This is a genomic window from Cohnella abietis (genome assembly GCF_004295585.1).
GTDB lineage: Bacteria > Bacillota > Bacilli > Paenibacillales > Paenibacillaceae > Cohnella > Cohnella abietis.
The window spans coordinates 5,119,876-5,172,500 of record NZ_AP019400.1; the positions used below are offsets into that span (position 1 = coordinate 5,119,876).

The window sequence follows — 52,625 nt, forward strand, 5'->3', positions numbered from 1 at the left end:
ATAAAGCCTGCTGGATTTGGAGGCGCCTCTGACATAAAAAGCAACCAACACCTTTAATACGAAAAAAAACGGTTTGTAGTTTCATAAAAATATTGTATTTATCTAACGCTGCAATTATTAATATCGTTGTGAAAAAATTAGTTAACGTCAGCCTGCAATGGACCTGCTAGTTCGTTCAAGAAAAATAGCTTACCAGGCAAGGTAGGCATATAAGTAGAAGGCAGCCACCTGTCAGGTCCATGGCGAAGAGTCGTCCAAAGTGATAGTCCCTGCCATTGCATGCCGCGTCCCAGAGCTCCGTCGCAGCCACCAATTATACGATCCGATTGCAGGAAAAGCCCCGGTCCTATCGTATTCGCGCGGCAAGGTACCAATGTCGTACGGCTCTTAAAGCTCGTAATCGCATTCTGTTCAATCGTAAGCGGGTGAAGCTGTGCACCAATTCGATGTGTTTGCTTGCTCCATTCCACATCATTCTCGAATTCCGCTCCGAAATGCGGCTCCCAGAATGCAATATGCATCATTCGACCGATACCGAACACTGTAATCAGCTCTGCACCCTCTGCCTTCAAAGCTGCAATTTTATCTGCATAGGTTGGTAGGGTTTCTAAAGTCGCAAAGTGGCGCTGATTTACAGGTACAGTTAGCTCGCCAAGAGGTCCATAGAATGCTTGCTCCATAGCGTATTGGAAGGAGCCTGGGTTGTCGGATGGCAAAGTTTGACCCTCTCCATCACTCCATTCGTCCATATTGAATCCGAACACGTGAGAGCAATCAATGTTCCATTCTTTAAGAAAATAAACCGCCCATTTGTACATCCCCATCGGACCTACCGGCAAAATAAAGGCAACCTTACGTCCTGCAGATTTACTTTGACGGATTTGTGTAGCAATCTCATGCCCCATTTTCACATCAAGCTCCTGCACCTCGTTACACGAAATCGGCTGAAACTCCTCATGCCAGAAAGCTTGACGATCGCTAATTGTCTCAGGCGGATTGGAGCAGCACTTATCAATCGCTTCCATGTCCCAGCCTGCCGGATAGAAGCCCTCTAACAAAGATCCTTTAACCGTTTGCATAAAATTCATAATGAGTAGTCTCCTATTCTAATCTTTATTTTTTAGTGTCCCTACTAGGGCAACAGCCTTACAGTCGTTAAGCGTGGCCAAGCTTGGCATTGTATAAAGCCCTCCGCGTACGCCTTACCGCACTGCAATCCACGGAATTTCGAAACCGTTCTAACAAAATCGAGGAAATCGATACCGTCATGCTCATAAAGCCATTTAATTTGGCTCTGGTGACAATCGTTCATTTGTATTTTTGTCTCGATAAAATCACTAATATCTACATATTCTGTTGGCAAAAACCCGACTCCGGCTAATGTATCCATATAATAGATAGGAGCCACCTTATCATGGGCTTCCTCATCAGCTTCATTGTTGTAATTAGGTACAGTGGCCGCGAAGCTAGCATCGAATACGGCTCGGGACACTTCCATATGATCCTTCATATAGTCTTCCGGAGGATGTGTAATGATATAATCCGGTTTTACTTTGCGTATGACCTTTACGAGCTTGCTAATCAGCTCATCCTGATCAGATTTTACAGACAAATCAGGCACTTCCAAGCTGATAACCTCAGCACCTATTAATTGACCTGCAGCCTTAGCCTCTAGTCTTCTTATTTGTATTAGCTCATCTGGTTTAATTAGCTTATGGCCTTTATCCCCGTTAGCTACATGTACCATCGTTACATTATGCCCCTGTGATGCCAGCTTTGCCAGCGTCCCACCACAGCCAATTTCCAAATCATCCGGATGACAGCCTACTGCCAATACGTTCACTGCAAATCCCCCCATACTCATTTTCCAGAACGTTACTCTCTTGAGTGTAAGCGTTCTTACCTGAGCATTCTTTAGCAAAAAGACCATGAAAGGTAGCAATAAGTCCGCAGTTTCTGAGTCATACCTAAACCTGAAATGATATAATAGACCACAACAGAGCATACCTAACGGAGGCATTAGCCGATGACGGATACAGACATGCAATTCGCAAGAACGAAGCTACAAGAGCCGCTGGCAGTTAAACAGCTTATTTCGTTTCATTACTTCGAGTTCTCCAAGGATTTCGCATTCGAAGGGGAGAAGCATGATTTCTGGGAGTTCGTGTATGTGGACAAGGGTGAGCTTGAGGTATTTGCGGATACGGAAGGCTACCGTCTGAAGCAAGGGGATATGATCTTTCACAAGCCGAACGAATTTCACGGTGTGTGGGCAAACAAGAAAATCGCTCCGAACGTTATTATTCTTTCATTCGTTTGTAACTCTAAGGAAATCTCCTATTTTGAAAATAAAATTTTCACTCTGGATGTCCAGCAGCGTGAAATATTGGCCCAAATCATGAAAAACGGATTCGCTGCCTTCTCCCCACCTTATGATGATCCGAGAAACCATATGCTTTTCAGACGTCCGGATGCTCCTATCGGCTCCGAGCAGCTGATCAAAATTTACTTGGAGATGCTACTCATTCGTTTAAGAGATGCTGGGGATGAGCTTGCGAGAAGGGAACAGCGCTTGTCTGGTTCGACCAAGCAGCGAAGCGAAGAGGATTTAGTCAATCGAATGTGCGACTACATGGAACAGCATGTATATGAAGATATACGCCTCGAGCAAATCTATAAACAATTTAATTTAAGCAAAAGCCATGCTCTCTCGATTTTCAAGGATAGCAAGGAAGTCAGCATCATGAAGTATTATCGCAATCTGAAAATCCAGCACGCCAAGAGCATCATCCGCGCACAGCAGCATACTTTCACCGAAATCGCGGAGCTCCTTCATTATAGCAGCGTCCATAGCTTCTCCAGACACTTCAAATCGTTCACGGACATGTCTCCTTCTGAATACTTGCGGACGGTTATTGCGAAGATTTGAGTCTACTAGGTTTAGTGAGCTTCTACTGCCCTCTATTCAACTCGTGGAGTAGCTATCACTTCGACATCTAGTAATAAACTATCCTGATACAAATGCTTCATGACTTCGAGTGTAGCTCTGGTGTCGCTCCAAGCCCGATGCGGCCGTTCGTTCGATATCCTATAAAAATCACAAAGCGTCTCTAATTTATAATCCTTTACCCCTGGCTTAAAGCTTTTGGCTAATCTCATCGTGCATAGGAGCTTTCCTTTCCACACGGGAAAATGAAACCTATTAAAAAATTTCTCTATAAACTCGTAATCGTAAGCAATATTGTGACCGACTATAATATCAGAGTCTTTGATAAACGCGTAAAGCTTCTTCATGGCATCGAAGCTCTTAGGCGCTGCATCTACTTCTTCCTGCGAAATCCCCGTCAGATCTCTAGACGCTTTCGGTATTTTTATTTCCGGATTGACCAATGTATGATATTCGTCAATAATTTCGCCCGCTTCGAATTTCAAGGCGCTAATCTCGATAACTCGAGCAAATTTGGTAATATATGAGGTCGTTTCAAAATCAAGCACAACACCGCTCTTAGGCATCGTTATCTCTGTATAAAAGCGATTTTGTTTGGCTTGTTGTTTCATTAGTGTGAGAGATTGGTTCTTCATCTCCGCAAATTGATCCATAGAGTATCCGACCAGAGTCCACGGTGGGCTTTCGCTGCTTTTTCCGACAAGCAAAATTTTCTCCAGATCATCCACGAAAGGTTTATAGTCGATTATTGTGTAGCTCGAATACTGATTTAATGCCTGTATGACTTCGGCCTGCCCATTACCTTCACTAAAGGCTGTCATATATGTAGAGCATATCGCGAGTTCAAGAGTTCGTTTTTGATTGTTTTTGATTCGTTGTAAAGTTAACAATAGCCCTTTCCAAAAGGCATTTTTAGGTTGACCGTGTCCGAGATTTATATATAAATATCCCTTCTTCACGCCAGGGATTTCGCAATAAAAAGTCATATAAAATTCGTTGCCTTCTTGGAAAAACTCTGCAGCTAACAGAATGGTATGCCGATTCATATTCACCACTCCTTCTATTCAAATGCATCCTATGCAATAAAGGTTGCTCACCTCATTTTATACGATTTCAGCTTTAAATCCTAAAGACTATTCCTCTTGGTACAAAAGGTAAATGTTGCCCCTTCGGCAAAATAAACGCATGTTCACGGCGAATCGTTAGCCTATCACAGTAACCATCCGTAATGATCAGTAAGGGACCTTTGCTCGGAAAGTCTTCTGCTTTCTCCAATAGATCAATAGCTGGTTGAATAATCGTGCCTCCTCTGCCTTTGACCGATACTCTATCGGCGATGTCTTCCGGTGCCATGTAACCTTGATCATAAACAGCAGCATCACAATAAACGACCCTCACCAAAGGAACGTCTCTTGAGATGCTGTAGCTTGCAATAGCTCCTAGTGCTTTAGCCAACAGCTTGCTGTCCATCGACCCAGAGGTATCCAGTACAACACCAAAGGTTCTCCCCTCCTCGTCACCCGCATTAGGAATCCATCTCGGCCTTGGAATATCCGGAGTGGAGGATTGCCTGCGACTTACTCTTGCATAAGTTCGAATTTTCTCAATGGGTGAAAAGTAATGATCAAACCACTTGGCAAGTTCAACATCCCACGGTATGGGAGGCTGCGCTAGCGCTTTAATTTCTTCAATTAATCCAGCTGGGAGTAAACCTCTATTCTGTTCCTCATGATACTCCAGCCCTTGGCTTAATGCACTCCGATAAAAATCGTCGAGTGCCATTCCATCCTTGCGATTCCACCAATCAGGGGATTGAGGCTCCAAAATATCCCCAAGCCCGACACCACGAAAAGTGGAAAGCTTGCGGTATAGCCTCATGTCGGTAACAATACGATCATACACTGCTTCTGCGGATAGTCCCTTCAACTCCGGATCGTGCATTCCACCCACTCGCGGAAACGCTCCCAGTCCCATTTCCATCAACCAATGGTTAATCACATAATCACAAGCGACATTCCAAAGATAATGATCCCTTCCTTCCGCTCTCGCATGATGACGTAGCCCGACATGAAGAATCTCGTGTGCCATGACAAACCGATTTTCCTGCTCATCTAATCCTGCAGCCGGGTTCATGTAGATCTCCTTCATCTCTGCGTCAACAGCCGCAACGGAAATGGACAATCGTTGACAGAGGAGTGGGTCTTCAATAATTTTAAAATCCGCTGCTAGCGCACCGATTAATGGGTAGCTGTTTACAAACCAAGTTTTCGCTTTTTGTGCTAGCGTGAATACTTCTTTTTCCGCGCCCAAATATGCTTCGTAACCAGCCGTTACTTTAACTGCGCTACTCACTGCCATCGCAAGTCCTTTGCCAAAACAATCCTGCCAATTCACCTTTTTATTCCAACTGTTTGATTCAGGGGATTTCATTAGCATGTCCGTGAAGCCGTGTCCCGCTGTTCCTAAACTATAAAAATTCGGAGGTAGGCCATTATCAAGAAAACTGCGGTACAGCTCCTCTTCAGACTTCACTGAATAATCGATGCGAATATCCATCCCCGTCGGTGTCTTCCCCAGCTTCATATCCCATAGAAACTTAGCAATGAAATAATCACATGCGGCATTCCACAAGTCTGGTCGTTCTTTCTCTTGAAAATGACCGAAACCCAAATGCAGCAGGCAATGAGTGAGAATGTACACCCACTCCTCTGGCTGTGCTCTTCTCTTCGGATGCGAGTGAATTTGCCCATTCATAGTAACCACAGCCCATCCTTCTTCTGGGCACAGGCTTCCTTCCCTGCGAACGAACTGCGCATGGTGCGCAAGTGGAGCAAACATCGGATGCCGCATCACAAACTCTAGCCCTTCATTAAACTGCTTTGTGGCTTGATCTATTTCAGTCTTTTTCTTCACCATCAGCTGCCATCCTTCTTCTGAACAAGTCTAGGAAGGTCGCGGACAACCTCAACCAAAAACCAATCCGGCAATCCTTCATCTTCGTTGTTCCTAGCTACAATCATTTGGGCGATTTCCATACTGATCGTGCTGAGCTCCTTGATCAACGCTTTAGAACGGTGCGCCAACTTCTTATGTTGATCTGACATCGTATCCTTGGATAACGGTAGCTCTTTGATGAGCTGAGAACGAAAAGATTGAGCAAGAAAATACAAAATGTCTCTGTCTTCCGGCTTATACGGCCAATTCGCGTCGCCTTCCAGAATAGCAGACAGTTGATATTTATTCGCGAGTTGTTTATGAAAGGCTTTGAACTGACCCGCATGATGTGGTGATAAACACCCATTAGCCAAAACTTCAATCGTTTCAGGTTGAATAGGATTCCCATATTCCTTCAATGCATCGCTTAACATGTGCCACGAGCGAGGAGTAGAGAAAGGCTCCTCGTGCTTAGGTGGTTGCACCCACAAATGATCCGGTCTAGTTTGAATATAATCCGTAATCAAAGGGTGAATCCCTTTATCATACGCCCATTCTAACCATTCCCTATGGGATACCTTTAGCCCAACATGGAACATCCTGTTTATCAACGCCGAGGACATCGGTTTAACAATGGCACTATCCTGAGCCCGATTACCAGCACCAATGACAATTGAACCCTCCGGCAAGACGTAATCTCCAATTCTTTTCTCCAGAATCAAACTATAGAACGCCTTCTGAACCTCATGGGTACAAGCATTAAGTTCATCAAGAAATAAGCAATATGGATCTTCTCTGGCAATCATGCTCGGCGGACAAAATTGGCTCCTGCCATCTACAATCTGTGGCACACCGATTAGGTCTTCTGGCGCTAACTGGCTGCCTAGTAGAGACACGCATGGCAGTCCCACCATTTCTGCAAATTGCTGAACTAGAGAGGATTTACCAATGCCCGGTGCTCCCCATACAAATACCGGTCGAACTACTGCCACATTTAGTAGCAAATCTATCAATTGTTTTTGCGTTACACTTGTAGATATATTCATAAAACAGACCTTCTTTCTCTTAAAAAAACAATAAGCCACAGGCACTCAGCCTGTGGTATGTATCAAACGAAATAAATCCACACTCTCAATCCCAATTATTAACATCATATTTTCCAACACATAAAAAGTCAATTGAAACAGTATTGAGGTTTATGCCGATTCGCGGGAAATTCGATTTAGACTTTTCATACATGATTAAGTCGTACGCCCGAGTTTCCTTTTACTTATGTAATAGACCGCCTCCTCTTCCCAAATCGGGATAGAGGTGGCGGTCTTTGTCTGAAAATCCTATTAGATAGAACTTCTCTACTTAAGAGCAGAAGCAATCTCCCGTCTTGCAAGCCGGAAAGAAGCAATCCCCTCTTCCAGTGGAGAAACGGTAATTTCCTTGTCTTCCGTCAAGCACTGGAGGAAGTAAAGCAATTCGTTGTAATAACCACCAAGCGAGGATAGATTACCGCCCCCTTCTAGTGCTGCGCTATCTTGGGGAGCGTCGCCTTCAAGCTGCGGGCGGTAGTGTTCGCCCTTCTCGGTATATACATCTACACCGCCATTACTGGAGCTAAAGGTCAAAGTCGCCTGCTCGAAACGAACGCGATAAGACATTTCGAACGGGAACCCAACTGGATACTCCCAACTGCCCTCTAGGGATATGACAGCTTCTCCGTATTTGTATGTGCTGAAGATATGATCAGCGAAGCCATCTTTATTGACCGCGGAGCTTACCGTAGATTCGGGCTCACCTAACAAATAACGCACGTAATCTACATCATGGATGTGTAGGTCAAGAGCCGAAGAACCGCTGCGCTTGCCATCTAGAAGCCAGTTGTTCCAACCCCAATCCGGTCTCGGGCTAATCCGCTTGAACACACCTGATATGATTTTTCCGAAGGTGCTGTTATCCGTTACTTCCTTCAAATACTGATATTCCGTCCAGAAACGGATACAGTGGCCGACCATTACCTTACCTGGAGATTTGCTGCTCTTGTCCAGCAGCTGGTGTGCCTCGTCCTCAGTTAAACAGACTGGCTTCTCAATGAACACATTATGGCCTTGTTCCAGCGCAAGCAGGGCATGTTTCGTATGAAGAAAGGTCGGCAAGCAAATATCAATCGTGTTTACATCTGCCTCAAGAATGAGCTGTTCACCGGATGAATAAGCCTTTGCTCCGAATTTTGCTGCAAGCTTTGTCGCATTCTCGAAATTATCATCCGCGACAGCAGTTACTTGGAAACCCACTTTTCCTGCTAATGCTTCGTAACAAGATGCATGCATACTTCCCATAAAGCCTGTACCGATCAACCCAATTTTAATCATAATACCGTTCCCCTCCCCAATATGCGATCCATAGATAGCGATGTATTATAAATGATTTGCTCTGAGTGATGAGTGTATGAAGGTATCATTTCCGCAATGACATATCCGTCATATCCAACTGCAGATAGAGCTTCAACCACGGTTGGATAGTCCACGTCTCCTGCCAACAGATCGACAAATCCATGCAAGCCTCCTGCCTGCATGCGATAATCCTTAAAATGCACCTTCTTAATTCGTTCACCGAGGATAGAAATCCAATGCTCTGGATAACCGTTCGCCAGCGTGTTACCTACATCCAAATAAGAGCCGACCCACGGTGAACCGATCTCATCTATAAAGCGTTTCATCTCTAACGGTGACAGCAGAAACTTATTCCACACATTTTCTAACCCTATGTTGACCTTATACTCCGCAGCTGTTGTAGCTAAAAGTGATACAGCTTCTTGCGCCCGATCATAGGCCACATCATAAGGAACCACTTCGAAACCCGGAATAAAATCGACACCGACTGCACCTGGTATTAGTAATATCGTATCCACGTTTAGAAGGGCTGCTGTCTCCAATTGCTTACGCGCAATTTCCAACCCTTTATTCCGTATTTCTTCAGAATTGCTTGTTAAGCTGTAAGTCCAATATAAGCCGCTAGCAAGGCTAGTCAATTCAATACCCGTGTCTGCTGCATAATCTTTTAACTCCAGTACTTCTTGTTTGCTGCTTGTAAGATTAAGCTCTCCATCCTCTGCTAACGCAAGCTCAATCCCCTCAAACCCTGCAGCTTTGGCAAGCTGAATACTATCTTTCGCGCCCATTCCTGCTGGGAATGACCATGCGTTAATCCCTTTTTTCATATGATTAGCCTCCCACTAGCTTAAGATCATTTGCAACTCTATTATAAATTCCAGCTTTGTTGTGAAGCTTTGCTGAAAAGACCCGATTATTTATCAATTCTCACCACAACTAGCTTATGAAGAGCAGGAATCTATACCTTCCTGAGAGAACCTTATAGCAGATAGAGATGCTAGCGCCCCACTCCTAGTTATGGAGGACATCCAACAATGGATTTTACGAAAACCAAGCTCAAGCTGGAATTGGAAATAACCCATCTCTTTACGCTGCATTATTTCGAATTCGCTAAAGATTATATATTCGAGGGCGAGCAGCACGATTTCTGGGAGCTCGTTTACGTAGATGCAGGTGAGATAGAAGTAACAGCAGACGATAAAGGCTACCTACTCAAGCAAGGCGATATCATCTTCCACAAGCCCAACGAGCACCACAGCCTATGGGCTAATAACCGGAACGCTCCTAACATCGTCGTCGTTACTTTCGAATGTCTCAGTCCTATCATGCATTTCTTCGAGAACAAAATGTTTAACCTCGGAGATCGAGAACGCAACCTACTCGCATCGACTGTCAAATATGGCTTTCTCGCCTTTGAGCCTCCATTCGACGATCCGAGAAATAACCAGCTAATAAAAAAGCTAGATGCTTCTTTCGGTGCGGAGCAATATATTCGGATCCATCTAGAATTACTGCTCATGAGTATTATCTCGCAGGGATATGCCGATACCGGCGGAAATCGTCTATCCACGGCGGCAAAAGAGCGCAGCGAGAACGATGTGATCAGCAAGCTGATTGCGTATATGGAGGCTAACGTGGCTGGAGATCTTACTCTCGAGCAAATGTGTGACCACCTGCATATTAGCAAAACTTTTATTGTCCGTTTATTCAAACAGAAAACCGGTCAAAGCATTATTAAGTATTATAAAAACTTGAAAATAGAAAAAGCCAAATCTCTCATTCGCGAGCGCCAGCATAATTTCACTGAAATTGCCGAGATTTTGCAATATACAAGCATTCATAGCTTCTCACGCCACTTCAAGCATGTAACGGACCAAACTCCTTCCGAATACTCCCGATCCATTCAAGCGCGGATATAAAGAGAAGACCATCCCCTACCGGAATTATTCCGGTTACAGGGATGGTCTTCTCTTTAACATGACATACTGTTGTCCAGTTATAAATGATAAAATTGAGTTAATAAGGAGGAATAATAATGTCTTTTCCACTACCAAAACCAATTGCAATTTACATGGATTCGCTAAATACCAATGATAATCTTGTCATTGATGAATGCATTGCAAAGGATGCTCACGTTCACGATATCGGTGAAAACAATCATTTCAATGGGATTGAAGCTATTAGAAAGTGGCGCGGAGACTCAAATGACGAATTTAAGCTGATATCCAAAATCACAAAAGTGGAAGACAAGCACGGAATAGTAATTGTAACTTCCCTAACCAGCGGAAATTTTCCGGGCAGTCCTCAGCTGTTTTATTATTTTTTTACTGTCGCAGATAACCTAATCACCAATATAGAAATTGTTCCAGGTGAGGAAAACGTAATTCTGTAATAGACACGTCCAGTTTAATGATTTACACTGATCGAGGTTAACGAGGCTCCTCCAAGGATGTAAGCACCTTTCAGTGGATATAATCCCTATCAAAAGTGGTGGCAGTCACGTGGACATACTTTGTCCCGATTGACTGCCACTTGTTATCATATTTATGGTAATCTAACAAACATTTCAATATCCTAAATCCTTTAATATTTTTGACAACGTTCTCAACCGCTCGCTGATCATTTCATCGTCATCGTTGAGAGCTTGGCTGAATAGCTTAATATCTTCATTAATTTTCTCATTGTCCGTACATACCGCCACGGTCATCGCATCCCCTTGCAAACCAACCCGGTCGATAACAGGCTGCTCTGGGTCATATAAATCCTTATATCGATAGGCTTCGCGAAAATGCTCCAAAGACCGGCAAATTAAAATGGACAAATCAAGAACGCGATGGAGTGGTAGCTCCTCCGATTGCCTTGACCATTTTTCTCCCGTGTATCTCCATACCTTGGCCGAAATATCGACCTTTCCTCTATCGTTCCACTGGGCCAATCCCAGGGAAAGACCTTTCGCGTCTGTATTTCCAGCCAATCGGCCGTCAACCTTCTCATAATTTTCCGATACGACAACTGGCTTATGCTTCAAGGTAGTAGGTATTTTCATTTTAACTCCCTCATCCCGTTTTACTTATTTACTAATTCACTAAACGACGGTTTCATCTTATCTTGAATTTCACCGTTAGTCAATCCGCTTTAGGGTAGACTCCAACGGAATAACAAAACCCGCCAATGATTCATTGACGGGAAGGTTAATCGTTCCACTTTAAAGTAAATCCAGCGCATTCAGCAAAGCCCATTCACTCGTTTTCGTACCTTCTATTGAATAATGGGCTTCAGGAAACATCGGGGACAAATGATGGTACCCAGGGTGTACATGTAATTCCACTAAAACACCATCAAAAACCAGTTGTTTTGTAAACAATAAAGCTTCATCGATGAATAAATCAATGCTACCTATACTTATATAAGTAGGTGGTAACCCAGCTAGTGATTTTGCACGCGCGGGTACATAATACTCACTAACCTCGTCTTGACCAGGTTCATGTCCTAAAACAGATTTCCAGCCAAAATAATTACTTCGTTGTGTCCAAACAAACTCACCAGCGTATGGATGCTCTGGCGCAATACTTGTACGGTCATCAAGCATGGGGTTACGTAATCTTAGATGATGGATATCAAATTCCTTCTGATCACGAATGTATATGGCTAGCCCTGCTGCTAATCCCCCACCAGCGCTGCTTCCAGCTATGGCCACTTTCTGAGTATCTATCGCTAATTCCTCGGCATGTTCAATACACCATTTTAGACCCGAGTAACAATCCTGTAGCTGACTCGGCTGAGCATGCTCTGGTGCCAATCGATAATAGACTGATACACAGCAAAAACCGTGCTGGGAAGCAAGTGTCGCGTTAGCTGTACGATCACCAACTGGACTTCCCATAACCATTCCGCCGCCGTGAATGGAATAAAATAATGGCAGCTTCTTGTGCTTTGACTGGATTGGTTTAATGATTTCTATGCGTATATCTGGACCTCCAAAATAGCTTGGTACTGTTTTTTCTTCAAAAGTAACTGGGAACAGCTGCGTAACATCTATTTGAGGTAACATTTTTGCTGCACTTTGTCGTGATTCCATTAACAATGATTCAGTAAGATCAGTTGTTTGAATTAAATCAACCGCACGGATAATTTCTGGATCAATCAAATGTCTGCTTCTGTTTTTTTGCTCACTCATCGTTTATTACTTCCTCGCTTTCTTTCTATATCACACCATTCATTATGATGTGCTAGTCTTCGTTTTATTCAGAGCCAGCCTGTCCCATCGCTAATAATCATATTTTAAACAACGTAGACAGCTATTTATATGCCAATAATGACTTAGATTCATTGTTGAAATAAGGAAAACCGCCAGGGAATAATTCGTTTCCCTGACGGTTTTATGGAGGAGATTATCGCAAAGCCAGACTACGCGCGCTCAAAGAATGCAGAATAGGCTCTATGCGCCATGTAAACATCGAGTTTTGACACAACCTCCAGCGGAGCATGCATGGAAAGAATAGGAACTCCTACATCTAATGTTTCCACATTAAGATTAGCAGCTATAAACTTAGCGATTGTTTTACCTCCACCAGCATCGACCTTGCCACCCTCGCCAATTTGCCAGTTGACGTTTCCCTCGTCAAAAATACTGCGGACCATTGCCATAAACTCAGCTGATGTATCATTTGTCTCAACTTTTCCACGAAGCCCTCTGTATTTTGATAAAACAACACCACGATTTAATACGGCAGTATTTCTATAATCCGTAACCTCTGGATAGATAGGATCATAAGTTGCAATAACATCCGCCGATAAACAGAACGTATTGCTTAATACACGACGTATGTTACCATGCAAATTTTCAGTAATATCTTCAATAAAATCTCTAATAAATGATGACTGTGCTCCCGTATTACCGGTGGAACCTACTTCTTCTTTATCCGTTAATATTGTAAGTGCTGTAAATGACGGTTGGTTAATAGATAAAATAGCAGTCAAGGCTGTATAAGTGCATACTCGGTCATCTTGTCCATATGCGCCAACGAGGCTTCGGTCAAACCCTATATCCCTAGCGGGAAAAGCAGGGACAATTTCCAGCTCCGCTGAGACAAAGTCACTCTCCGTAATTCCGTACTTTTCATTCAAAATCTTAAGAATATTCAGCTTGGTTAGCTCATCTCCGGTAGCGCCTTTAAGGCTTCGGGAACCGACTAATACGTCTAAATCCTCGCCCTTAACAACGACCGCCCCAGTCCGCTTCATTTGTTCTTCCGCCAGATGAGGCAATAAATCCGTTATACAAAAAATCGGATCGGTAGGGTCTTCGCCAATGTTGATATGATGGGTAACCCCATCTTTACTAACAACTACACCATGCAACGCTAGCGGCAGAGCCGTCCATTGGTATTTTTTTATTCCGCCATAATAATGCGTATCGAAATAGGCTAAATTATGATTTTCATACAAAGGATTTACTTTGATATCAAGTCTTGGAGAATCTGTGTGTGCAGCTACAATCGATATGCCCGATGAAATGGGCTCTGTCCCGATAACAGCCAAAATCAATGCTTTTCCACGGTTATTGTAGTAGATTTTATCTCCAGGCTTCAGCGCTTTGTCAGAATCATATATTGAAAAACCTTGCGCTTCAGCCCGCTCTATCGCTTGAGATACCGTTTCTCTTTCGGTTTTGGCTGCGCTTAAAAAGGCTTTATAATGCTCACAATAGGCATCCGCTGTTGCGATTTCCTTCTCATCGAGAATCTGGGACAAGTCGTGTGTTTTAAATAACAAATTATCCATCATTCTGCCTCCGTCCTTAGTCTCATTAAATCGTTATTTTCCGATCACGGGCCGTAATTTCCCACTGCGCTGTTATTTCCCCATGCTCCGCTACCCATGCATAAGGATAAAGCGCGATCGTCGGACAAATGTGCGTTGGAAACACATAGAGCAAGGTGCCGACCTCAGGCGTCAAATCCTCATCTCCAGGTTTCATTTGGAATGTCCAGTGCTCTTCGCAATGAATAACCTGCTTAGCGTCTTCCAAGCCTAGGATGATACCTCGCGAGCCCGGAGGATCGGCCGCTATACTTTTATAGCCTAAATCCAAAGTGAACAATCCCGGCGCCGCCCGGCTAATCACTCTTGTAAGGACAAGTGCCCCCGTCTCGAACTCTAGATCTTTAAACATGCTTGAGTATCCTCTATCTGTAATAAACGACGTACCCGGGGACAAAAATATATTTTCATACTCGGTGTAGCATGGAATGGACGGGGTACTACCGACAACGATTGTATGGCAATTATAATGCTGACTTAGTAATGATGACCGAATCTTGAAAATCATTGTTGCCGTTTTATCAACCTCCTTCTGACGAAGGGAGTGATCTGAAATTTTGAAATTACCGTTAAAACAGTGCAAGCCTTGCACATCAAGACCTGATATTGCAGCGCATTTGATAAACAAATCCTCCACTAATTCTAAAGAAACACCAGTTCGATCCATACCTAGATTGACATCGATCAATACACGGGTCAGAAATCCCGCATTTAACGACGCTTCAGCAAGCTTAGATAGCTGGTCATAATCGTCACCTACAGCCCAAAATCGGCTCTCGGGATACGCTTTTTGTAATTCAACAAAACGTAAAATGTTAGGCCCCACCAGGGGATAAGCGACTAAAATATGTTCTGAGCCGCATTGGGCTACCATTTCAGCTTCCGAAAGTGTGGCGCATTTGAATCTTGTAATTCCCAAGCTTTGTTGAAGCTTTACTAATGCGCTCATCTTATGCGTTTTTACATGGGGCCAAAGCCGATCAACTCCGCCTGCAAGCTCGATTGTTTTACGGGTATTTTCTTCAATAATCTCTTTGTAACATACAAGTGCAGGGGTTATGATACTGTTCGTATTGTTGAGAATGTAACCCGCTTTATCCATTCGTATTAGTCCTCCAGCTTTTAATCATCCTTATAGTCCTTAAAAAACTCAAGAAAAGCCACAACATCATTTGCCATAGCTTGAATGATTTTTTCGCCTTTCTCATGTGTGGCAAGGGTACTGTTGCCATTGATCCCCGTTGGGGTCGTCATTCTACTTGGGAAATAAACCTTGTCTATTCCATTCACCACTGTGCCTTTTAAAATTGGCATGTACTCCTCAACAGCCTTACTCATATCAACCAGCTTATCGTTAATGTAGAGCATACAGGAGGTTTCGCTCTCGTCGCCGTGTCCGCCTCTCGGTTGTTCGCATATTTCGTTCTCCACTTCTTTTCCAAGCCCCAAAACATTCGTTAACGCCACTTTTACGCCATAGTCATTGTTCATCGTTGTGCATAACAGCTTCATGGGAATCTGTGTGGAAACTCCGCCATCGAGAATCAAAAACTTTTTGACTCCAAAACGTACAAATGAGAGCAGGATGTCCTTAACGAAATCAATAACGTGTGTAGCTTGAACATTAACGCTGCCCTCGAAATCGACAAACGCAGGGAAATACGAATACGGCAGGGTCGGGAGGCAAAGCACAGGAAATCTTTCCACAATAAGCCCCGCAACCTTGTTTGTCACATGCAAATCGGTTCCCATCGGCAGATGATCGCCATGCTCTTTGCTACCGCCTCCAATTGGAAGCATAACAATAGTATCTGAATGGATTAGTTCTTTTGCTTTTGGATAAGGGATATCTGCAATATACGTACCTTTCATTAGAACGCTCAATCCTTTCTTAGTTCATAGATTCAATATAAATGGCAGGCAACAAAGTGACCTGTTTCGATTTCTTTAAGCGTTGGAATCTCGCTAGAACAAACGTCTTTGGCATATTGGCAACGGGTTCTGAACTTGCAGCCAGACGGAGGATTGACAGGGCTAGGCACTTCACCCTCAAGCCGGATGCGTTTATTTTCAGAGCCGGAAAAAATATTCGTAGCTAATATCGCAGAAAAAAGCGCTTGCGTATAAGGATGCAGCGGATTTCGGTAGATGTCATTCGTTCCAGAAAGCTCTACAATGGAGCCCAAATACATTACGCCGATTCTATCTGAGATATGACGAACCATAGAAAGATCATGCGATATAAATAGATAGGTCAGCTTTAGCTCGCGTTGAAGGCTGATCAACAAATTAATGATCTGTGCCTGAATGGAAACGTCCAGCGCAGCAATCGGCTCGTCACATACAATGAATTGCGGGTCAAGAGCAAGCGCTCTTGCAATGCCGACACGTTGGCGTTGGCCGCCCGACAATTCATGGGGAAAGCGTGAAACAAAATCTGAACGAAGTCCCACCTTATTGAGCAAATCGAGTACCCGTTCGTGCTTTTGAGCGGCGCTCATGCTAAAGTGCTCATGAATCCCTTCTTGAATGATCGAGCTAATCGTCATTCGTGGGTCAAGACAGGAATACGGATCTTGAAAAATCATCTGTGCTTGCTTGCTGAACACTTTCTTTTGTTTCTTGGAAAAAGTGGAGGTTTCCAAACCGTCGTAAATAATATTGCCGGAGGTTTTTGGATAAACTCCCAGAATGGTTCTGCCGCAAGTGGTTTTGCCGCAGCCGGACTCTCCTACAAGACTAAAGGTTTCACCACGCATAATATCAAACGATACATTGTCGACAGCCTTTACAACAGCGCCTTTTTTCGCGTGATAATATTTTGTTAGTTCCTTAACAGAAAGCAAGGGGTTCTCTTGATCAGACATCTTTTTCATCCCCCGTCTAATTTCGGCATATCCACCTTCGGAGCCAGCTCGTGTGTCAGCCAGCAGGATACACCATGCGTTTGCGATAAATAGGTTTCTTCTGGAAGACGCTTTTTACAAATAGGCATACAATATTCGCACCGCGCGGAGAATGGGCATCCGCTGAGCGGCAACGACAAATCGGGTGGTGTTCCTTTGATGGAATACAACTCGCTTTTTCGTTGAAGCGCCCTTGCCGGAATCGAGTTCAACAGCGCCCAAGTATAAGGATGCTTAGGCTGCTGAAAGATTTCATTTTTAAGACCCCGTTCGATAATATGACCAGCATACATAACCTGAATTCGATCAGCGAAATCTGCGACAACTCCAAAATCGTGTGTAACAAGAATGACAGACATCCCGACACTCTTCTGCAGCTCGCGCAAAAGATCCAACATCTGAGCCTGCACCGTAACATCAAGAGCAGTCGTTGGTTCATCGGCAATCAGGAGCTTAGGTTTGCATGCTATCGCCATCGCAATCATGACACGCTGTCTCATTCCTCCGGAAAGCTGATGTGGAAAGTTATTCACTCGCTCTTCAACATCCGGTATACCGACCATTTTCAAAAGTTCCTTGGCCCGCAGCATGGCTTCGGCTCTGCCCGCCTTTTTGTGAATGAACATCGACTCGGCTATTTGCTTACCGATTGTTATCGTTGGATTCAATGAAGTCATGGAATCCTGAAAAATCATACTGATGCTGTTCCCGCGAATCTGGTTGAGCTCCTTCTTGCTCATCGTAATTAGATTCTGATCTTCAAAAATGATTTGCGAATCGTCCTTTACAACGCCGCCATCGCGAGAATGAAGCCTGAGGATTGATTTCGTAGTAACTGTTTTTCCGCAACCGGATTCTCCAACAATTGCTAGAGTCTCTCTTTCTCCAACATCAAAGCTAACATTTCGAACCGCCTTTAATTCGCCTGACGCAGTCTGAAATGAAATACTCAAGTTTTTTACGGACAAAAGCACACCCATTGCATTCATTTACCTCCAAAGCTTGGGATCAAGCGCATCTCGAAGCCCGTCGCCAATCAGTGTAAAACACAACATGGTTAAGGCAATAAACAATGTCGGGAAAAAGATTTGATAAGGATAAAACATGATTGAACCCGAAGCTGCGGAAGCAAGCGCACCCCAGCTTGTAGCAGGCGATTGTACACCTAGCCCCACATAGCTTAGGAATGCTTCCCCGAAAATAAATCCAGGTATGCGAAATGTAATATGAACAATAATGACACTTATAGAATTAGGAATCAGGTGCTTTACAACGATTTTCAAAGGTGGAACACTCATAATTTTCGCCGCCATGACATACTCGCTGCGGCTTAACTGGAGCATTTGCGAACGTACTAATTGGGCCGTGGAGCACCAGCCTGTAATAGTCATCGCGAATAGCAGAACCGGAATGCTTTTGCTGCTCAGCACAATAGAAATCATAATAACAACCAGAAGATGCGGCACACTCTTCAGAACTTCAACCATTCGCATCATAATCATATCGATTGTACCGCCGAAATAAGCAGCCATACCGCCATATAAGCAACCAACTACTGTCACGATTAGCGCTCCCAATATGCCAATAACAATCGAGACCCGCCCGCCAATGCTTACACGCGTAAATAAATCACGCCCCAGTTGATCTGTCCCAAACCAGTTAGTCAAGCTTGGCCATTTGTTCTTAAACAAAATGTTCGTGTCTTCCATCTTGTATCCGCTTATATAGGGGCCGATAATCGTCATCAATATGATAACTAGGAGCACGAACGAAGCCGTGACCGCAACCCGATTTTGTTTCAACCGAGTCCATCCACTTTGCCAGTAATTAACGGGACGTCTAGCTAAGCTTTCGCCATTTTCACGATCATATCCGATAATTCGAAAATCTTCTTGAAGCAATTGTTCATTTGACATAGGGTCTAGCCTTTCCTATATATTTTTCTCAAATCTGATTCTTGGGTCGACGATAGAGATGACAATATCAGTCAACAGCACGGTTATGATATAGATACCTGTAAATACCACATTCAAGCCTAATACCATGGAATAATCTCTGTCATTGATTGCGCTAATGAAGTAACTGCCAAGCCCCGGTATGGCAAAGATCGTCTCAACAATAAAGGATCCCGCGAAAATTCCGGATACGCTCGTACCAAGCATAGTTAAGCAGGGAATCAATGAATTTCTAAGAACATGATGCGTAACGATGCGAAAATCACTAACCCCTTTTGCTTGCGCTGTCAATATGTAGTCCTGGTTAGTGACATCCAGAACACTTGAACGCATATATCGAGCATAGCTTGCGATAGGATCGGCACACATACATATCACTGGCAAAACCATGTACTCAATACCTCCCCAGCCTGTTGTGGGGAAAATGGGCCAAACGACTGTCAATACATATTGAAGCAGAGTTGCAGCTACAAATACTGGAAGGGTTGTGCCGGCTAATGCTAGTATCATGATCGTCCTGTCAGACCACCGATTCAGTTTGAGCGCCGCAATAACGCCCAAGATTATGCCGACAACAAAACCGATTGCCAGTGCTATACCGCCAACTGCAGCGGATATTGGCGCGTATGTCGTGATGATATGTGAAACGGTTCTCCCTGGATAACGCAGAGACTGCCCCAAATCTCCGACAACCAACTGCTTCATATATTTAATGTATTGAACATATAGCGGCTGATCGAAGCCGTATACTTTCAAATATACGCCTCTTGTCTCTTCAGGCAGATCCTGGACCATCGCCTGTATCGGATCTCCCGGAATCATATGAATTAGAAAAAACGTGATCGTAATCACGACAAATGTGACAATCAGCATGTAACCAATTCTTTTTATGGAATAACTTAGCATTCTATCGCCTCTTCGTGAGTTGCGAAAACTGGCAGATGTCTGTCAGTTTTCGCACTATCACTCCATTATCTTCCTTCGGTATAAATATTTTTTAGGCCGGTGTCATCAAAAGGACTGTTAGGAATCCCTTTAATGTACTTGTATGAATAAACTAGTTCACTCGAATATTCAATCGGCGCTACTACGGATTCACTGATGATAAGTGCTTCAGCTTTGGCATATAGTGCAAGTCTTTCTTTATCGTCAACCGTCTGGGAAGCCTTGGAGACATAGTCATCATAATCGGAGTTCTTCCAGCCTGTTACTCCCCCTCCAACCCAACGGGACAACACAAACTTAGGTTCTGGATCAGCTCCCCATGAAACAATACCAGCCTGGTATTTCCCTTGATCGAGCGTTGCAAAGTGGGTTGCGCTGTCATTGAAGGCTAGCTTGATTTTCAGACCGAGCGCTTTATTCCACAATTCTTGATAAAATTCGCCTTTAGTCTTGGACGTTGAATCCGTTCCGCCCAAGTTCACAGTAACCGTATGTGTCGACGGGTCTGTGTTAAGTCCCAATTCCTGCAATCCTTTAATGAGCAATGCCTTGGGATCGCTGTTTTCCTTCGAAATAGCAAGAAGCGGTTCCTCGATATCACTACGGAAGTTGTATTGGCCGACTGAAGTTGCCGGTGCGATTAGGCCATAGGCAGGTTTAGTGAGCCCATTGTTCAAATCAGCAGCAATCGTTTCTCTATTCAGTGCGAGCGAAAAGGCAAGCCTCACATTTTTATTTTTAAATAATGCGTCATTAAGGTTAAAGTTGATGACGGCTGTTCTTGCAGGTGCCTTTTGAACACTTGTCAGTTTTGTATTTTTATTAAATTTCGCAATATAGTCTGCATTGGACACCGTTAAATAATCCAATGAACCATTTTCAAACGAAGCATACTGGGCAGAAGGCTCCGGAATAATTTTGAAGCTGAATTTTTGTAGCTTGACGTTATCGGCATCCCAGTACTTGCTGTTCTTCTCAAAATTCAGTTCGCTATTATGCACCCATGAAGTAAGAGTAAAAGGACCGCAAGCAATGACTGTTTCGGCTTCTGTGCCTAACTTATCGCCGTATTTCTTTATGTAGTCTTCTCTCTGAGGGAAAATTTGCGTGGTCAAAACCGACGCATCCGGATTACCAAGCTCAAGCACAAGGGTTAAATCATCCTTCACTTGTACGCCGAGGCTGCTGACGTCCAGCTCCCCATTGTAAACCTGCTCGTAATTCTTAATGAAGAAATAATCTGAAGCAAACGAAAACGCATTTTGAGGTGTCGCCTGCTGTGCAATGGCATAGGCATAATCCTGCGCTCTAACCTTCACTCCATCGCTCCAATAGTTTTCACGTAAATGAAACGTATATGTTTTTCCATCCTCGGACACTTCCCAGCTCTCTGCACCAGCTGCGGTTGCTTTACCTTCTTGCACTCTTGTCAGCGGCTCAAGAACGTTATAGAAAACCTTTCTGTCGTTAAGCCCTTTGAACTTGCTAGTATTCAATACAGAAGGCTCACCGCTGATCACATTAATATAAGAATTCTCATCTGAACCTGCCACACTTGCCGCTGGACTGGCCGTACTTGCCTCTGGACTTGCTGTTTGCGCATTTGGACTTTCTGTCTTGGTCGCGCATCCCGTAATTAAAGTTAACGACAAGGTTGCAGCAAGTATACCTGATATGATTTTCTTCATTTGCTTGGCTCCTCTTTACATTATGATTTGACAATCCGTATAACAATCCACACCGCGCAGCTTCTGCCATCTCCGACCATTTCAGTCTAGAATGACGTCGCTGCGATGAACGTCGACGATCTGCCGACTCCTTGCACCTCCTTAGATAAGTCCGCAGCGCTAGACTTTTCGTATAACATGAGCTAGTCATTTTTAATTCCTACTAAACACATGTAATTAATGAATAATAATGTTATCTAATATAATATTATATAATATAAAAGTCAATAGACTACCGAGGGCTAAAATAATAGATTGTTGCAGAATGGATATTCCACGGCATTAATCGTAGAAATCAATGCAAAAAACCACCTACCTAAGCAGGTGGTGGTTTACGCTAATTTGTATTTTTAAAAATCAAACATAACGACAACTATGGCGCAAGCTGTGGAGACTACAGCGCACTTAGATCAAGTTCAACAATAAATTCATATTGAGTGTACTCAAAATTAAGCTCCATAAACTCAATCAATTTTTTATTTGAACAATAGGATTCTCTTTGAATATAAAGCAAAGGAGTGCCTTGCTTTAGGTTCATTTCCGAGGCTAAAAACTTATCTGCCTTCGATGCTCTAATTCGTTGAATTCCTTTTCCTAAAGAAATTCCAAGTTTATCTTGATAAAGTCGATAAATGGTACTGCTTTCAATATCATTTTTGGAAAAATGCCGACCATATTCTAATGGAACATAGAGTCTTGCAAAACCAACGACAGTATTTTCAACCAAATGAACCCTATTTATATAATAACATCTTTCTCCTAGAGCCGATTTGACCGATTGTTCAAAATGTGAGGGTGTATCAATTTCGCTAATTGATTTTACCAAAACAGTAGAGGCTATATTGGCCTCCAGCATGATATTCGAAACACCCGTCAGTCGGTTAAGCTTATCTTTAATGACTAATTTTTGAACAAACGTCCCTTTGCCCTGCTTTATTATTACTAAACCCTCATCAGCTAGCTTCTGAATGGCAGCTCTAACAGTAATAATACTCACATCGAAGCGCTCAGCAATCTCTGAGTGTTTGCCAATACATCCAAAATCCCCGTATTTTCTCTGAAAAATCTCATCCCTTATAATTTGAGCAATCTGCTCATACATAGGAACAGATGATTTTCTATCAATAATTTGTATCACCACTTTTATATTTTCTCACGCTGAATGAGAGTACTCTCAATTTCCAAACAAGCAAATAGAATATAACATTATAAAATATCATGCATATTCATATATAACATGGTCATTAGTATATGTCAATTACTATATATGTCGACCCCAAATATGAAATTTTTAACAATAAAATCGAAAGCAGCTTTCTTATTTTTAAGTATAAAGGGCTGATGCCGTCCTTTCACGGCGTTCAACGTTTATGTCGGAGGTTATTCAGAAATGGATTGCGTAACATATAACAAATGGCTTACGAATTCAGTAACTCTTATTTGATTAAAATCTAATTGTTTTATATTTTAACGAACTCCACACACCTTATCCAGTAAAAGTAGCGCCTTTCCTCCTATATTTTCCTCAATAGCGCCACTGGAGTTCGTAAGAACAAATAAGTAGTCCATTTATCGGTAATAAGCACGATACGGTTCGTTAGCTAGGATACATATTTCCCTCTTGCATGTACGAAGCCATAAGCGAGATCGTATTCGGTATGCGGAATTTACTTCCTTCTCAACCACCGGTCGATGAAATTTTACAAAAAAGCACTGATGAGAAACTCTCACCAGTGCCGCTTTATCCTTATTCCTTATGTGAATAAACAATTCTCTTAATGGTTTCTACGGAGAGGAAATATTCCTTGGCAAGCTGCTCGATACTGCTATTGCTCATAAAAGCATTTCTAATAGCGGCATTTCGCTGATCCAGCAGCTGTCTTCCACCACTTAAGCTTCCCCAGTTCTTATATTCCTTTTCTTGCTTAGGAATGTAAAGAGCCTCACCCTGAACATATTTCTGAATTTCCATAATTAACTCTTCAGGTAATATCTTTGTCGCGTTTATATATTTCAACTTCGCCCGCTCCCTTATTTGATAATTAAAAATAAGGTGCAAAGCCAAAGTATTAGAAAAGCTTATTAAGCGCTATAAAATGTTTAGCCCCACGCAAAGTAACGCTTTTCCAATAACAGGCTTTGCATGAGTTGAAGAAGTACCAGACAATCTTATGAGACTCTCCATCAGTAAGCACCCCCTTTTCCTAATGATTATAACACAACTCCCGATTTTGAGTTTATTAGAGCGCCTTGTCCAATTCTACCCTTGTTGCTGAAAAATAGTGACATGTTAACTGTACAACTTGGAGTACACTCCAAGTCAAGCCGCCAGAGCTACAAGCTGTAAACGCAAAAAACCTGATAAGATGTACCATTCCATAGGAAACGGTAGATCTTATCAGGCATAGTATTTGCATAACATTGTTATTTTTTGTATGAGCTTATCATTTCTACAAAACGGCTTCAACTTGTTTCTTGTGATGATTATCATGTCTTGTCATTTCGATTATAAAATCTTTCAATACAAAAGGATTCGCATTTGTATCCTTATATACATTTGTGAAACCTTCTTCAGGTATCATCTGTAGATCTTCCAAAACAACTCTTCTTGAAGATATTAATTCGCTAACGATTTCATCCTTAGATTTGCTTAAAGCCCATCTCCCTGCTTCGCGATTGAATTCTTCAATATCAGTATCCTCTGATAATCCTAACGTTTTATTTTGCAAAATAGGGCTAGTAACTTCTTCATGTATATACTTGTCCCACAATAAAAGATGACCGAGCACCTCTTTTACCGTCCACTTATCTTGACCAAGCGGTGTTAGCCATGTTGTTTCTTCATATTGATTAAGATTTTTTGCAAAATTGATCCACTCGCCATACCCTAAAATAATCTCATTTTTCGTACTCATTTCAAACCTCCTATGTTAAATTACTTCCACCAGCTTGAGGTAGGATATTCCTTTGCTCCAACAATAAATGTTTCCCCAATTCTAGGTGTCGATATTTCTGTTCCTAGCTCATGAGCAGCTTTTGTCACTCGCTCGATGGGGTCCGTCCAGCTATGCAAAGCTAACGTAAACGCTCCCCAGTGAATAGGTATCATAAGCTTCCCCTGAACATCGGCATTGGCTTGTACCGTTTCCTCCGGCATCATGTGAATACCCGACCAATTTTCATTGTATTGACCACTTTCCATTAATGTAACATCGAATGGTCCATACTTATTACCGATCTCTTTGAAATGAGGCCCATAACCGCTATCACCATTGAAATATATTTTGGCTTTTTCGCTAACAATGACCCAAGAGCTCCACAAAGTAGTCCCTCCACGACCAAGACTTCGTCCCGAAAAATGTCGTGCTGGTGTACTAGCTATCGTAAGCCCTTGATAATTAACTTCGTCCCACCAATCTAACTCAACAATATTTTCCGGCTTCACACCCCATCGAACCAAATGCCCTGCAACACCTAATGGAACGATAAACTTATCCACTTTGCCTCTCAGCTTGCGAATCGTTTTATAATCAAGATGATCGTAATGATCATGAGATATAATTACAGCATCAATTTTCGGTAAATCTTCAACTTCTGCTGGAAGGTTCTTACTATAGCGTTTTGGACCAAACTTAGGGACAGGCGAGGCATATTTGCTAAATACGGGATCTATCAGTATTTTCACTTCATTTACTTTAACTAATAAGGTGGAATGTCCAAACCATATGATTTGATCTGCACTATTTTCAGTAAATAATTTAGAATCAAAAGGATCTATTGGAATTTGACTTTGAGGTCTAGCCTGTGGATGCCCCTTAATCTGTTTCCCGAGGAGCTTTACAGTGTCCTTAACACTTAAATCCATTGATGTTGGGATTTGATTACGGAACTTTCCATCAACAAAATTAGGGGATGCTTTAATTCTCTGCCAGCTTTCCTTCGAGCTTTTCCCACCTAACGGAGGATAATAATTTAACACCAATAAAGCACCTACAATAATGATAACAACGGCTACGATTAAGTATCCCAACTTGGCTCTCCTCCCTGCTTTAAACCTTTTAACAGTTATCCCCCTGGTATATTCCATTCGGCGAAGTTATCCTTTCCTGCTCTATATGGTCATAAATATTTAGCTTATGCAAAATAGCCTCAAAGGCTTTATTCAATTCTGTTTGCTTTCTGTGTAGTTCTTTTTGGTGCTCTTTTAAAATCTTTTTCCTTTCGGGTATCGTTTCTTCCCCTTGTAATGACAGTTCTACAATTTTTTTCAGATCTACGAGCTTCATTCCTGTAGCACGAAAGCAAGTGATTAACTTAATCCAATCTAAATCGGTTTGTGTAAAATATCGTTTCCCACTTTGATCACGCTGTATTAATGGAAGGAGACCTTCCTTCTCATAATAACGAATAGTGGAAGCTGGGCATGCCAATATTTCCGAGGCTTCACCAATAGATAACTTCAATTGCTGCACTCCTCACAAATCATTTAATTGCTGTTGCTAGTTAAACATCTTACCACTTAAAGTGCACTTTAAGTCAATCGCTAATTTCTATAAGCCATAAATTAGCAGCAGGCGAATCCGCAGAGGAATTTTATTCAGTGATAGTTCATCATAAAAATACCATTTGACTTAAAGGCGACTTTAAGTAGTAGCATTGGCATTGCATTTAAGAAATACACTCACAAACATCAGGAGGTACTAAAATGAGTAAAACTGTCCTAATAACAGGTACGTCAACAGGGTTCGGTAAAGAATTAGCGCTTCAGTTCGCTAAGCGTGAATGGAATGTTGTGGCTACTATGCGAAATACAACGAAGGCCGATCCTGAATTAATAAAATATAGCAATGTTAACGTTGTAGCGCTGGATATTACGAATCCTGAAATGGTTACGCAGGTTATCGAAGACGCAACCACTCAATATGGTCGCATTGATGTTCTAATTAACAATGCTGGTTACTGTCAAATGGGAACCTTCGAAGAAGTTTCACTGGCTCAAGTTCGTGAACAGTATGAAACGAATGTTTTTGGCGTAGTCAGCGTCATTCAAGCCGTTCTCCCTCAAATGAGGCAGCATCGCGCGGGACATATTATCAACATTTCTTCCATGGGAGGCGTACAAAGCTTACCGACCATCCCTATCTACTGCAGCTCCAAAGCAGCTCTTGAAAACATGAGCGACGGCTTGGCATCTGAAGTGAAAGCACTCGGAATCGACATCACGCTTGTTGAACCGGCAGGGTTTAAAACAGGCTTCCAAGCGAATACTTTAGAGATTACAAGCAAGATCCCAGATTATCAGGCTAGCTATGACTGGTGGAATGGACTTGCTGAAAATGCTCCTTACGGAAACTTGGAAAGAGCAATGTCAGCTGTTGCCGATATCGCTGGTACAGAAAACCCTCCAAGAAGACTGGCTTTGGGCAGCATGGGTTTAGTTATGGCCCGGACACAGTTGAATTCCATGCTCGAAGAATATGAGAAGTGGGAGCATATCACTGCCAGCGCAGATTAACATACGAAACGAGCCTCTAAAAGCGATTCTAGAGGCTCGTTTTTCTTTGAATATTCAAGTGTTCTTGTTCTTAAGCAACTGTTTGTGTCACGCATTTAATGTTGCTGAATAACGATTTACCGGGACTTTTATTCCAAGATTCCCTCTAAGTGTAGAGCTCTCATATTCCTTGCGGAATATACCACGTTCCTGCAGGATGGGAACGACTCCATCCAAGAAATCCTCTAGTCCAAACGGTCCGAACTGTACTAACATAAATCCGTCCGCCGCCCCTGCTTCAAACCATTGTTGCATCAGATCTGCGACCTGTTCAGCTGTGCCCATGAACGGACTTCGTGGTGTAGTCGCTTCTAGAGCAAGCTGGCGAAGTGTCTTCCCGCTTTTTAAATCTGCTGTGAAATTTTTGAATGTCCCTTGTTGGTCTGGTATCAGATCAATCAAATTCAACGCTGGTTCATCCAGTGGATACTGCGTTAGATCATGGTGGTTAAAGAAGCGACTTGTATATTTTAGAGCATGCTCTATCGTTACTAAATTCGCAATAGCCTGATACTTTTGCTCAGCCTCTTCAGCGGTTTTCCCCACCACTGGAGATATGTTAGGGAATACAAGAATATCATCAGCTGATCTACCAAAAGAAACTGCCCTTCTTCGCAGATCCTCCCTGAACGCTACTCCCTCTTCTAATGTCTGTGGAATGGCGTAGATTGCATCCGCTACTTGTGCCGCAAAGTTTCGACCGGTTTCAGACAGTCCAGCTTGAAAAATAACGGGCTGCCCTTGAGGAGAACGATCAATGTTTAGCGGACCTTTAACTGAAAAATACTCCCCTTTGTGATTAAGCGTGTGCATCTTAGCAGGATCAAAGAACACACCGGTTTCCTTATTCCGCACAAAAGCATCGTCTTCCCACGAATCCCATAATCCTTTAATTACTTCCAAATATTCTGTTGCCATTTTATATTTCGCATCATGCTCAATACTTTTGCCATTATAATTATTTGCAGCTTCATCAAGCAGTCCTGATGTGACTACATTCCATCCAGCCCGTCCATTACTAATTTTATCAAGCGTTGCGAATTGACGCGCTACCGTAAACGGTTCACTGTATGTGGAGGATAATGTACCTACAAGGCCAATATTAGAAGTTACTGCCGCTAGAGCACTCAATAAAGAGATCGGTTCAAACCGATTTAAAAAATGCGGCATAGACTGCTCTGAAATATATAAACCATCAGCAATGAAAATAACATCGAGCAGCGAAGCTTCGGCCTTCTGTGCCCACTTCTTATAAAGCTCGAAATCCACGCTAGCATCAGCCTTAGAATCTGGATGCCTCCATTCAGACATACTTCCTCCGGCTCCGCGTAGATTGACGGCAAGTTTAAGCTTTCTACGACTCATCTTATACTCCTCCTCATACGAAATCTTACTTACAAATCAAGTCGGTATCCTTCAATTGAATAAACACCTTGATTAATATCTTGATCGCTTGAGCGTGTGAAGCCCAGCTGTTCATACAGCCTAACAGCCGATGCATTGCTTTCTGCAGAAGTATGCAGATACAGACTGCTAGCTCCAGCTTTTATTGCTCGCTTTGCACTTTCTTGGATAAGCTGTGTCGCAATTCCTTTCCCCTGCCACTCCGGTAATACAGCCAATCTTCGCAATATTGGTGTTGCAATAGCCTGTTTATAGCCATCGTAGGCACTATCTGCGGAATGAAATATTTCTGCTGTTCCAACAATTTGACCTTCCAGCTCAGCAACAATGCGCTCCTGCGGACCAGGCTCTGCGTAAGAAAGCAGAGATTGCTTAAGCAATTCACTAATATCAGGGTGCAACAAGGAATACTTCTCCCAAGCATCCTGCAGTACTTGAATGACTGAATCGTAGTCCTCAGTAATTGCATCTCGAATTTGGATATTATTCTTTTTTACTGGATAATCTGCTACGCTCATTAACATCTCTCCTCCAGATTCGGAACATTATTTACACTCTTTTTACTACACTCTAGGATGATGACATGCCACACTATGTTGAGTGCCAATATTCCGCCAAGCAGGTGCTTCTGCTCTACATTTCTCAGAGGCAGCTGGGCATCTCGGGTGAAATGGGCAGCCAGAAGCTCGATTTGCTTGAGATGGGATTTCTCCATTTAACGGCATGTACTCTTTTTTTCTAGAAGGATCAGGAATGGGAATAGCCGACATTAGCGCATGCGTATAAGGATGTGCTGGAGAAGCAAACAGCACTTCTGTTGGGGCAAGCTCTACAAGATTCCCCAAATACATCACTCCAACCCTATCCGACAAATGCCGGACAACATGCAGACCATGGGCAATAAACAAATAAGTAAGCCCAAGTCTACGCTGCAGGTCTTGGAGTAAATTAATGATTTGAGCCTGTACGGATACATCCAAGGCAGACACCGCCTCGTCCAGCACAATGAATTTCGGATCTAATGCAATGGCGCGGGCGATGCCGATACGTTGACGCTGCCCTCCGGAAAATTCATGTGGGTATCGATTGGCCCAAGAAGGATCCAGCCCTACTAGACTCATAAGCGCTTCGACCTTCTCTCTCCGCTTTTTAGCAGATAAAGAGAGATGAACACGTAGAGGCTCTCCTATTATATCTACCACTTTCCATCGCGAATTGACTGAGCTCTGCGGATCTTGAAACACCATTTGCATTTCACGACGCAAGCTCCTTATTTCCTGTGGCTTTGCCTTGACGAGGTCGAGTTCTCCCCATTTTATTTGACCTGACGTGGCTTTCTCCAATTGAAGAAGCACGCGCCCAAGTGTAGATTTACCGCTACCGGACTCCCCAACTAGACCAATCGTTTCCCCTTTATATATTTGCAGGGAAACCCCATCAATTGCGCGAACTGAACGCTTGCTCCTTGAAAGAAATCCATTATTCATTGAAAAATGCTTCGTTACATTTATCGCTTCTATTAGCACTTCAGGTTTATCATCAATTTGATTCAAGTATTCAGTTGCTTCCTTACTAGACTCATTAAGTTGTTGCTCAATGACAAGCGGAAGCTCTGCCATCTGATCAGCGTGCCAACATGCAACTGTCCCCGTGTCTGTGCTGACAGTAGGCGGTTCTTCAGACCGGCACCGATCTGTAGCAAACTCGCACCTCGGATGAAACCTGCAGCCTTTGGGCAAATCAGCTAGACTCGGTATTGCACCTGGAATGTGATACAACGGCTTATTACGATCGCTTTCTAATGTAGTAATGGACTGCAGCAAGCCACGTGTATACGGATGTAGCGGCTTTGTGTATAACGATCCAACATCCGATACCTCAACAACTTTACCGGCATACATTACCGCTATCCGATCAGCCATCTCCGCTGCGACACCCAAATCATGTGTAATGAGTAAAATGGACATGTTGAACTCCACCTTCAGCTCACGCAGAAGCTGAAGAATCTGAGCTTGAATCGTCACATCAAGCGCTGTCGTCGGCTCATCAGCAATTAGCAATTCTGGGCCGCAAGCTAAGGCCATAGCAATCATCACACGCTGCCGCATCCCTCCCGACAGCTCATGCGGATGCTGCTTCATCCGTAGCGCTGCATCCGAGATCCCTACTCTCTCTAGCAGCTTGATTGATCGGTTCCAAGCTTCCTCCCGCTTCCCAAGTCCATGATGAATCAGCAAGCGCCGTCATGGGCTCTTGAAAGATCATCGCTATTTTTTTGCCGCGTAGCTTTCGAAGTTCACCACGACTAAGCTCTGCCAGGTTGAGCCCATTCAGGCTGACCGATCCTTTAGTGATATGCCCATTATCGTATTCAATGAGTCGCATCACCGACAGAGAGGTAATCGTTTTCCCGCTTCCTGACTCTCCTACTAGACAAAGGGTCTCTCCAGGGGCAATAGTCAGATTTACATCATTCACCGTATTTCGTGATCCTTGAGGCGTCATGAAATCGACAGATAGCTGTTTAATATCCAACACATTGTTCATCTGATATCCCCTCCATTCGTTCAGCCTTTTCGAGGGCCAACTGCTGCTTGTAGCTCGTCCCCAAGAAGATTTATCGATACAACTAATAATGTAATGGCAAGACCAGGAAAGGTTGCAATCCACCAAGCAACAGAAATATAGCTTCTTCCCTGTGAAAGCAAGCCACCCCAATCGGGAATTTCATTTATACTGCCCAGCCCTAGAAAGCTCAGACCAGAGCCCATTAAGATGGCGCTACCTACGCCCATCGTCCCCATAATAAGCAAAGAGGAAAACGCGTGGGGCGCAATATGACGAAATAAGATACTGAAATGTGAAGTTCCATTAGCTCTCGCAGCTTCGATGAACGGGCGACTCTTAATCGCAAGCACTTGTCCTCGTATTACGCGAGCAAATCCTGGTATGCCTGACACACTGACGGCTATAATCAAATTGAACTTGCTTGGTCCCAGTACAGCTGAGATCGTAAGTGCCAAAAGAATACCCGGTATCGTCATCAGCGTATCAATTAATCGCATTAGAATGGAATCAATCATACGGCCCGCATATCCAGCAACTGCACCAATTATCGCACCAACACTACCGCCTAATAGGACGGCCGAAATTCCGATTAAAAGGGCGTCCCTACTGCCAAATACGATTAAGCTGAAAATATCCCGACCGAAATAATCCGTCCCGAGCCAATAGCTGCCACTAGGCTCCTTAAGAATGACGGTTGTATTCATTTCGGTCGGAGAATAGGGTGCAATCCATTCTGGCGCAATTGCAAACAATATGAGACACGCAATAAGAAGTCCCGATCCAACAATCATTATGCGTGTGAATAGACTTCTTTTACCGTTTACCAAGCTAACATTTTTGCGCTTTCTACCACGCCATATGGATGGGACTGCAGGTGATTTGATTTGTGTCATTGTATGCCTCCGTAATAGCAGACCACATAAAGGTCCCGCCTTCACTGCTTCATCCGATACTAGTTAAGTTTCACGAACTCTGGGATCGATGATCGCATAAGAGAGATCAACAATAAGATTAACAATGATATAGAGTGAAGCTGTTAGAAGAATAGCTCCTTGGACAACAGGCAAGTCCTTCGCCATAATAGCATCAAGAATGATTCTTCCTATGCCTTGTCTAGCGAAAACAGATTCAATAACAACCGCACCCGCCAATAGCTCACCCAACAGCATACCGATCATTGTCACTGCAGGTATTAGGGCGTTCCGCAGTACGTGTTGATACATAACCGTTCTCTCTGGTAGACCTTTTGCCCGTAGCGTCCGAACAAACGGTTCATTGATTGCCTCTAACATGCTGCCACGTACCATGCGGGCAATGAGCCCAGCCCCAACAATCCCCATTGAAGCAGCAGGGAGAATAAGATATTGGAAGCCACCAACACCCGAGGCTGGAAGCCACTGCCAATGAACAGAAAATATGAGTACAAACAAGATGGCCACCCAGAACGTAGGCATTGAAATTCCAAATAGACTGAGCAATCGAATCAAGTGATCAAGGCTGCGATGGCGATAGACTGCTGACAAGACTCCCAACAACACGCCTAACATAATGGCAATGGCCATACTGAGTAGAGTTAACGAGATTGTAGCAGGGAACTGTGTCATCAGCTTGACCATTACTGCTTCATTATCAACAAGTGACTTCCCAAAATCCCCGTGAAACACTTTGCCGACATACTGAAAGTACTGTTTATACAGCGGCAGATCCAATCCAAACTCATGTCTCAGATTATGCACGACCTCAGGTGAAACCGGGTTACCAGCGATCTTAATATTCACAGGATCTCCAGGCAGTAAATGAAGAAGGGAGAATACAAGCGTTAAGGTACCAAGTAACACCACAACAGAGACCAATAATCGATTTACGATTACTTTAAGCATTCCCACCTCCCACCTCCTGCTTATTAATTTGAAATCACTGCATCATAGAAAACCGGATACCCTGGAAAGTCAAATGCAATTCCGCTTACCTTCTTGCTTGAAGCTACTGTGTATGGATAAACATACATAGGAATAGTAACCACGTTTTTCACGAAATATTGCTGCAATTCTTTGTAAATCCCAATCCGTTTCTCAGGGTCGGCTTCCTGATAGCCATCCGTCAACAATTGCTCAATCTCAGGATCATAGAATCGAGCAAAGTTAGAGTTAGCAAATTCATTCGTAGACCAGTTCGCTCTTGAGTACAACGTTCTTAAAATATCAGGATCACCTCCAGCAAAGCTTAAGCCTGCTAGATCATAGCTACCAGATTTAAGTGCATCCACGTATGGGCCGGCTGCCGTAATCGAAAGAGTCAATTTAACTCCAATTGCTTTTAGCTGCTGCTGTACGATTTTTATAATATCCTCACGTTTTTCCCTGTTACCTGTTAAGTCGATATAATTCATTGTCAGGGGTTTGCCGTCTTTTTCTCGAATATTATCTGAACCAAGCTTCCAACCAGCTTCCTCTAGCAACTGCTTGGCCTTATCCAAATCCACCTTATATCCATTTTCTAAGGAAGTATCATACCCCAAAGTTGAAGGAGACAATGAACTCCATGCTCGTGGAAATGTACCTAGGTAGAGAGAGTTCACGATGGAATCGACGTCGATAGCAGATTGTACTGCTTTACGCAAATTCACATCGTTCCATGGCGCTTTCTGGTTATTAAAGGTTAGTGCATATGTGGCGCCTGGGAGAAGAACCTGGTGTATTTGGTAGTTGGAATCTTTTTTCAATGCAACAATGTTTTGTGCTGGAATCGATTCAGCAGCAAGTACCTGACCGCTTTGTAAGCTGCTTACGCGAGTTGCTTCTTCTGAAATAAGTTTCAACACTAGCTTATCCACATATGCTGGACCGTTATGAGTCGCTGCAGGAGATGCCCAATTATAGTCGGCATTTTTCTCTAAGACGATTTCTGCATTTGGCGACCAAGAAACAAACTTAAAGGGCCCTGTACCTACAGGATTCTGGCCGACTTTATCACCATATTTCTTGAACGACTCAGGTGATTGAATACCTAGAGTTGATTTAGCCGCATTACTTAAAAAAGGAGTAAATGCTTCTTTGAAATTGACTTTCAACGTAAACTCGTCAATAACTTCAGATGATTCATACGGTCCAAGTAGCTGCTTTGCATATACTGACGTGCCCTTCGGGTCAGCACTCCGGTCAAAGTTGAATTTAACCGCAGCAGCATTGAATGGCGTGCCATCGTGAAAAGTAACGTCGTGTCGGAGCTTGAACGTGTAGCTCTTCTGATCAGGTGAAATGTCCCAAGATTCTGCAAGCCAAGGCTTAATTGTATGATCAGGCAGTTCTCCCACGAGACTATCGAACAAATTGCGACCGATTCGGAATTCAATATCAGATGAGGTTTCCCCTACATCTAAAGTATTGGGAGAACCCGCAAGAGCAAAGGTCAAATTTCCACCGCTTGCTTTGGAAGAATCTGAAGCTTCTGAGGTTGATTGTGTGTTTGCCGAAGATTTCGTGTTGCCAGTGCTGCAACCTGATAGGATAATGGCAAAAGCTACGGTCATTACAGTGACCAGCTTCAATTTGTTAAATGAACGTTTCATTATTACACCTCATTTTTTTAGCTCGAACGATATCCTTTAAGTGATTTTATCGGATAGGAATACACGGGATTACACCACAGGTTGACCGCGCGTTCAACCTGTAGCTTATTATATTAAGTTCCCCGCCTGCTGTCAATTTTATTTTTTCATCATCCATTCATGCTAAAAAGCTCTCTACATGATCAAGTAGAGAGCTTGCTAACATATATTCAGCCGCACTTTCCTTATAAAACCAACGTTTCCGCAGGCTTTTCAAGGTTTTCCTGCTTTTTAACGAAGAAACAGCTTAAGTGCATTCTCAACGGCAATCTCATCAAAGATTCCTTCATTCCTTGTATTTTCCATAAACATTCCATTAACTATAGATGAATAGTGAATGGCAAGCTGGTATGATGGTCCTGCTATTAGCTGTCCACTTTCTTGTCCTTGTTTAAATAATTCAGCTATCGTGCGCCTGTTAAAATCATAGGCCTGATTCACATTATTCTTATAGGGCTCGGGTAGTTGTTGAAAGTTTAAGAATTGCATGGAAAATGCCAAATTAAACTGCATCCCAATCCCTTCGTCTCCAATTAGCTTAGATATACGCCGGATAACTACATCTTTGGCCACTTTACATAGCCTGTCCCAAGGCGTTCCTTCCATTACATAAAGAAGATCGTTCGCATCCTTTTCCGACATACCTAATATATCTGCAGCCAAAATACTGTATAGCTCTTCTTTGGACTCAAAATAGTTATAAATAAGTCCCTTACTCATTCCCGCTGCCTTAGCGATTTCGCTAATGGTGGTAGCTTGAGGCCCATTGGCAACGAAAAGCGGAAGTGCTGATTTCAGAATATGTTTTTTCTTATCTTCACGAAGCTGAATGTCTTTTTCATGATTTCTTGGCATCTAAAATCTCCCTTAGTTTACATTCTATAAAGTTAATTATACATGTTATCTCTATTTTATTTGCTACTATATTAAACACAAACAGCCCTGGCTACTCTCCGCCAAGGTTCTACGTTCTCGCAACGTTATATCACTCTCCGTGGTCCAGGTCAATCCGCTTGTAGCAGTCCTTTTCTAACGATGACACTTTAATAAGATTGCTTGCATGGCAGCGCTAGTGATGTGTTATCCTATGAATAAAAGTAAAAGAGACTTGAGGGAGAAGACACCATGAATCTAACAAATCAGCGAGTTGTAATTATAGGCGGTAGTACAGGAATTGGTCTGGGTACAGCAAAGGAAGCAGTTAAGCAAGGTGCAAATGTCGTGATTGCAGGGCGGTCATTAGAAAAGCTAAAGCAAGCGCAATCCGAAATCAACAGTGATTTGTTGCAAATATTACAGGTAGATAATAAGGATGAAGATTCTCTAAAATCATTTTTCCATCAAGTTGGTCAGTTTGATCACTTGTTCACTCCAGGAGCAGCTTATGTGCTTGGCCCGATTACTTCTGATAAAGAGGTAGCAGAGAGCTGCTTTCAGAATAAATTTTGGCCGCAATACTATGCTGCAAAACACGCTCTCCCTTATATCGCTAAGGAAGGATCTATTGTTCTAATGTCGGGCGCAGCGAGTCAAAGACCTATCCCTGGGGTTGCCTCGTATGCTGCATGTAATGGGGCCATTGAAAGCTTGGGTAAGGCGCTTGCTATTGAGTTGGCACCGATTCGAGTTAATGTAGTATCCCCAGGTACGATAAAGACGGAGAAAGATCGCAAAGAAGCCTACGAGGCGTATGAGGGTATGGCGCTTTTAAGACGCGTAGGCGATGTGAATGAGATCGCTCATTCTGTTATTTATTTAATGACAAATACCTATACAACAGGCACCACTTTATTTACTGATGGCGGGTATGTATTACAATAGCTTGCCATTTCGAAGTGATGTGAACGAGTAACGGGCTGTTTACAAAAAGACCTTCAAAACCACTTTTATAGTCGTTTTGAAGGCTCTTTTATTTATGGGATTAGCTCTTTTGAACATACCTCTATTCCCTTACTTGGCGCGCCCTAAGAGATTCGAAAGTAGCAGTTAAATCTAAAACCCGAAGCATCATTTTTTCAGCTCTTTCACAATATCGACCGACTTTTCGAGCTGATAATTTAGCGCCAAGGAGTTGTAGATGAACCAGTAATCCTCATCTAACATGTACACCTTTTTGTTTTTGACAACCGGGATGTTTTTCCACAAGCCGCTCTCCAGCAAATCTTTGTACAGGGTCTGACTATCCTCATCTCCGTTACGAACCATCAGCAAAATATTATCCCCTGCAAACTCCGGTAGCATCTCCTGTGACGCATCTGCATAGACAAATTCATCTTCCTTACCCTCATACAGCTTCTGTACCTCTGCCGGTGCTTTAATGCCGAGCGAACGATAAAATACATAGCCAATATTGCGCTGCCCGTAGACCCGAAGATCGTTTTTGCCCATAATGGCAAATATGCTGACTGTCTCATCCGGGCTCATGAGCGCCGCTGCTGCTTGCTTGTACTCTGCTTCCTTGGCGCGGAACTTCTCAAGCCATTCCTCCGCTTCCTTCTCCTTGCCAAGCAAAATACCGACTTGCTCGACCTGCTCGAAAGCATTAAATGCCGTCCATGGCAGAAGCACTGTCGTTGCAATTTTCGAGTATTGCTCGTACAGATCTTCATTAGCGGTAATGATAAGATCCGGGTTCAAGGCTACAACTGCCTCTAAATTAACAGGCGAGCCGATATCCTGTACGTTTCCGATCAAGCCGGTTTCCATCGAAATTTTATCCTCCAGCTGATAGGTAACCGCACCTATAGGAACGCTGCCAAGCGACAGCATCTGCATCAAATACTGGTCGGTAACGACTCTCTGAGGATGCGTAGGAATTTCCTTCTCCCCTTTAATATCTGTATATTTCTTAACGGCTTCAGCTCCAGTATCAGCTTGGTCCGCTTGCTCCTTTCCCTGCTCCACCTTGGATTCATTTTGAGGCGTGGTAGGCGTCTCAGCCGTTTTCGAACCACAAGCACTAAGCACGGCAAACATCAGAATGGTAATGCAACATAACAGTAAAGCACGTCTAAACAATGGAATTCCCCCAGCTCTTTGATTATGAAAATCATTATCAATTACATGCTTTTCATTATAGAGGGAAACAATTCCGCTATCCATACCCTATTGTTCGGACTTGCATTTGGACTATTAATAGCGAATCGAATCAAATAAAGCTACCGCACGCTGTAGCTGCAACGAAATGGAAATCGGATTGTACGGAACCCACTCCTCCTGATCCAGCATATGAATTGCCTTACGCTGAACGGCGGGCAGGCTTTGCCAATGGGTTGACTCAAAGATGCGGTCAGCATGAGCCATTGAGCCTGTAGCATCTGAAAAAACAATGACCAGCAAGCGATCCCCCGCGTAATCGCCAAGCTCCTCGGCTTCGATCGGAATGGCATGAAACTGTTCGCCATACTCCTCCAGCGCCTTTCCAATTATTGCTGGCGGGCGCAGCCCCAGCGAATGGTAAATGGTATACCCGACATTGCGCGCACCGTATACCCGCAGCTCCTTCGGGTCCAGCACTAAAATCGTAATGACTTCCTCCGCTACAGGTAAAGCTTGAATATGCTGCCGTGCCATCAGCTCCTCACGCTCGAAATTTGCCAGCCACCGCTCTGCCGCTTCACTGCGATGGACCGCTTTGGCGATAAGCAGCAAGTGAGTTTTCCAGCCGACCTCCAGCCAAGGAACTTCAACTACAGGTGCAGCCACTCGCAGTTGCTCCGGCGTTGGTCCCCAATTCATCAGCGACTGACGCGTTGTAATAATAAGCTCGGTATTCGTCTCCGCAAGCGCAGCCTTAATCTGCTCAAGCGTACATTCCGGGTCAAAAAAAACGGTCGTTTCAGCAAAATTGAGCCCTTCCGCTTCAATGAACCCGCTCTGCTCCAGCATTTCAACGCTAGGCTTGATACCAAGTGTCAGCAGATGTCCCCCATAAGGGGTTAGAAGTGCTGCAATACGCTGTGGCGCCTCTGTCATATAGCTTGAGGGCGAGCGGCCAGTCTGCTGCTTAAACCGGCGACTTAAGTAAAATTCATCCTTGTATCCGACCTTCTGTGCAATGTCGCGAAGCATCCCACCAGTACCTTTAAGCAATTCAATTGCCCGATGAATACGCAGACGCGAAATATATTCACTTGGCGAGCACCCGGCAAGACGCCTAAAAAGAACAGAATAGTGGGCTTCACTTACCCCCGCAATGCTGGAAAGCTGCTCGCGTGTTATTTTACTTGCATAATGCTGCTCGATAAAGGTAACGCTCTGCTCCATCCCCCGCTGCTCACTGGCAGCACTGCTCGCTTCATGCAGTTCCAGCAGCATTAGCACTAACTGGTGCAGCAACAATTGGTTCTGGGCATGGCGCAGCTCCCGTACGGGAAGGCGATGGAAGTAGAGCTCCTCCATATAAGTGACAATCGTAGCTGCCGCAGGCATGTAAAGAATCCCGGCGGCTGCCAGCAACGCGCTAGGCTTTGTCGATGCGACCGCAGCAGCCGGGACGACAGGTGGCAACGTGCTGATAGATAACTGGTAGGCATGCAGCGGCTTGCCGCGTGCCGTCAGCAGCGTTACATAGGTGTTGGCAGGCAGAAACATCGCGCTCCCTTCTGCCAGCTCATAAGTTTGCTCTTGCGTGTGCAGGCTTCCGCTGCCACTGGAAACGGCAATCAGCAACGGAAGCTCACTGCAAATATTGTAAATGGGCAGCTCGCTGCCGCAATATAACGCCTGAATACTGACAGCCGTATAGTTTGGAAATCGGGACTCCGCCCATTCCGGTGCATTATAATTCACAATGGAGCCTCCTTAACGACTTTCTCTTCTAAACTTCACACAATACCTCAGTTTAAGCCGTGTGCCCCTGTTTCGTCCAGACAGGCTATAAGTCCTCCACAGCGTATGCCGCTCAATCAATTCCCCTTACTTGGCGAACCCTGAAAGATTTGAAAGTAGCAGTAATATGAATAAGAACACAAAAAAAGCTTTTAAGATACGCAATTGCGTCTTAAAAGCTACTTGTTTAAGTAGTGGTGCCGGTGAAGGGACTTGAACCCCCACTCCCTTGCGAGAAACGGATTTTGAGTCCGTCGCGTCTGCCATTCCGCCACACCGGCATATTTAGTTCCCTTACTTGGCGCGCCCTGAGAGATTCGAACTCCCGGCCTTTTGATTCGTAGTCAAACGCTCTATCCAGCTGAGCTAAGGGCGCATACTGTAAGGATTTTGGAGGCGCCACCCAGACTCGAACTGGGGGTAGAGCTTTTGCAGAGCTCTGCCTTACCACTTGGCTATGGCGCCAAAGGCTTAAAGATTATGGAGCGGAAAACGGGGCTCGAACCCGCGACCTTCTCGTTGGCAACGAGATGCTCTACCACTGAGCTATTTCCGCATATGAATGGCTGGGGATCAAGGATTCGAACCTTGGATGACGGAGTCAAAGTCCGTTGCCTTACCGCTTGGCTAATCCCCAACAAGCTTTAATTTAATCTTAGTAAAAATGGGGCGGACGAGGGGAATTGAACCCCCGAATGTCGGATCCACAAACCGATGCGTTAACCACTTCGCCACGACCGCCATGATCGGGATATTAAAACTCTTTGGCAGGGGCAGCAGGAATTGAACCCACACTAACGGTTTTGGAGACCGCTGTTCTACCCTTAAACTATGCCCCTATGTAGAGATAAAACTGGTGGAGGATGATGGATTTGAACCACCGAACCCGAAGGAAGAGATTTACAGTCTCCCGCGTTTGGCCACTTCGCTAATCCTCCACGTTAGGAGATAAGAAATGGTGCCGACTAGAGGACTTGAACCCCCAACCTACTGATTACAAGTCAGTTGCTCTACCAGTTGAGCTAAGTCGGCGCGTTATTTAATTAAATGGTGGCTCGAGACGGAATCGAACCGCCGACACGAGGATTTTCAGTCCTCTGCTCTACCAGCTGAGCTATCGAGCCTTACTACGTTGTAAAAAATAAATGGCGGAGCTGACGGGATTCGAACCCGCGGTCTCCTGCGTGACAGGCAGGCATGTTGGGCCACTACACCACAGCTCCATGCTAGTAAGTAATTCATTTGGTTGCGGGGGCAGGATTTGAACCTGCGGCCTTCGGGTTATGAGCCCGACGAGCTACCGGGCTGCTCCACCCCGCGTCGTTAGTGACTGATTGCTTATTGAAGCGACATTTCTTATCATACCCTATATCGCCTATGTATTGCAACTCAATCTTGATAATTCTTTAAGATTAATGGTGACCCCTAGGGGATTCGAACCCCTGTTACCTCCGTGAAAGGGAGGTGTCTTAACCGCTTGACCAAGGGGCCATGCTTATAAAGGACTTCTGTGGCGGAGAGAGAGGGATTCGAACCCTCGAGACGCTTTAGACGCCTACACGATTTCCAATCGTGCTCCTTCGACCAAACTCGGACACCTCTCCAAATGGCTCCCCGAACAGGACTCGAACCTGTGACAACTCGATTAACAGTCGAGTGCTCTACCAACTGAGCTATCAGGGAATATAAGCATAACTTAAAGCTAAAATGTAATTCCGGCCTGGCAACGTCCTACTCTCCCAGGACCCTGCGGTCCAAGTACCATTGGCGCTGGAGGGCTTAACGGTCGTGTTCGAGATGGGAACGCGTGGAACCCCTCCGCCATTATTACCAGACCAGTTGTGTCGACACAGTCGTCACAAATACATTCACAAAGCTTGCGCCTTGAAAACTGGATGCGAAACAAAGCAGGAAGAAGAGTTGGTGATCTTGCATGTTACAGGTGTCTATTCGTTAGGATAAGCCCTCGACCGATTAGTACTCGTCAGCTACACACGTTACCGCGCTTCCACCCCGAGCCTATCAACCTGGTGTTCTTCCAGGGGTCTTACGAATTGGGAAATCTCATCTTGAGGCAGGCTTCGCGCTTAGATGCTTTCAGCGCTTATCCCTTCCGCACTTGGCTACCCAGCGATGCTCCTGGCGGAACAACTGGTACACCAGCGGTGCGTCCATCCCGGTCCTCTCGTACTAAGGACAGCCCCTCTCAAATTTCCTACGCCCGCGACAGATAGGGACCGAACTGTCTCACGACGTTCTGAACCCAGCTCGCGTACCGCTTTAATGGGCGAACAGCCCAACCCTTGGGACCTACTTCAGCCCCAGGATGCGATGAGCCGACATCGAGGTGCCAAACCTCCCCGTCGATGTGGACTCTTGGGGGAGATAAGCCTGTTATCCCCAGGGTAGCTTTTATCCGTTGAGCGATGGCCCTTCCATTCGGTACCACCGGATCACTAAGTCCGACTTTCGTCCCTGCTCGACTTGTAGGTCTCGCAGTCAAGCTCCCTTATGCCTTTGCACTCTGCGCGCGATTTCCAACCGCGCTGAGGGAACCTTAGAGCGCCTCCGTTACTCTTTAGGAGGCGACCGCCCCAGTCAAACTGTCCGCCTGACACGGTCCTCCTACCCGATAAGGGTAGTGAGTTAGAACTCCGATACGATCAGGGTGGTATCCCAACGGCGCCTCCAGTGAAGCTTGCGCTCCACCTTCAAAGGCTCCCACCTATCCTGTACAGACCGTACCAAAGTTCAATATCAAGCTACAGTAAAGCTCCATGGGGTCTTTCCGTCACGTCGCGGGTAACCTGCATCTTCACAGGTGCTAAAATTTCACCGGATCTCTCGTTGAGACAGCGCCCAAGTCGTTACGCCATTCGTGCGGGTCAGAATTTACCTGACAAGGAATTTCGCTACCTTAGGACCGTTATAGTTACGGCCGCCGTTTACTGGGGCTTCAATTCATAGCTTCGGGTTGCCCCTAACCACTCCTCTTAACCTTCCAGCACCGGGCAGGCGTCAGCCCGTATACTTCGCCTTACGGCTTCGCACAGACCTGTGTTTTTGCTAAACAGTCGCTTGGGCCTCTTCACTGCGGCCCCCTCGTGCTATTCACACTACCGGGGCACCCCTTCTCCCGAAGTTACGGGGTCATTTTGCCGAGTTCCTTAACGAGAGTTCTTCCGCGCGCCTTAGAATTCTCATCTCGCCCACCTGTGTCGGTTTGCGGTACGGGCACCTTCTCCTGGCTAGAGGCTTTTCTTGGCAGCGTGGGTACATGACCTTCGGTACTGTGATTTTCCCTCCCCATCACAGCTTGAGGTATCAGAGTGCGGATTTGCCTACACTCCCCTCTTACTGCTTGGACAGACTATTCCATCAGTCTGCGTCGTTCTCCTCCTGCGTCCCCCCATTGCTCATAACGGATTACGGTGGTACAGGAATTTCAACCTGTTGTCCATCCACTACGCCTTTCGGCCTCGCGTTAGGTCCCGACTTACCCTGGGCGGACGAACCTACCCCAGGAACCCTTAGGCTTTCGGCGGACAGGATTCTCACCTGTCTTTTCGTTACTCATACCGGCATTCTCACTTCTATGCAGTCCACCAGTCCTTACGGTCTGACTTCTACCCGCATACAACGCTCCCCTACCCAAGACACATAGTGTCATGCCATAGCTTCGGTGGTGTGTTTAGCCCCGTTACATTTTCGGCGCAGAGTCACTCGACCAGTGAGCTATTACGCACTCTTTAAATGGTGGCTGCTTCTAAGCCAACATCCTGGTTGTCTTCGCAACTCCACATCCTTTCCCACTTAACACACACTTGGGGACCTTAGCTGATGATCTGGGCTCTTTCCCTCTTGACAACGGATCTTAGCACTCGCTGTCTGACTCCCGAGTATACATACATGGCATTCGGAGTTTGACTGGACTTGGTAACCCTTGGCGGGCCCCGCACCCAATCAGTGCTCTACCTCCACGATGCTTTACCTCGAGGCTAGCCCTAAAGCTATTTCGGGGAGAACCAGCTATCTCCGAGTTCGATTGGAATTTCTCCCCTACCCCCACGTCATCCCAGAACTTTTCAACGTTCACGAGTTCGGGCCTCCAGTGCGTGTTACCGCACCTTCACCCTGCACAGGGGTAGATCACACGGTTTCGGGTCTACGACCACGTACTTATTCGCCCTATTCAGACTCGGTTTCCCTTCGGCTCCGCCTCATCAGCTTAACCTTGCACGTGAACGTAACTCGCCGGTTCATTCTACAAAAGGCACGCCATCACCCCTAGATCGGGCTCTGACTTCTTGTAAGCGCACGGTTTCAGGTTCTTTTTCACTCCGCTCCCGCGGTGCTTTTCACCTTTCCCTCACGGTACTGCTTCACTATCGGTCGCCAGGAAGTATTTAGCCTTGGCAGATGGTCCTGCCGGATTCCCACGGGGTTTCTCGTGTCCCGCGGTACTCGGGATCCGTCTCGGAGAGAAAGTACTTTCGGCTACAGGGTTTTTACCTTCTGTGACGGGCCTTTCCAGACCTCTTCGCCTAATACTCTCTTTTCTTACTCCATGTGAGACGTCCCACAACCCCTAAGAGCAAGCTCTTAGGTTTGGGCTTCTCCGCTTTCGCTCGCCGCTACTGACGGAATCACTTTTGTTTTCTTTTCCTCAGGGTACTTAGATGTTTCAGTTCCCCTGGTGTGCCTCCAACGACCTATGTATTCAGTCGAGGGTAACTACCCATTACGGTAGCTGGGTTTCCCCATTCGGAAATCTCCGGATCAAAGCTCACTTACAGCTCCCCGAAGCATATCGCTGTTCGTCGCGTCCTTCTTCGGCTCCTGGCGCCTAGGCATCCTCCGTGCGCTCTTATTAGCTTAACCAATGCTCCGAGATATCGATTGCTGTTTCTCCGATGCCCGCTCATTACCAAGCTCCCATCAGAGATGGGCGACAGTAACGCTCGTGCATGAGTCGAACAGAATCGATATCTCTACGCATACATAGTAGACACTAGTAAGGCATAGATGATACTACTCTTCTTCGCGCTTTGTTTCGCTATCCAGTTTTCAAGGTACAAGGTATTTAATTTATTACTGAAAGAGGATTGCTCTTTCAAAACTGAACTTGAGCGTAAGAAACGAATTGCCATCCTACCGAAGTAGCTATGGACTTTTATAACCCCGAAGGGTTCCTTAGAAAGGAGGTGATCCAGCCGCACCTTCCGATACGGCTACCTTGTTACGACTTCACCCCAATCATCTACCCCACCTTCGGCGGCTGGCTCCCTTGCGGGTTACCCCACCGACTTCGGGTGTTGTAAACTCTCGTGGTGTGACGGGCGGTGTGTACAAGACCCGGGAACGTATTCACCGCGGCATGCTGATCCGCGATTACTAGCAATTCCGACTTCATGCAGGCGAGTTGCAGCCTGCAATCCGAACTGAGACCGGCTTTGTTGGGATTGGCTCCACCTCGCGGTTTCGCAGCCCGTTGTACCGGCCATTGTAGTACGTGTGTAGCCCAGGTCATAAGGGGCATGATGATTTGACGTCATCCCCGCCTTCCTCCGGTTTGTCACCGGCAGTCAACCTAGAGTGCCCAGCTTAACCTGCTGGCAACTAAGTTTAGGGGTTGCGCTCGTTGCGGGACTTAACCCAACATCTCACGACACGAGCTGACGACAACCATGCACCACCTGTCTCCTCTGTCCCGAAGGCCGCCTCTATCTCTAGAGGATTCAGAGGGATGTCAAGACCTGGTAAGGTTCTTCGCGTTGCTTCGAATTAAACCACATACTCCACTGCTTGTGCGGGTCCCCGTCAATTCCTTTGAGTTTCAGTCTTGCGACCGTACTCCCCAGGCGGAGTGCTTAATGTGTTAACTTCGGCACCGAGGGCATGATACCCCCAACACCTAGCACTCATCGTTTACAGCGTGGACTACCAGGGTATCTAATCCTGTTTGCTCCCCACGCTTTCGCGCCTCAGCGTCAGTTACAGTCCAGAGAGCCGCCTTCGCCACTGGTGTTCCTCCACATCTCTACGCATTTCACCGCTACACGTGGAATTCCGCTCTCCTCTTCTGCACTCAAGTTCCCCAGTTTCCAGTGCATCACGGGGTTGAGCCCCGCACTTAGACACCAGACTTAAAGAACGCCTGCGCGCGCTTTACGCCCAATAAATCCGGACAACGCTTGCCCCCTACGTATTACCGCGGCTGCTGGCACGTAGTTAGCCGGGGCTTTCTTCTCAGGTACCGTCATCGGATGAGCAGTTACTCTCACCCTTATTCTTCCCTGGCAACAGAGCTTTACGACCCGAAAGCCTTCCTCACTCACGCGGCGTTGCTCCATCAGGCTTTCGCCCATTGTGGAAGATTCCCTACTGCTGCCTCCCGTAGGAGTCTGGGCCGTGTCTCAGTCCCAGTGTGGCCGTTCACCCTCTCAGGTCGGCTACGCATCGTCGCCTTGGTGAGCCATTACCCCACCAACTAGCTAATGCGCCGCAGGCCCATCCACAAGCCGCAGATTGCTCCGCGTTTCCCAATTCGACCATGCGATCAAATTGTTTATCCGGTCTTAGCATTCGTTTCCGAATGTTATCCCGATCTTATGGGCAGGTTGCCTACGTGTTACTCACCCGTCCGCCACTAACCAAGTTCAGGAGCAAGCTCCTAAACAAGATCCGTTCGACTTGCATGTATTAGGCACGCCGCCAGCGTTCGTCCTGAGCCAGGATCAAACTCTCCATAATAGTGAAGCCGAAGCCTCGTATTAAAGAGCCTTTGAGGCTCAATCTTTACAACTGGTTTGTCTTCCGATAACCAAAGTTATCTTCGACGATTTGTTCGTTTTCTTACGCTCAATGTTCAGTTTTCAAAGAACAATTACTGTTACCATTTTGTCTCGTTATCGCTAACGGCGACTTTTATAATATACCACAGACCGAACCGTAATTGCAAGAACTTTTTTTATTCCATTTCTTGGTGGTCATTATTTACTACGGCTGCTTGCTCAAGCTTTTTTAGCAGCGAGATGTAATTTATCACAGAACGATACACAAAGTCAACAGTTCATTCGACAAAATTTGCAGTATTTAATATTAATCTACTTTCGTCTAGCATTGCTCAACCAATCCCACAGAACGCTCTCGGGTGCGTCTGACTCACAGAGGACTCCACTTTTTCAGCATAAAGAACTCCTCACATGCCAGTAATACCAAGTTAACGCGCTGTTCAAGTGTCCCTTTTAAAGCAACCCTTAACGCGCCTGAATTAACGAAAAAACGCCACTGATTAAGGGCGCTTTCGTACTAATGATTATGTCAATTAAGACCTTGAAGACGCATGATGGCTTGTGCCCGATCGACGACATTCAATTTACTATATAGACTGCTAATGTAGTTTCTGACCGTCCCCTCAGCAATATGCAGAGCGTCGGCTATCTCGCGGTTATTCAATCCACGTAGAATAAGTCTTGCGATCTCCTCTTCCCGTTCTGTCAGTTTGAAGCTATCGAGGCTTGATTTATGTCCATAATCATAATCCCCAGCGATCTGATTCACTCTCATTACCAATTTAGCCGCGACGGCAGCCGGAAGAACGAACTGGCCGGCAGCCGTATCGCGGATCGAGGCGATCATTTTGTCCCCGTCCATGTCTTTTAGCATGTAGCCGTTGGCTCCGTTAGCCATTGCTTCGACGATGTAATCCGTATCGATAAAGGTCGTAAGAATCAAAATGCGCGTGTCCGGACAGCTCATCTTGATCCTTTTTAGCGCGGCAATACCGTCCATTACCGGCATCTGTATATCTAGCAAAGCAAGAGTCGGCTGAAGCTGCTCTACTAAGATGCAGACTTCCTCGCCGTTCTTAGCCAATCCGACGACTTCCATGTCGTCTTCCAAATCCAGTATTGTCCGAAGTCCTTCCCGCGTCAGCATCTGATCGTCGGCAATAACAAGCTTGATCTTCTTCATTATTAATCCTCAATCTTCCGTGATGGATAGGGTAAATCGATCCTCAATAAGCAACCTTGTTCTTGCCGGGAGTCGATTGCGAGCGTGCCGCCCAATTGCTCCACGCGATCCTTCATCGCTCTCAACCCAAAGCCCATCTTAATTGTTTCTGAACCCTTCCCGAAATCATCAAGCCTGAAACATACTTTCGAATCAACGCTATGTAAGCTGAATCGGAATTCCGCGCTTCCTCCATGTCTAATCCCATTCGTCAAATCTTCCTGCAACGCATGATAGATCGTCTTCTTGTGAGTTGTCGGCAGTTCAATTAGCTCCTCCATCTCCGATGAGATGATCACTCCAGTATTACGCTCCGTATCTCTCATTAATTGATTCAGCATCGCTGAAAGATCGGAGTACCTGTCCTCTTTCAGCATATGTACGGAGCTCCGAATTTCGTTCAAGCCATGGCGGACGAGATCTTGCGCTTCTTTTAACCGTTGCGTGGCTTCCCCGGCATCCTTACTCATCAGTCGTTTGCCCGCTTCAATCTGGATAACCGTCGAGGTAAGCGTATGTCCGACAATATCGTGAATTTCCTGCGCGATACGGCTTCGTTCCTCATAGACGGATACTTCAGCCAGCGCCGCGGAAGTCTCTAGCATCGAGCGCTCCAGGCTGCGCGTCCGCTCCTTCACCTGATCCTCCAAACTATTCTTCAGCTCTTGAATGGCCGTGAACAGCTTGGCATTCGCGATAGAGATGACAGATTGCGCCGCGAGCAGCTTCAAGACGTCCAACCGCTCCGACGTGAACACGTTAGGTGATAGCTTATTCTCCAAATAGAGCATGCAAATCTTCTTATTCTGATGCATAATCGGTAGGCAAAGGATGGATTTTATCCCATTGTTCTTCACATAAGGGTTATGGGTGAACATCCCTTCTTTGGCGGCATCATGCAGAATGACTTGCTCTCCCGTTCTAATAGAGTAACCGACAATTGCTGCGGGCATCATATGATGCTGCTCAATAGGGATAGACTCAATCGGGATGGATCCGATGTTAAGCTCCTCTGCCGTTCCAAACACTTCGACAGTCCATCCTCCTCGAATAAGAGCGCTCCGAAATCTGCTCCCGCATTCTGAAGCATCGTACGCATCATCGTGTCCAGCAAATTACCCATTTCCATTTCGCCGGACATTGCTTGAGCGGATTGAGCCACGGAGGAATAATCGATGCGCTCTATCCCCGACTCCCGCTTGATATTCAGAAGATGGACGTATTGTTGCTCCATATCAGCCGCTTTCACGTTTGCACCCCATTGGAGATAGGATTCATACGCTTCCGTTAAATAAATTTTCGCCAGATGCAGCTTACCTTGACTAATTCCATATTTACCACAGCATTCCGCAGCTATGGCTACATCATGGATAAGACCGTAGGTTCTAGCCCACTCAATCGATTGAGAGTACAACTGTTCGGCTTGCCGACTTTTCCGCTTCAGCCGGGCCATTTCGGCTTTAATTAGCAAGTATTTATGCCAATAGCTTTCTGGGCAACGCTTAGCAAATACATGTATTCTCTTAAGACGTTCACGCAAGCCTGACCAGCACGCTCGTTGTTCTTTTGAAGGAAGCTCCTCGAAGAGCTGTGCCCAGACGAGCGCCTCGTATGTGAAATGATGAGTATTAATAATGTCCGTCGGGCGCAATGCGATAATCGCCGCTGACTTCTTCAACCACTCGTTCGCCTCTTGATAACGACCTAAGATATAATCCGGAATATAGTGATACCCACAGACCTCTTCCTCAATCAATTGAGGGTTATCACCATGAACCGATTCGCTAAAGCCCGGCTTGCACACTTCATCGACCGGGTATGGATCTCCGGACGCACGATATCCAGTAAGCCGCTCACAGGTTGCAACCAGTATGGTCGCCTGCTTCCATAAAAGCTCGTTGTTATGGCGTCGAAACTCACCGGAAGACGCAAGCATCCGTTCGTAAATTTCCCTAAGCGGATACCCGAACTGTAACATCAAACCGCAGCTGATTAGCACACTCTGATTTCCTTGCCACAGATCTCCAGACTCCAGCCCTACTTTGCCAGCATGCTCGCTAAATGTCTCAAGTAGCTCCGGCTTATATTTGCGCCAGCTGTCGTGACACACGTTTGAAATCCCAAGGAGATGACCTCCGCGTAATTGTCCTGGCTCGATTCCAATCGAATCATGATGTTATAGACAAGCGCTTTGTCCACATTGGAGGTCGCTTTCGTCAGCAACAATTGGAACATCTCGTTCGCCTCGTCGAAATTAAAACATAGAAATTCGAGTTCCGCCCGCTCCCTAAAAACTCGGAAAGCGAGCGTGTAGTGTTTATCCCAATCGACCTCTACCAGTAGCTCCACGGCTTGACGCATATATCCCAGAGGGTCTCATATGCGGTAGATTGCTTCGCTTTCAATCCTGCTAGCAAATTCAAATCAGCCAATTCCAGCTTTTGTTCTGGGCGCTCAAAGTGATTTAATGCACGGTTCAAATGGTTGACTACTTCAAACTCGTTGACGTCTCCGACCATTCTCAAGCGTTGCGCCAGCGACATCCCTATTCTCATATGCAGGTCGGAGCAATCGTAATCTTCGAGTAACTCATAAGCTGCTTGCTGAATCCGGTCATGCTGAAATTTGTACTGACTGTCAACCTCGCTTAATACTTGTAGGTATCCTTCGCGTACGGCATAATCCAGAATGCCCGATAATTCGTCAGCGGAGTGTTCGACAAAAGGGAGTAGGCTCTCCAATGCAAATGAGCTTCCTAAGAATGCGGCTCGACTGAGCGCTAGTGCGGTGGAAGAAGGCAGATGCTTAATCTTCACCGAAATGTATGCAGCGACATTATCAGCAACGTTAGTCTCGGTTATATGCAATAAATTCCATAGCCATCGTCCGCTATATTCATCGAATTCGATTAATTTTGCCTCGAACAAATCTTGAAGGATTTGCTTGAGAAACAGAGGATTCCCATCCGTTTTTTGCAACAGTACCGAGACAAGACCGTCGATATCGCGCATAGCATCACTCAGCATATGCTTCAAATCCGCAGATTGCAGCGGGTTTAGATGAATCCGGCTCATTGTCGCGCCTCGCTTCGCTAATCGAATCTCAATGTGGCTTAGTGCATTTGGCACCCTAAACTTCTCTTCCCGATAAGCCGCGACGACAAGTAGATGTTTCGTCTTCCAATCTTCCAATAAATAAGCCAAGTATTGAAGCGAGGCTTCGTCCGCCCATTGAAGGTCGTCAAGAAACAGAACAAGAGGTCTTTCCCGGAACGCAAACAGCTGAAAAAAACGATTCAGAATGAGATGGAACCGACTTTGGGCCTCAAGCGGTGGTAGCGGCTGTATAGCCGGCTGTGGTCCGATCAACAATTCCAGCTTGGGAACCCGTTCAATCAGGATTTGTGCATAACCCTCTAAAGCGTCCAGAATGCGTAACTTCCATACTTCGTTCTGTAACATGCTCTCCATCAATAGTTGACCAACCAATTCATCGATTGCCTGAATCCATACAGAGTAAGGGGGTGAAGCACTTTGAGAATCGAATTTACCCTTGGCAAACACCCCTTCCTTTGGCACCGCATTACGAAGGGTTTCCATGACGAAGAAGGTTTTTCCTATTCCGCCTCCGCCGCTTACTCCGACAAACTCTACCGTTTCTTCTGTCGTGCGTTTCAGCGCGTCGAGAAGAAACGCTTGCTCAGAGCTCCGACCGTAGAGGCACGACGGAATGATCATTTGATTCGAAATGTCCCGCTAGGCCAGCGGGAACGATTCTACCTTCCCCATTTTCTCCAGCATGGTCAAACAGGTCTCCAAATCCGACTTGAGCCCATACGCGCTCTCATATCTAGCATCAGAGCTTTTCTCCATACATTTACCGATAATGTCGGACACTGCCCTAGGAATAGAGGCATGCTTATCATGAAGCGGTTGAGGTACGATTCCAAGATGATGATAGACGATGTTCAGCACGTCTTTTAGCTCGAACGGCAAGCTGCCGGACAACCATTCGTATAAGGTAACGCCTAGCGAATAAAAATCCGAACGATAGTCCTGCACCACTCCCGTTCTGCCCGTCTGCTCTGGGGAAATATAAGGCAGGAGCGAATCCGGACGGCCCGTTAAGGAAGACAGTGGGCTCTTATCGAATTCGCTAGAACACAGGCGAATATCGACGAACTTGGCTTCGTAGGTTTCCAAATTGACTAGAATATGACAAGGTGTAATCTCATGAAGCGTAACTTTCTCACGATAAATTTTCATCAGACTGTCGGCAATTGCTACAGCAACACGAAGAAGCTCGGGTAACCCCTGGCCGTCTCCACGCAAACGCATCATTTGATCGAGTGTTTTTCCGCCAATATCTTGAAGAAGCAAAAACGGACGATCCGATTCGGTCTCCAAGCTATACGCTTCCAACGTACCCCTGCCGTCCAACCTACGAAGCATATCGTATTGATATTGAAAGGCCGATACCTGTTTCTCGTCCGGATACGCCTCGCGCGTCGTCATGGCAATGACACTCAGCCTATCCTCATAACGTTGCAACCGATATAAGCTGATATCCTCTTGGTCTCCGAGCATTTCTATCGTTCGATAACCCTGCAATTCAAACATCATGTCAAACTCCCTGGCTGCATTGATTGTCGGAACTTTCATGTTCAAGCCCTTTCCGCTTATTATATTATCGCAATAAGCAAAATCGATCTATTTGACAAGAAGAGGCTATTCCTCCGGGTCAGTGGAATAACCTCTTCTATTTAATCCTTTTACTTACTCTTCTGCTCTAGCATTTTTAACAGAACCGTAACGGCTTCCGCTCTTGTTGTAGTCGCTTTAGGATCAAATCTGTTGCCGCCTTTGCCTGATACAAGTTCAAGCTTATTCAAAGCGCCTACTGCGCCTTTCGCCCAAGCTGGAATGTCCTTGTCATTCCAGCTCATAGAACCACTAATTTAACAGAACCGTAACGGCTTCCGCTCTTGTTGTAGTCGCTTTAGGATCAAATCTGTTGCCGCCTTTG

At 45.1% G+C, this 52,625-nt stretch carries 45 protein-coding genes, 15 tRNA genes and 3 rRNA genes (1 of these 63 running past the window's edge); 5 read left to right on the forward strand and 58 right to left on the reverse strand.

Features of this window, described 5'->3' with window-relative positions; translation table 11 throughout:
• Positions 1-137: 137 nt before the first annotated feature.
• Entirely contained in the window at positions 138-1,088 is a 951-nt protein-coding gene (locus KCTCHS21_RS22580; protein WP_130613648.1) for a sugar phosphate isomerase family, read from the reverse strand.
• A gap of 44 nt (positions 1,089-1,132) precedes the next feature.
• Entirely contained in the window at positions 1,133-1,843 is a 711-nt protein-coding gene (locus KCTCHS21_RS22585; RefSeq protein ID WP_157994104.1) for a PIG-L deacetylase family protein, read from the reverse strand.
• Positions 1,844-2,026: 183 nt separating this feature from the next.
• Between KCTCHS21_RS22585 and KCTCHS21_RS22590 the strand changes: the two genes are divergently transcribed.
• On the forward strand, positions 2,027-2,929 hold the full coding sequence (locus KCTCHS21_RS22590) for an AraC family transcriptional regulator (protein ID WP_130613652.1): 903 nt from the start codon (positions 2,027-2,029) through the stop codon (positions 2,927-2,929).
• Between the two features lie 32 nt (positions 2,930-2,961).
• On the opposite strand, the gene KCTCHS21_RS22595 is transcribed toward KCTCHS21_RS22590, so the two are convergent.
• The 5 genes from KCTCHS21_RS22595 to KCTCHS21_RS22615 form a co-directional block, all read right to left on the reverse strand.
• A complete protein-coding gene (locus KCTCHS21_RS22595) occupies positions 2,962-3,993 on the reverse strand; it encodes a 3'-5' exonuclease (RefSeq protein ID WP_130613654.1) in 1,032 nt (343 codons plus the stop codon).
• Between the two features lie 73 nt (positions 3,994-4,066).
• Entirely contained in the window at positions 4,067-5,863 is a 1,797-nt protein-coding gene (locus KCTCHS21_RS22600) for a vWA domain-containing protein (protein ID WP_130613656.1), read from the reverse strand.
• Positions 5,863-6,927 (reverse strand): AAA family ATPase, encoded by a 1,065-nt coding sequence (locus tag KCTCHS21_RS22605; protein ID WP_130613659.1) that lies wholly within the window; start codon positions 6,925-6,927, stop codon positions 5,863-5,865. The genes KCTCHS21_RS22600 and KCTCHS21_RS22605 overlap by 1 nt, the downstream gene beginning before the upstream one ends.
• A 306-nt stretch (positions 6,928-7,233) precedes the next feature.
• The gene (locus KCTCHS21_RS22610; protein ID WP_130613661.1) at positions 7,234-8,244 is read right to left on the reverse strand and encodes a Gfo/Idh/MocA family protein; all 1,011 of its coding nucleotides are present in this window, start codon (positions 8,242-8,244) and stop codon (positions 7,234-7,236) included.
• Positions 8,241-9,092 (reverse strand): sugar phosphate isomerase/epimerase family protein, encoded by an 852-nt coding sequence (locus KCTCHS21_RS22615; protein ID WP_130613663.1) that lies wholly within the window; start codon positions 9,090-9,092, stop codon positions 8,241-8,243. Before KCTCHS21_RS22615 ends, KCTCHS21_RS22610 begins: the two co-directional genes overlap by 4 nt.
• A gap of 207 nt (positions 9,093-9,299) precedes the next feature.
• On the opposite strand from KCTCHS21_RS22615, the gene KCTCHS21_RS22620 reads away from it, so the two are divergent.
• A complete protein-coding gene (locus KCTCHS21_RS22620) occupies positions 9,300-10,184 on the forward strand; it encodes an AraC family transcriptional regulator (RefSeq protein ID WP_130613665.1) in 885 nt (294 codons plus the stop codon).
• Between the two features lie 116 nt (positions 10,185-10,300).
• Complete coding sequence (locus KCTCHS21_RS22625; protein ID WP_130613668.1) at positions 10,301-10,657, forward strand: hypothetical protein; 357 nt, start codon at positions 10,301-10,303, stop codon at positions 10,655-10,657.
• Between the two features lie 174 nt (positions 10,658-10,831).
• Here KCTCHS21_RS22625 and KCTCHS21_RS22630 read toward each other — a convergent pair whose 3' ends face one another.
• The 15 genes from KCTCHS21_RS22630 to KCTCHS21_RS22700 all read right to left on the reverse strand — a co-directional run bounded on the left by KCTCHS21_RS22630 (position 10,832) and on the right by KCTCHS21_RS22700 (position 26,084).
• Positions 10,832-11,311: a DUF6530 family protein gene (locus tag KCTCHS21_RS22630; RefSeq protein ID WP_130613670.1), complete on the reverse strand. Its 480-nt coding sequence runs from the start codon at positions 11,309-11,311 to the stop codon at positions 10,832-10,834.
• Positions 11,312-11,470: 159 nt separating this feature from the next.
• Entirely contained in the window at positions 11,471-12,442 is a 972-nt protein-coding gene (locus KCTCHS21_RS22635; protein ID WP_130613673.1) for an alpha/beta hydrolase fold domain-containing protein, read from the reverse strand.
• 230 nt (positions 12,443-12,672) lie between these two features.
• Complete coding sequence (locus KCTCHS21_RS22640; RefSeq protein ID WP_130613675.1) at positions 12,673-14,052, reverse strand: aminopeptidase; 1,380 nt, start codon at positions 14,050-14,052, stop codon at positions 12,673-12,675.
• 22 nt (positions 14,053-14,074) lie between these two features.
• Entirely contained in the window at positions 14,075-15,190 is a 1,116-nt protein-coding gene (locus KCTCHS21_RS22645) for a D-TA family PLP-dependent enzyme (protein ID WP_130613677.1), read from the reverse strand.
• 20 nt (positions 15,191-15,210) lie between these two features.
• A complete protein-coding gene (locus tag KCTCHS21_RS22650; protein WP_130613679.1) occupies positions 15,211-15,960 on the reverse strand; it encodes a creatininase family protein in 750 nt (249 codons plus the stop codon).
• 32 nt (positions 15,961-15,992) lie between these two features.
• Positions 15,993-16,955, reverse strand: a complete 963-nt coding sequence (locus KCTCHS21_RS22655) for an ABC transporter ATP-binding protein (RefSeq protein WP_130613681.1) — start codon at positions 16,953-16,955, stop codon at positions 15,993-15,995.
• Positions 16,956-16,960: 5 nt separating this feature from the next.
• A complete protein-coding gene (locus tag KCTCHS21_RS22660) occupies positions 16,961-17,947 on the reverse strand; it encodes an ABC transporter ATP-binding protein (RefSeq protein ID WP_331871369.1) in 987 nt (328 codons plus the stop codon).
• A 36-nt stretch (positions 17,948-17,983) separates the two neighbouring features.
• Entirely contained in the window at positions 17,984-18,910 is a 927-nt protein-coding gene (locus KCTCHS21_RS22665; RefSeq protein ID WP_130613683.1) for an ABC transporter permease, read from the reverse strand.
• A gap of 15 nt (positions 18,911-18,925) precedes the next feature.
• Complete coding sequence (locus KCTCHS21_RS22670; protein WP_130613685.1) at positions 18,926-19,855, reverse strand: ABC transporter permease; 930 nt, start codon at positions 19,853-19,855, stop codon at positions 18,926-18,928.
• Positions 19,856-19,920: 65 nt separating this feature from the next.
• Positions 19,921-21,582 carry a peptide ABC transporter substrate-binding protein gene (locus tag KCTCHS21_RS22675; protein WP_130613687.1) on the reverse strand — a complete coding sequence of 554 codons (1,662 nt, stop codon included), beginning with the start codon at positions 21,580-21,582 and terminating at the stop codon, positions 19,921-19,923.
• Positions 21,583-22,015: 433 nt separating this feature from the next.
• Positions 22,016-22,759, reverse strand: a complete 744-nt coding sequence (locus KCTCHS21_RS22680) for a GntR family transcriptional regulator (RefSeq protein WP_130613689.1) — start codon at positions 22,757-22,759, stop codon at positions 22,016-22,018.
• A 609-nt stretch (positions 22,760-23,368) separates the two neighbouring features.
• Entirely contained in the window at positions 23,369-23,638 is a 270-nt protein-coding gene (locus KCTCHS21_RS22685; RefSeq protein WP_130613691.1) for a CD3324 family protein, read from the reverse strand.
• 433 nt (positions 23,639-24,071) lie between these two features.
• Positions 24,072-24,536 carry a DinB family protein gene (locus KCTCHS21_RS22690; protein WP_130613693.1) on the reverse strand — a complete coding sequence of 155 codons (465 nt, stop codon included), beginning with the start codon at positions 24,534-24,536 and terminating at the stop codon, positions 24,072-24,074.
• A gap of 20 nt (positions 24,537-24,556) precedes the next feature.
• Positions 24,557-25,651 (reverse strand): MBL fold metallo-hydrolase, encoded by a 1,095-nt coding sequence (locus KCTCHS21_RS22695; protein ID WP_232057927.1) that lies wholly within the window; start codon positions 25,649-25,651, stop codon positions 24,557-24,559.
• Positions 25,652-25,679: 28 nt separating this feature from the next.
• On the reverse strand, positions 25,680-26,084 hold the full coding sequence (locus KCTCHS21_RS22700; RefSeq protein ID WP_130613697.1) for a MerR family transcriptional regulator: 405 nt from the start codon (positions 26,082-26,084) through the stop codon (positions 25,680-25,682).
• A gap of 242 nt (positions 26,085-26,326) precedes the next feature.
• Here KCTCHS21_RS22700 and KCTCHS21_RS22705 point away from each other — a divergent pair, with 242 nt between their 5' ends.
• A complete protein-coding gene (locus KCTCHS21_RS22705) occupies positions 26,327-27,136 on the forward strand; it encodes an SDR family NAD(P)-dependent oxidoreductase (protein ID WP_130613699.1) in 810 nt (269 codons plus the stop codon).
• Positions 27,137-27,223: 87 nt separating this feature from the next.
• Here the strand turns inward: KCTCHS21_RS22705 and KCTCHS21_RS22710 are convergent, their stop codons facing one another.
• The 8 genes from KCTCHS21_RS22710 to KCTCHS21_RS22740 all read right to left on the reverse strand — a co-directional run bounded on the left by KCTCHS21_RS22710 (position 27,224) and on the right by KCTCHS21_RS22740 (position 35,609).
• Positions 27,224-28,540, reverse strand: a complete 1,317-nt coding sequence (locus tag KCTCHS21_RS22710; RefSeq protein WP_130613701.1) for an LLM class flavin-dependent oxidoreductase — start codon at positions 28,538-28,540, stop codon at positions 27,224-27,226.
• A gap of 29 nt (positions 28,541-28,569) precedes the next feature.
• The gene (locus KCTCHS21_RS22715; protein ID WP_157994105.1) at positions 28,570-29,097 is read right to left on the reverse strand and encodes a GNAT family N-acetyltransferase; all 528 of its coding nucleotides are present in this window, start codon (positions 29,095-29,097) and stop codon (positions 28,570-28,572) included.
• A 45-nt stretch (positions 29,098-29,142) separates the two neighbouring features.
• Complete coding sequence (locus KCTCHS21_RS31985; protein ID WP_331871370.1) at positions 29,143-30,816, reverse strand: ABC transporter ATP-binding protein; 1,674 nt, start codon at positions 30,814-30,816, stop codon at positions 29,143-29,145.
• Positions 30,701-31,126, reverse strand: a complete 426-nt coding sequence (locus KCTCHS21_RS32050; RefSeq protein WP_179952633.1) for an ATP-binding cassette domain-containing protein — start codon at positions 31,124-31,126, stop codon at positions 30,701-30,703. Before KCTCHS21_RS32050 ends, KCTCHS21_RS31985 begins: the two co-directional genes overlap by 116 nt.
• Before the next feature lie 20 nt (positions 31,127-31,146).
• Positions 31,147-32,040, reverse strand: a complete 894-nt coding sequence (locus tag KCTCHS21_RS22725; protein WP_130613705.1) for an ABC transporter permease — start codon at positions 32,038-32,040, stop codon at positions 31,147-31,149.
• Between the two features lie 63 nt (positions 32,041-32,103).
• Positions 32,104-33,027: an ABC transporter permease gene (locus KCTCHS21_RS22730; protein ID WP_130616664.1), complete on the reverse strand. Its 924-nt coding sequence runs from the start codon at positions 33,025-33,027 to the stop codon at positions 32,104-32,106.
• A gap of 23 nt (positions 33,028-33,050) precedes the next feature.
• Entirely contained in the window at positions 33,051-34,715 is a 1,665-nt protein-coding gene (locus tag KCTCHS21_RS22735; protein WP_130613707.1) for an ABC transporter substrate-binding protein, read from the reverse strand.
• Between the two features lie 270 nt (positions 34,716-34,985).
• Entirely contained in the window at positions 34,986-35,609 is a 624-nt protein-coding gene (locus tag KCTCHS21_RS22740; protein WP_130613709.1) for a TetR/AcrR family transcriptional regulator, read from the reverse strand.
• Positions 35,610-35,879: 270 nt separating this feature from the next.
• Here KCTCHS21_RS22740 and KCTCHS21_RS22745 point away from each other — a divergent pair, with 270 nt between their 5' ends.
• Positions 35,880-36,575 (forward strand): SDR family oxidoreductase, encoded by a 696-nt coding sequence (locus tag KCTCHS21_RS22745; protein WP_130613711.1) that lies wholly within the window; start codon positions 35,880-35,882, stop codon positions 36,573-36,575.
• 186 nt (positions 36,576-36,761) lie between these two features.
• Here the strand turns inward: KCTCHS21_RS22745 and KCTCHS21_RS22750 are convergent, their stop codons facing one another.
• The 28 genes from KCTCHS21_RS22750 to KCTCHS21_RS22865 all read right to left on the reverse strand — a co-directional run.
• Positions 36,762-37,772 (reverse strand): ABC transporter substrate-binding protein, encoded by a 1,011-nt coding sequence (locus KCTCHS21_RS22750; RefSeq protein ID WP_157994106.1) that lies wholly within the window; start codon positions 37,770-37,772, stop codon positions 36,762-36,764.
• A gap of 114 nt (positions 37,773-37,886) precedes the next feature.
• Positions 37,887-39,545: a helix-turn-helix domain-containing protein gene (locus KCTCHS21_RS22755; RefSeq protein WP_130613716.1), complete on the reverse strand. Its 1,659-nt coding sequence runs from the start codon at positions 39,543-39,545 to the stop codon at positions 37,887-37,889.
• A gap of 234 nt (positions 39,546-39,779) precedes the next feature.
• Positions 39,780-39,865, reverse strand: a tRNA-Leu gene (locus KCTCHS21_RS22760).
• Between the two features lie 18 nt (positions 39,866-39,883).
• A tRNA-Arg gene (locus KCTCHS21_RS22765) sits at positions 39,884-39,960 on the reverse strand.
• Between the two features lie 15 nt (positions 39,961-39,975).
• Positions 39,976-40,049, reverse strand: a tRNA-Cys gene (locus tag KCTCHS21_RS22770).
• Between the two features lie 16 nt (positions 40,050-40,065).
• Positions 40,066-40,140, reverse strand: a tRNA-Gly gene (locus KCTCHS21_RS22775).
• Positions 40,141-40,147: 7 nt separating this feature from the next.
• Positions 40,148-40,221 (reverse strand) — tRNA-Gln (locus tag KCTCHS21_RS22780).
• 28 nt (positions 40,222-40,249) lie between these two features.
• Positions 40,250-40,325 (reverse strand) — tRNA-His (locus KCTCHS21_RS22785).
• 24 nt (positions 40,326-40,349) lie between these two features.
• Positions 40,350-40,423, reverse strand: a tRNA-Trp gene (locus KCTCHS21_RS22790).
• Positions 40,424-40,438: 15 nt separating this feature from the next.
• Positions 40,439-40,522: transfer RNA gene (locus KCTCHS21_RS22795), tRNA-Tyr, on the reverse strand.
• A gap of 18 nt (positions 40,523-40,540) precedes the next feature.
• Positions 40,541-40,616: transfer RNA gene (locus KCTCHS21_RS22800), tRNA-Thr, on the reverse strand.
• A 16-nt stretch (positions 40,617-40,632) separates the two neighbouring features.
• A tRNA-Phe gene (locus KCTCHS21_RS22805) sits at positions 40,633-40,708 on the reverse strand.
• Between the two features lie 22 nt (positions 40,709-40,730).
• Positions 40,731-40,807: transfer RNA gene (locus KCTCHS21_RS22810), tRNA-Asp, on the reverse strand.
• Positions 40,808-40,827: 20 nt separating this feature from the next.
• Positions 40,828-40,904 (reverse strand) — tRNA-Met (locus KCTCHS21_RS22815).
• 96 nt (positions 40,905-41,000) lie between these two features.
• Positions 41,001-41,075: transfer RNA gene (locus KCTCHS21_RS22820), tRNA-Glu, on the reverse strand.
• Positions 41,076-41,095: 20 nt separating this feature from the next.
• Positions 41,096-41,188 (reverse strand) — tRNA-Ser (locus KCTCHS21_RS22825).
• A gap of 3 nt (positions 41,189-41,191) precedes the next feature.
• Positions 41,192-41,267: transfer RNA gene (locus KCTCHS21_RS22830), tRNA-Asn, on the reverse strand.
• 35 nt (positions 41,268-41,302) lie between these two features.
• Positions 41,303-41,419: ribosomal RNA gene (gene rrf / locus KCTCHS21_RS22835) — 5S ribosomal RNA — on the reverse strand.
• Positions 41,420-41,538: 119 nt separating this feature from the next.
• Positions 41,539-44,465, reverse strand: a 23S ribosomal RNA gene (locus KCTCHS21_RS22840).
• Between the two features lie 316 nt (positions 44,466-44,781).
• Positions 44,782-46,337, reverse strand: a 16S ribosomal RNA gene (locus KCTCHS21_RS22845).
• Together the 16S, 23S and 5S rRNA genes with 15 tRNA genes alongside form the textbook arrangement of a ribosomal RNA operon.
• Before the next feature lie 570 nt (positions 46,338-46,907).
• Positions 46,908-47,561, reverse strand: a complete 654-nt coding sequence (locus KCTCHS21_RS22850; protein ID WP_130613718.1) for a response regulator — start codon at positions 47,559-47,561, stop codon at positions 46,908-46,910.
• 2 nt (positions 47,562-47,563) lie between these two features.
• Complete coding sequence (locus KCTCHS21_RS31790; RefSeq protein ID WP_232057928.1) at positions 47,564-48,628, reverse strand: GAF domain-containing sensor histidine kinase; 1,065 nt, start codon at positions 48,626-48,628, stop codon at positions 47,564-47,566.
• The gene (locus tag KCTCHS21_RS31795; protein ID WP_232057929.1) at positions 48,553-49,578 is read right to left on the reverse strand and encodes a hypothetical protein; all 1,026 of its coding nucleotides are present in this window, start codon (positions 49,576-49,578) and stop codon (positions 48,553-48,555) included. The genes KCTCHS21_RS31790 and KCTCHS21_RS31795 overlap by 76 nt, the downstream gene beginning before the upstream one ends.
• 59 nt (positions 49,579-49,637) lie before the next feature.
• Complete coding sequence (locus KCTCHS21_RS31800) at positions 49,638-49,961, reverse strand: hypothetical protein (protein WP_232057930.1); 324 nt, start codon at positions 49,959-49,961, stop codon at positions 49,638-49,640.
• Positions 49,934-51,337 carry an ATP-binding protein gene (locus KCTCHS21_RS31805; RefSeq protein WP_232057931.1) on the reverse strand — a complete coding sequence of 468 codons (1,404 nt, stop codon included), beginning with the start codon at positions 51,335-51,337 and terminating at the stop codon, positions 49,934-49,936. The genes KCTCHS21_RS31800 and KCTCHS21_RS31805 overlap by 28 nt, the downstream gene beginning before the upstream one ends.
• A gap of 18 nt (positions 51,338-51,355) precedes the next feature.
• Positions 51,356-52,261, reverse strand: coding sequence for a serine/threonine protein kinase (locus KCTCHS21_RS31810; RefSeq protein WP_232058266.1), 906 nt, complete (start codon positions 52,259-52,261; stop codon positions 51,356-51,358).
• Positions 52,262-52,371: 110 nt separating this feature from the next.
• Positions 52,372-52,545: an S-layer homology domain-containing protein gene (locus KCTCHS21_RS22860; protein ID WP_130613720.1), complete on the reverse strand. Its 174-nt coding sequence runs from the start codon at positions 52,543-52,545 to the stop codon at positions 52,372-52,374.
• A 7-nt stretch (positions 52,546-52,552) separates the two neighbouring features.
• Positions 52,553-52,625: the 3' end of an S-layer homology domain-containing protein gene (locus tag KCTCHS21_RS22865; protein WP_130613722.1), read on the reverse strand. Its footprint extends 80 nt past the window's final position; 73 of the gene's 153 nt are visible here — the last part of the coding sequence; its start codon lies off the right edge, out of view; its stop codon occupies positions 52,553-52,555.

Bases quoted from the DNA above. Each gene is read 5' to 3' on its own strand.
- KCTCHS21_RS22705 (WP_130613699.1), top strand. From the start codon at position 26,327: ATGAGTAAAACTGTCCTAATAACAGGTACGTCAACAGGGTTCGGTAAA.
- KCTCHS21_RS22600 (WP_130613656.1), bottom strand. From the start codon at position 5,863: ATGGTGAAGAAAAAGACTGAAATAGATCAAGCCACAAAGCAGTTTAAT.
- KCTCHS21_RS22710 (WP_130613701.1), bottom strand. From the start codon at position 28,540: ATGAGTCGTAGAAAGCTTAAACTTGCCGTCAATCTACGCGGAGCCGGA.
- KCTCHS21_RS22625 (WP_130613668.1), top strand. From the start codon at position 10,301: ATGTCTTTTCCACTACCAAAACCAATTGCAATTTACATGGATTCGCTA.
- KCTCHS21_RS22610 (WP_130613661.1), bottom strand. From the start codon at position 8,244: ATGATTAAAATTGGGTTGATCGGTACAGGCTTTATGGGAAGTATGCAT.
- KCTCHS21_RS22590 (WP_130613652.1), top strand. From the start codon at position 2,027: ATGACGGATACAGACATGCAATTCGCAAGAACGAAGCTACAAGAGCCG.
- KCTCHS21_RS31800 (WP_232057930.1), bottom strand. From the start codon at position 49,961: ATGCGTCAAGCCGTGGAGCTACTGGTAGAGGTCGATTGGGATAAACAC.
- KCTCHS21_RS22675 (WP_130613687.1), bottom strand. From the start codon at position 21,582: ATGAAGAAAATCATATCAGGTATACTTGCTGCAACCTTGTCGTTAACT.
- KCTCHS21_RS31810 (WP_232058266.1), bottom strand. From the start codon at position 52,261: ATGAAAGTTCCGACAATCAATGCAGCCAGGGAGTTTGACATGATGTTT.
- KCTCHS21_RS22580 (WP_130613648.1), bottom strand. From the start codon at position 1,088: ATGAATTTTATGCAAACGGTTAAAGGATCTTTGTTAGAGGGCTTCTAT.
- KCTCHS21_RS22860 (WP_130613720.1), bottom strand. From the start codon at position 52,545: ATGAGCTGGAATGACAAGGACATTCCAGCTTGGGCGAAAGGCGCAGTA.
- KCTCHS21_RS22635 (WP_130613673.1), bottom strand. From the start codon at position 12,442: ATGAGTGAGCAAAAAAACAGAAGCAGACATTTGATTGATCCAGAAATT.
- KCTCHS21_RS22850 (WP_130613718.1), bottom strand. From the start codon at position 47,561: ATGAAGAAGATCAAGCTTGTTATTGCCGACGATCAGATGCTGACGCGG.
- KCTCHS21_RS22725 (WP_130613705.1), bottom strand. From the start codon at position 32,040: ATGACACAAATCAAATCACCTGCAGTCCCATCCATATGGCGTGGTAGA.
- KCTCHS21_RS22620 (WP_130613665.1), top strand. From the start codon at position 9,300: ATGGATTTTACGAAAACCAAGCTCAAGCTGGAATTGGAAATAACCCAT.
- KCTCHS21_RS22650 (WP_130613679.1), bottom strand. From the start codon at position 15,960: ATGAAAGGTACGTATATTGCAGATATCCCTTATCCAAAAGCAAAAGAA.
- KCTCHS21_RS22615 (WP_130613663.1), bottom strand. From the start codon at position 9,092: ATGAAAAAAGGGATTAACGCATGGTCATTCCCAGCAGGAATGGGCGCG.
- KCTCHS21_RS22630 (WP_130613670.1), bottom strand. From the start codon at position 11,311: ATGAAAATACCTACTACCTTGAAGCATAAGCCAGTTGTCGTATCGGAA.
- KCTCHS21_RS22595 (WP_130613654.1), bottom strand. From the start codon at position 3,993: ATGAATCGGCATACCATTCTGTTAGCTGCAGAGTTTTTCCAAGAAGGC.
- KCTCHS21_RS22645 (WP_130613677.1), bottom strand. From the start codon at position 15,190: ATGGATAAAGCGGGTTACATTCTCAACAATACGAACAGTATCATAACC.
- KCTCHS21_RS31805 (WP_232057931.1), bottom strand. From the start codon at position 51,337: ATGATCATTCCGTCGTGCCTCTACGGTCGGAGCTCTGAGCAAGCGTTT.
- KCTCHS21_RS22605 (WP_130613659.1), bottom strand. From the start codon at position 6,927: ATGAATATATCTACAAGTGTAACGCAAAAACAATTGATAGATTTGCTA.
- KCTCHS21_RS22690 (WP_130613693.1), bottom strand. From the start codon at position 24,536: ATGAGTACGAAAAATGAGATTATTTTAGGGTATGGCGAGTGGATCAAT.
- KCTCHS21_RS22715 (WP_157994105.1), bottom strand. From the start codon at position 29,097: ATGAGCGTAGCAGATTATCCAGTAAAAAAGAATAATATCCAAATTCGA.
- KCTCHS21_RS32050 (WP_179952633.1), bottom strand. From the start codon at position 31,126: ATGAACAATGTGTTGGATATTAAACAGCTATCTGTCGATTTCATGACG.
- KCTCHS21_RS31795 (WP_232057929.1), bottom strand. From the start codon at position 49,578: ATGTTACAGTTCGGGTATCCGCTTAGGGAAATTTACGAACGGATGCTT.
- KCTCHS21_RS22745 (WP_130613711.1), top strand. From the start codon at position 35,880: ATGAATCTAACAAATCAGCGAGTTGTAATTATAGGCGGTAGTACAGGA.
- KCTCHS21_RS22655 (WP_130613681.1), bottom strand. From the start codon at position 16,955: ATGTCTGATCAAGAGAACCCCTTGCTTTCTGTTAAGGAACTAACAAAA.
- KCTCHS21_RS22665 (WP_130613683.1), bottom strand. From the start codon at position 18,910: ATGTCAAATGAACAATTGCTTCAAGAAGATTTTCGAATTATCGGATAT.
- KCTCHS21_RS22640 (WP_130613675.1), bottom strand. From the start codon at position 14,052: ATGATGGATAATTTGTTATTTAAAACACACGACTTGTCCCAGATTCTC.
- KCTCHS21_RS22670 (WP_130613685.1), bottom strand. From the start codon at position 19,855: ATGCTAAGTTATTCCATAAAAAGAATTGGTTACATGCTGATTGTCACA.
- KCTCHS21_RS22730 (WP_130616664.1), bottom strand. From the start codon at position 33,027: ATGCTTAAAGTAATCGTAAATCGATTATTGGTCTCTGTTGTGGTGTTA.
- KCTCHS21_RS22740 (WP_130613709.1), bottom strand. From the start codon at position 35,609: ATGCCAAGAAATCATGAAAAAGACATTCAGCTTCGTGAAGATAAGAAA.
- KCTCHS21_RS22735 (WP_130613707.1), bottom strand. From the start codon at position 34,715: ATGAAACGTTCATTTAACAAATTGAAGCTGGTCACTGTAATGACCGTA.